Origin of the sequence: Micromonospora sp. C28SCA-DRY-2 (assembly GCF_030519475.1) — a bacterium.
Classification (GTDB): domain Bacteria; phylum Actinomycetota; class Actinomycetes; order Mycobacteriales; family Micromonosporaceae; genus Micromonospora.
This window is the reverse complement of the sequence record NZ_JAUMKD010000004.1, coordinates 202844-259284: the sequence shown is the minus strand read 5'-3', so window position 1 is coordinate 259284 and position 56441 is coordinate 202844. Positions and strand designations below refer to the sequence as shown.

The following is a 56441-nucleotide window of genomic DNA, read 5'->3' as shown; positions in this document are numbered from 1 at the left end:
CGGCCCGCCGGCAAATCTCCAGATCGGCGTCGAGGGTGCGCGGATAGCGGTCGAAGTCCTCGTTCGGCCCGAACTGCAACGGGTTCACGAAGATGGTGACCAGCACGTGGTCGGCCCGCTCCCGGGCGGCCCGCAGCAGCTCCTCGTGCCCCGAGTGCAGGGCGCCCATGGTCATCACCACGCCCACGGTGCCCTTGAGCCCGCCGCGCGCCGCGGCCAACTCGGCGCGGGTGTGCACCAGTTCCGTCACGCGGCACCTCCGCCGGTCGTCACCTGCTCGCTCACGCGGCCACCTCCCGCGCCGTGCCGGCCAGCACGCCGAGCAGCGACTCCGCGTCGACCGGGCGCAACCGGCCGGCCGCGATGGCCCGGTCCGCGGTGCGTCGGGCCAGCGCCAGGTACGGTGCGACCGACTCCGGCGCGGTGGCCGCCAGCCGGGCCAGGTGCCGCTCCACGGTGCCGGCGTCGCCCCGGGACACCGGGCCGGTCAGCGCGTCGTCGCCGAGCCGCAGCGCGTTCTCCAGGGCGGCCCGCAGCAGCGGGGCGAGCACCTTCTCCGGCTGGGCCACCCCGGCGTCGCGCAGCCGGTCGGCCGCCTCGTTGACCAGGGTCACCAGGTGGTTGGCGCCGTGCGCCAGCGCCGCGTGGTAGAGCGGCCGGTCCGCCTCGCCCACCCACTCGGGCACCCCGCCGAGGTCGGCGACCAGCCGGGCGGCCAGCGGGCGCAGTTCGGCCGGCGCGGTCACCCCGTACGAGATGCCGGCCAGCCGGCCGAGGTCGTCCGGCGTACCGGTGAAGGTCATCGCGGGGTGCAGGGCCAGCGGCCGGGCACCGACGGCCGCGGCCGGGGCCAGCACGGCCAGCCCGTGCGCGCCGGAGGTGTGCGCGACCACCTGGCCGGGGCGGAGCGCGCCACTCTCGGCCAGGCCGGCGACCACCCCGGCCAGCGCGTCGTCCGGGACGGCGAGCAGCAGCAGGTCGGTGGCCGCCCGGGCCACCGAGGTGGCGGAGCGGCGGGGCACGCCGGGGAGCAGCAGGGCCAGCCGGGCGCGGCTGGCGCCGGAGACACCGGCCGCGGCGACCACCCGGTGACCGGCGGCGGCCAGCGCCGCGCCGAGCACGGCGCCGACCCGACCGGCGCCGATGACGCCGACGGTGAGGAAGCGGGGGGTGGCGGCCGGGGCGCCGGCCGACTGTGCGGCGGCCCTGCGCGGGGCGCCCGGACGCGGGCGCAGCGGTGCGCTCATGGCAACGATCCAGTCCTCGAGAAGGGGTACCGGTCGCCGCAAGTATGCGCCGGGGCAACGATGCCGAAACAGGATGTGTGAAAACCTTCACCAAGCGGGCGACCGGGCCGCTCCGGTGGCGCGGAGCGGCCCGGTGTGCGCCGGGATTCAGCGGGTCGGGCGCAGGAAACCGGCGTCCAGGAACTTGAAGTTCGTGTCGGTCCGGGCCTCGCCGTCCTCACCCGGGGTCGCCGGGGTGTTCCGGCCGTCGTGCACCACCAGCAGGCCACCGGGGAAGCCGGGCAGCGGGGTGGCCACCACGGCCGCGCCGTCGCATTCCTGCGAGCCGTCGACCCGGCCGTCGACGACGGCGAACCGCCCGGTCGGCCGGCCGGTGCGCCGGTCGTACGTGTAGAAGGTGTCGTCGCCCTGGCTGGACACCACCAGGGTGCCGGTCGACCGGCCGGTCCGGTAGATGGTGAGCCCCTCCACGTCCTGGGCGATCCGGCCACCGAACCCGGGATCGGCCGGGTAGTCGGTCACGCAGTCCTCCTCCTCGGCGTCGTACGCCGCCGGCACGCCGTACTCGCGGACCCGCTCGACCGGGACCGGCGCGCCGGCGAACCGGCCACCCACCAGCCGGGTACGCCAGAGCCCGACCTTCTCCTGAGCCAGGTGCACCACGCCGGTGTCCGGGTCCACCACGGTCCCCTCCACCTGCGGCCCGTCGCCCGGGTCGGTGCACGGCGACCAGCGGCTGCCGTCCGGCAGGGTGAACGTCGCGGGCAGGGTGAGCCGGTCCACCGGCCGGTAGGAGACCCGGCCGGCCCGCTCGACCAACCGGAACACCCCCACCTCCGGGGTGCTGCGGCGGCTCACCACGGCGTACGCGGCACCGTCACGGTCGGTGAAGGTGCCCAGCCCGTACGCGGTCCGCTGCGCGTTGACCTCGGCCTGGTCGCGACTGAACGCGTACGGCACGTCCGGCGCGGTGACGTCGGTCAGCCGGCGGGTGGCCGGGTCGATCCGGTAGAACCGCAGGTGGTCCCGGCCCCGGTCGGTGACCACCGCCAGGTCGACCCGCCGCCCGCCGAGCCGGAACCCGGTGACCAGGTCGACGTTGTTGAACCGGCCGGCCTCGTCGCCCGGGCCGGGTGGCGGCGGGGTGGCGATCACCTGTCGCTCCCGGGCCCGCAGGTCGTACACCCGCAGGCCGCCGTTCTTGGCGGTGGCGATGACCAGACTCCCGGCCCGGTCGGTCGGGTGGACCCAGATCGCCGGGTCGTCGGCGTCGGCGTCCCCGCCGGCCTCGTCGTCGTAGAGCGAGGGGGTCTCGGTCGCCGCCCGCACCGGGCGCGGCGCTTCCGGCGCGGCGGCCGCGGGGGCGCCGGCCAGCAGCAGCGGTACGACCGCCAGGGCGGGGATGAGGAGTCGTCTCATGCCGGTGACCGTAGGGTCGGCACGGTGACGCACGCTGAACGTGGGATGAACTGATGTCGATACCGTGGCGGGCCGCGATGAGCCGGGCGCTGTACGGGCCGGGCGGCTTCTTCGTCTCCGGCCCCGGCCCGGCCGGCCACTTCCGCACCAGCGTGCACGCCTCGCCCGCGTTCGCCGCCGCGCTGCTGCGCCTGGTCGCCCAGGTCGACGCCGCCCTCGGTCACCCGGACCGGCTGGACGTGGTCGACGTCGGCGCGGGGCGCGGTGAGCTGCTGCGGGCCCTCGCCACGCTGGCCGCCGCCGGGTCCGCCGCCTCCGGTGGCGGGTGGGGCGCGGTGGGGGTTTCCGGGGAGCCCACCCGCTCCGGGCGGTCAGGCTTGATCCCTCCGCGGGCGGGCTCCCCGGAAACCCCGACTCCTCCGGCCGCCGTCCGCCCGGCACGCTCCGCTGAACCTGCGCCCGCCGTCGGTCCGACATGCTCTCCTCCGCCGGCACCCGCGGGTTCGGCACGGTTCTCCGAGTCCGGCACTGCCGTCGATGCGGGGTCTTCCGCTGCCTCCGCCGATGCATCGCTCGGATCGCCGTCCGGCGGGATCGCCGGCCGGGAGCCGCTCGCTCGGCGGTTGCGGCTCACCGCTGTCGAGCTTGCCCCCCGACCCGATGACCTGCCCACCGAGATCGCCTGGTCCGGTGAGATTCCCCCCGGGATCGTCGGGCTGCTAGTGGCCACCGAGTGGCTCGACAACGTGCCGTTGGACGTGGCGGTGCACACCGGCGACGGTTGGCGCTATCTGCTGGTCGATCCGCTGACCGGCGCGGAGAGCGTGGGTGGTCCGGTCGGCCCGGAGGACGCCGAGTGGCTCGCGACCTGGTGGCCGGTCCCCGACCCGGAGCCGGACTCCCCCGCCGGCCGCGACTCGGCTCTCCCGACGAGCGTGACGGACTCTCGCAGCTCGGCCGGGTCGGGTTTCCGGGTAGCCCGGCCGGCGGAGGGATCAAGCCGGACCGCCCGGAGCGGACCGGGCTGCCCGGAAATCCCCCACGGTGACCACGAGATCGGCACGCGGGCCGAGGTCGGTCGGAGCAGGGACGCGGCCTGGGCCGAGGCGGTCGGGAGAGTCGACCGGGGGCTGGCGTTGGCGGTGGACTACGGGCACCTGCGGGAGAGCAGGCCGGTGGACGGGACGGTGACCGGGTACCGGGGTGGGCGGCAGGTGCCGCCGGTGCCGGACGGGTCGTGTGACGTGACCGCACACGTCGCCATGGACTCGGTCGCCTCCGCCGGTGAGCGGGTCGCCGGGTGTGCGTACGCCCTGGGGTCGCAGCGGGAGGGGTTGCGGGCGCTCGGGGCCGACGGCGGCCGACCGCCGCTGAGCCTGGCCGCCAGCGACCCGGCCGGATACGTGCGGGCGCTGGCCGCCGCGTCGGCGGTGGCCGAGTTGACCGACCCGGCCGGGCTCGGCGGGCACTGGTGGCTGCGGCAACCGGTCGGCATCGACCCGGCGCCGTTCATGGCACGATGACGGGCATGACCACGGACGCCGGCGACCTCCGCGAGCTGACCGTCGGCACCGGGGCCGGCCTGGTGGCGGGCACCGGCGGGGAGCAGCTCGGCACCGACATGGTGCTCAACATCGGGCCGCAGCACCCCTCCACGCACGGGGTGCTCCGGCTGCGGCTGGTGCTCGACGGCGAACGGGTGGTCTCGGCCGAGCCGATCGTCGGCTACATGCACCGGGGCGCCGAGAAGCTCTTCGAGGTACGCGACTACCGGCAGATCATCGTGCTGGCCAACCGGCACGACTGGCTCTCGGCGTTCGCCAACGAGCTGGGCGTGGTGCTCGCGGTCGAGCGGCTGATGGGCATGGAGGTGCCGGAGCGGGCGACCTGGCTGCGGATGGCGCTGGCCGAGCTGAACCGGGTGCTCAACCACCTGATGTTCCTCGGCTCGTACCCACTGGAGATCGGCGCGATCACCCCGATGTTCTACGCCTTCCGGGAGCGGGAGACCCTCCAGGCGGTGATGGAAGAGGTCTCCGGCGGCCGGATCCACTACATGTTCAACCGGGTCGGCGGCCTGAAGGAGGAGGTGCCGTCCGGCTGGACCGGCCGGGCCCGCGCCGCGATCGGCGAGGTACGCCGGCGGCTGCCCGATCTGGACAACCTGATCCGGCGCAACGACATCTTCCTGGCCCGTACCGTCGGCGTCGGCGTGCTGTCGGCCGCGGACGCCGCCGCGTTCGGCGCGTCCGGCCCGGTCGCCCGCGCCTCCGGGCTCGACCTGGACCTGCGTCGCGACGAGCCCTACCTGGCCTACGACCAGCTCGACGTGCCGGTGGTGACCAAGACCGCCGGGGACTGCCACGCCCGCTTCGAGGTGCTGCTCGACCAGGTCTACGTCTCGCTCGACCTGGCCGAACAGTGCCTGGACCGGGTGGACCGGCTGACCGGGCCGGTGAACACCCGGCTGCCCAAGGTGCTCAAGGCGCCCGAGGGGCACACCTACGCCTGGACCGAGAACCCGCTCGGGATCAACGGCTACTACCTGGTCTCCCGGGGCGAGAAGACGCCGTGGCGACTCAAGCTGCGCACCGCCTCGTACGCGAACGTGCAGGCACTGGCCACCCTGCTGCCGGGCTGCCTGGTGCCCGACCTGATCGCCATCCTCGGCTCGATGTTCTTCGTGGTGGGCGACATCGACAAGTGACCGGCCGCGGCGGTCACCGCCAGCGGCCTGCGCTCGCGGCCGGTGTGGGCGGTCGTTGTGGGCGGCCAGCGCCAGCGGCCGGTGTGGCGGGTCAGCGCCAGCGGTCGGCGGAGCGGGCGCCACCGGCGCGGGGCGCGTCGTCCTGCGGCGGGTAGCCGTAGCGCTGCTCCTCGGCGCGCGGGCGCCACCGCTCCGGCTCGGGCTCGGGCTGGTAGCCGCGTTGCGGTTCGGGCTGGTAGCCGCGCGACGGCTCGGGCTGGTAGCCGCGCGACGGCTCGGCTTGGGGGCCGCGCTGCCGCGGCGGGCGCCACTCGTCCGGCACCGGCACCCCGCCGACCGGCAACGCCGGCCGGTCCTCGGGCTCGGACCAGCCCTCGCGCCACCCCTCCGCGTCGTCCCGGTCGTGACCCCGCCGGGCGCTCGCCCAGCGATCCGCCACCCGGTACTCGGTGCCGCCCGCGTCGGCGAGCACCTCCGCGCGCCGCTCCCCGACCCGCACCTCACGGCCGTGCTCGTCGTCGCGCACCGCGGCCCAGCGGTCACCGGCGCGCAGCTGCGACCAGTACTCGCCACCCTCCACGTCCTCGTCCGGCTGCGGTGACCGGCCACGCCCGGCCGGCTCCCGCCAGCCCGGTTCCGCACCGCCATCCGCAGCCGAGCCACCCCGCGCGTGCCCGCCGGCCCAGCCGCGGTCGTCCCGCTGGTCGGACCAGCCCGGCTCGTCGCGCCGGTCGGACCAGCCCCGGTCCTCCCGCTGGCCGGACCGGTCCCGCTCGTCCCGTTGGGCCGACCAGCCGCGGTCGTCGTCGCGGTCGCCGTAGCCGGACCAGGAGCGGCTGTCCGGTTCGGCGCCGCCCCAGGACCGCTCCTCGCCACCCGGGGCCCACCGGCCGGCGTACCCGCCGCCGTAGCGGGTGCCGGAGTCGCCGGGGACCCCGGCGGCGCCGTCCACGATGGTGTGCCGGGTGGTGACGTGCACGGTCTCGGTGTGCCGGACCACCCCGAGCGGGCGGGCCCCGGCCTCGGCGCGAGGGTCCGGTTCCGCCGGTCGGGACGCGCCGTACACGCCGGCGCTCGGCCGCTCACCGCCGCCGTAGACCCCGCCCGGGGAGCCGTACCGGGAGGCCGGCTGCGGCCGGCGGGCCTCCTCGTCGTCGCGTTCCGGCTGGCCCCACCGGGGCGCCGGCTCCTCCGGGACGCGACCCCGGCCGGCGGCGGCCTCGTCCGGGACACGGCCCCGGCCGGCGGCCGGCTCGTCCGCCGGCTCCGCGGCGGGCACCCGGGCGCGACCCGCCCCGGCCGGATCGTCACCGGCCAGCGCGGCGCTGCTGGCGTCGAGTCGCCGGCGCAACCCGGCGACCGCCTCCTGAGCCCGCTGCGCCTGGTCGAGCGCCTGGTTGCCGCGCTGGGCCGCGGCCACGATCTCGCCGCGCAGCTCGCGCCGCAGCTGCTCGATCTCGTCCAGCAGTTCCTCGGTGCCGCCGTGGCCGCCACCGTCGGCGCGCAGCGCGATCGACAGGCCGATCAGCACCACGGCCAGGATGGCCAGCACGGCGGCGAACCGCAGCGGCCCGTTGCCGTCGGCGACCAGCAGGATCAACGCCGCCACCGGTGCCAGCGCCACGCCGATCCAGAACAGGGCGGTGAGCAGCGGCGGATTGCGCTTGTCGGCGGGGGCGACCGGGGCTGGCATGGGTGTGCAGCCTACCGAGAGTTGCCGTGCCTGTGAACGGCCCGCGGCATCCGCGAGCGGGCTTTACCGGGAGTTCGACCCGTGGTTGACACGGAGCGGCGATCGGCCGCCGGGCGCGGTGCGCCGGTGGCGTCGCGGCTTGTCGGTCCGGGCGGTGCCGGTGGGGCGCCCAGCGCCCGGAGCGCGGCGAAGCTGCCGCCGCGCTCCGGGTCGGCGGCTCAGCCAGTGGCCAGTGCCCCGTCGGAGGAGAAGACCAGCCCGACGCTGGCGGCGCCCGTCTTCAGCGCGTTCTTGGTCTGCGGGCCACCCGCGTCGAGCGAGCTGAACGAGCCGGCCTTGAAGTCGTAGACCTCGACCAGCCCGGCCTGGCACTTCGGCCGCTGCGGGCACTCCGGCGGGCCGGCCAGCACGGTGGCCTGACCGGAGCACTTCGCGGCCAGGTCGGACAGGGTGCTCACGCCGTACTTGTCAGCGAACGCCTTGGTGACCGCGAAGGCGTTCTGGTCCTGCGCGGCCGACGGCGCGCCGAAGGCGATGCCCACCTTGTCACCGGCGGCCTTCAGCGCGGTGACGGTCTTCTCCAGCTCCGGCGAGGAGACCGGCTGGGCGTTCTGCCCGTTGGCCTTGGTGTTGAGGAACTCGGCCATGGTCGCCGCGTACTCCGGGACGACCTGGATCTCGCCCTTCTCCAGGGCCGGCTCGTAGAGCTCGCGGCTGCCGATCTGCTGCACCCGGACCTGGTAGCCGGCGGCGGTCAGCGTGATCTTGTAAAGCTCGGCCAGGGTCTGGCTCTCGCTGAAGTTGCCGGCGCCCACCACAATCTGCCCGCCCGGGCCCTTGGCGATGCCGGCGGTGAGGTCGTTCGCGGTGGCGAACTCCTTGGCCGCCACCTCGGGCGTCTTGCGGTCGACGTCGACGGCCTTGTTGAGCTGGATCAGCTTCGGCGTGTCGAGCGCGGTGGAGACCTTGTCGAGCGCCGCCACCAGCTGCGGCGTGGCCACGTCGGCGTTGACCGCCGGGATGACGTTGTCGGTGTTCTGGAGCTTCTTGTCGTCGTCGAGGACGACGAGCTGGTCGCCGGCGACGGGGGCGCAGCCGGCCCCGGTGGCGCCCTGCTGGGGCGCGTCGGTGCCGGAGGAGCCCGCGTCGCCGCATCCGGTCAGCAGCCCGGCCGCCGTGAGGGCACCGACTGCCCCCACCGCCAGGCGTGTACGTGCGCGCATGATGCCCGCCTTCCGTGTCCCGGCGCGACCCTGGACGGGCCGGCCGCGTGTCCGACGGGCGACTGCTTCGTTGATCGCCCGCGTTTCCACCCAACATCTTCCGCGGGGGTCCGACAACTTCGAGCGACCTTTGTCACCGGATCGTCACCGCCCGGTCCACCCGGCGCCGCGCGACCCGGGACGGGGCCCGTGCGGTCAGCCGCCGGCCACCGCGTCGGCCGCCCGCCGGGCCGCCCGGCGCCGGACCGGGCGCAGCGGCCGCGGGGTCACCAGCCGTTCGACCAGGGCCAGCACCAGCTCCACCAGCACCGCCAGCCCGGCCACCAGGACGCCCCCGGCCAGGATCTGCCCGCCGCCGGCGGCGATGTCCAGCCCGAACCCGGCGCGGATGATCTGGCCCAGCCCGCCCCCGTTGACGAAGGAGGCCAGCGCCGCGGTGGCCACCACCTGCACCGAGGCGGTCCGGAAGCCGGCCGCGAGGTAGGGCACGGCCAGCGGCAGCTCGACCCGGCGCAGCAACTGCCAGCCGGAGAAGCCCATCCCGCGCGCCGCGTCCCGGGCCTCCGGGTCGGCCTGCCGCACCCCGGTGTACGCGTTGGCCAGCAGCGGCGGCACCGCGAAGACGGCCAGCGCCACCACCACTGCCGGGCGGCCGAAACCGAGGAAGGTCAGCGGCAGGATGGTCAGCAGGGCGAGTGTCGGCACGGCCAGCGTGATGTTGGCCACCAGCACGACGAGGCCGCCGCCCCGGCCGGTGTGCCCCAGCCAGAGCCCGATCGGCCAGGCGACCAGGCAGCCCAGCGCCACGGCGGCGGCGGACATCGACAGGTGCTCGCCGAGCCGGTCCAGGATGCCGCCGGGGTTCGTCCAGTTCAGCGGGTCGTTGAGCCAGACCAGGGCCGCCTCGACGGGGTTCACCGCCGCCCCCGTCCGCCGGCCGGGCCGGACCGCGCGGTCACGCGGCCCGCCCGCGCCGCAGCCAGGGGGCGACCAGCCGCCCCACCCCGGCGATCAGCAGGTCCAGCACCAGCGCGAGCAGGACGCAGAGCAGCGTCCCGGTCATGATCTGCGCCTTGTAGAAGTTGTTCTGGAAGCCGGCGAAGATGAGCTGCCCGAGGCCGCCGCGGCCGATCACCACGCCGACGGTGACCAGGGCCACCGTGGAGACCGTGGCCAGCCGCAGCCCGGTGAGGATGCCGGGCAGGGCCAGCGGCAGCTCGATCCGGAACAGCCGGCCCCACCGGCCGTAGCCCATCCCCTCGGCGGCCTCCCGGACCTCGGGCGGCACCTGGTTGAGCCCGGCGATCGCGTTGCGCACGATCACCAGCAGCGCGTACAGCACCACCACGCTGAGCACGGTGATCGCGCCGATGCCCAGGTACGGCGCGAGGAAGGCGAAGAGCGCCAGCGACGGGATGGTGTAGAGCACGCCGGTGAGTGCGAGAATCGGGCCGGCGAGCCGGCGGAACCAGTACGCGGCCACCGCCAGCGGCAACGCCACCAGGGCGGCGATCAGCACCGCGCGGACGGTCAGCGAGGCGTGCTCCCGCACCGCGGCGAGGATCGTGTCAGAGTTGTCCCGCACGTACTGCCAGGAGAACCACGGGTTACCCGGGTCGGCCCGGTAGCTCAGGCGGAAGGACATACGTGGACGTTACCCCGGAGAGCACCGGCGAGCCGCGCGCGGCGTCGATCACCCTGGAGGGCATCCGCAAGCGCTACCCGGACGGCACCGAGGCGGTCCGGGAACTCAGCCTGGAGATCAAGGCCGGCGAACTGGTGGTGCTGATCGGCCCGTCCGGGTGCGGCAAGTCCACCGTGCTGCGCATGATCAACCGACTGATCGAGCCGACCGGCGGCCGGATCCTGCTCGGTGACGAGGACGTGACCCGCGCCGACGCGGTCCGGCTGCGCCGGCGGATCGGCTACGTCATCCAGAACGTCGGCCTCTTTCCACACCAGACGGTCAGCGCCAACGTCGCCACCGTGCCCCGGCTGCTGGGCTGGCCCCGGGAGCGCAGCCGCCGCCGGGTCGACGAGCTGCTGGAGCTGGTCGGGCTCGATCCGGGGCAGTTCGGCCGGCGCTATCCGCACGAGCTCTCCGGCGGGCAGCGGCAGCGGGTCGGGGTGGCCCGGGCGCTGGCCGCCGACCCGGTGGTGCTGCTGATGGACGAGCCGTTCTCGGCCGTCGACCCGATCGTGCGGAGCCGGTTGCAGGAGGAGTTCCTGCGGTTGCAGGCCGAGGTGCGCAAGACGATCGTGCTGGTCACCCACGACCTGGACGAGGCGGTCCGGCTCGGCGACCGGATCGCCGTGCTCTCCCAGGGCGGTCACCTGGAGCAGTACGACACCCCGGCGGCCCTGCTCGGCGCGCCCGCCACGCCGTTCGTCCGGGAGTTCGTCGGCGCCGACCGGGGGATCCGCCGGCTGGTGGTCACGCCGGTCACCCGGGAGATGCTGGCGCCGCTGGCCGACGCGCCCGCCGACCTGCCGGCGGTCCCGCTCGGCGGCCCGGCGTACGACGCGCTCGCGGTGATGCTCACCGCCGCCGCCGACCGGGTGCTGGTCACCGACGACGGGCGGCCGGTCGGCGTGCTCACCCGGGCCGACCTGCTCGACGCCGGCCTGCCGGCTCGCTGAGCCGCCGCCGGGCCGCCCGGGCGCCGGCCCGGTTCAGGCCCGTCCGCCCAGGCTGGCCGTGCCCACGACCCAGCCGGCGAGGAAGCCGTACGAGGCGCCGGTGCCGGCGGCCTGGAGCGCGGCGAGCAGCGTCGGGTCCGGCCCGAGGAACGCGGCGAGCAGTGACGCCAGGCCGCCGGCCAGGACGTACGCGGCCCAGCCGGAGAAGAACTGGCTGACCGAGCCCTGCACCCGGGCCACCTGGGCGGCGGGCAGCAGGTAGAGGAAGGTGGCGGCGAGCACCACCAGCAGCACCGCGCGCAGGTTGCCGGCGAGCAGTCCGCCGTCCTCGCCGGAGAACCGCCAGGCCGGCCAGCTCAGCAGCCGCAGGAACCAGCCGCCCGCCGAGTTCGGGTCGGTGTGGTCCTGCGCCCAGCCCACGTACGCCGGACTGCCGCAGAGCGCGACCAGCACGAAGGCGGCCAGCCCGCCGGTGCCCGCCGCGGTGCCGTACTGGCCGATGCGCCGCGGCCGGTTGGTGAGGGCCATCGGTGGGTCAGCTCCCGGTGGGCCGCTCGGGGCGGGCCCGCCCGGCCGGTGCCGGTGTCACTGCGGGTGCTTCATCAGGTAGTCGATGAACGCGGCCCGCAGCAGCGGCTCCGCCTCCTCGTAGCCGTGGCCGGTCAGCTCGCGCCACAGCGCGTTGGCCTCGTCGATGATCGGCCCGATCGAGTTCGGCGCCCCGTCCAGCGCGGCGGCCTCGTCCGCGTTGGGCAGGTGTCGCAGCACCGACCAGAAGAACCCCACGTCCCGGCGTTCCCGGGCGACCTCGAACGCGCGCTCCCGCAACTCCTCAGTGGACAGGGCGTCGAGCGCGGCGAACGACGGGCCGGCCCCGGGGGTCGATGGTGTGTCGGTCATGCCGCCGAGCCTAACCGCAGAGATCAGCCGGGGCCCGGTGGACGGCGCAGGCCCACCGGCCGGTCCTCACCGGTCGCCGTCGTCCCACCGGCGGGGGCCGGTGTCCCACTGCGGGGAGCTCCACGGGTCGGCCGGGCTCTCGGTGGTCTGCGTGGGCAGCGTGGGCGGCCAGGTGTCGGCGGGGTCCGACCGGGTCACCGTCCAGCCGGTGCTGATCCGGCCGTCCCCGCTCGGCGACGACTCCACCGCCGGGCCCGCCCCGGGCCGCCCGTACGCCTCGACCAGCCGGGTGACCACCAGCCCGATGCCGAGCGCCGCGCCGCCGACCGCCCACCGGCTCACCGTCCAGCCGCGGGCCTGCGCGTAGGCCAGGACGAGCGCCACCAGGCAGACCGCCAGCAGGGTGCCGAGGATCCCGCCCCGGCGGCCGTACCCGCTGGTGCCGCCGAGCAGCGCGGCGCCCACCGCGAGCACCGTCCAGTCCAGCCCGGGGGTGGGCGCCACCGGACCGGTGTCCCCGGCGGCCACCAGCACCCCGGCCAGCGTGGCCAGCACGGTGGAGCCGACCAGCGCCGCGGCGGCGACGAACGCGGCCACCGCGCCCCGGCGCCGGGCCGGGTCCGCGACCGGACGGAACCGGCCGAGCAGGCGGCGGACCGGTCGCACCGCCCCGAGCAGGCCGCCGAGCACGGCGACCGCGGCGAACCCGGCGAAGAGCTGGGCGGCCACGCCGCTCGGGTCGTAGTCGCCCTGCACCAGCACGGGGGCGGAGCGTTGTTCGATGTACACGACCACCCCGGCGGCGCCGGCGAGGCTGGCCGCCCAGGCCGGCACGTGCAGCACCACCACGACCAGCGCCAGCGCCAGCCCGCCGGCCGCGGCCACCGCGAGGGCCGGGGCGACGGCGTTCACCACGCCCCGGTCGCCCTGCTCGGCCACGTGCAGCGCGGCGGCCACCGCCACCGGGCCGATGGCCAGGTTGACCACGGCGGTACGCAGGCTCAGCCCGGCGGCCAGCGCCAGCAGGCCGAGGGTGACCACGGCGACCAGCAGGGACCGCAGTCCGCCGCCGCGCAGCGTCTCGGGGCTCTCCCGCCAGAGCAGGTAACCCAGCACGCCCACGGCGACCAGCAGCAGCGCCTCCCAGGCCAGGTGCACGGCGATCCGGTCGCGGCCGGGCTCGCCGTGGGCGGGGTCGTCGAAGACGTTCTCCAGGACGGATGCCGGTACCCCGGACGAGGGTTCGACCGGCCCGTCGCGCCCCGGTTCGTCGTACCCCATCAACGCCTCCCACCTGGCCGGTCGTCCAGGTCCGACGCGGGGGCGGACCGGGGCGGCCGTTGCTCTCCGGTCGCCAGGCACGGTACCTGCGCAGGGAGTCCCGCGTAACCCCTCGATCAGCGCGGGCCGGGGCGGGTGTCCCGGTCGCCGGGCTCGCGGTCCTCGTCGTCCTGCTGCTCGGGAACCCGGCAGGAGCGTTCCAGCCAGAGCGCGGCGGCGACCAGGGCGAGCGAGGCGAGCAGCCCGGCGCCGGCGGCCGGTCGGTCCTCGGTGGCGGCCCGGGTGGTCTCCACGAAGAGCCAGCCGGTCAGCCCGGCGTAGCCGCCGGCGAAGATGGCGCCGGCCAACGAGGACGCCTTGGCCAGCACCACGAACCGGGCGACCATCAGCGGGTTGACCGGGTCGCGGCCCGGGCGGCGCTCGATCCGGCCCCGGGTGTTGATCGCGGCGTACGCCTCGAGCACGGCGAGCCCGGCCAGGGTGACCACCGGCAGCCAGGGCAGCCGGGGCAGGCCGCTGTAGTAGAGGCCGCTGATCAGCAGCCAGGCCGCGGCGGCGGCGGCGAGGGCGGCCACCACCAGGGTCGAGATCCGGGTCGGACCCATCCGCGACCGGCCGGGACCGGGCCCGCCGGGTGGTCGGGACTGCGCCCGGCTCATGCCGGCACTCCGCTTCGCTGCGTGCCGCCATGAGGCACCACCGCGCCGAGCTGATGATTCGCTCGCTGGCGCTCGCTCATGCCGTCGACTCTATCGCCAGTTCCGGCCGGGGACGCAGATCCAGGGCGTCGGCGGCGGCCGGCCCGGTGGTGAGCAGGTCGGTCAGCCAGCCGTGGCCGGGCAGCCGGCCGTACGGCTGGATGTCGATCCACGGGCGCAGCACGAACGCCCGCAGGTGCGCCCGGGGGTGCGGCAGGGTCAGCTCGGGATCGTCGCTGAGCACCGGCTCGTCGTCGTCGGTCCAGACGGCGATGACGTCGACGTCGAGGGTGCGCGGGCCGAACCGGCGGGCCGGGTCGCGGGTGCGCCCGGCGGCCCGCTCGGCGGCGCGGGCCCGCTCCAGCCAGTCCCGCGGGCTCGCCGCCGGGTCCGCGGCCAGCAGCACCGCGTTGAGGTACGCGGGCTGGTCGGCGTCGCCCCACGGCGGCGTCTCGTACACCCCGGACACCACCAGCACGCTGTCGCCGAACGCGCGGACGGCCGACCGCAGGTGGTCGAGCCGGTCGCCGAGGTTGCTGCCCAGCGAGAGCACGGCCCGGGTCACCGGGCCCGGCTCCGGGTCATGGTGACCGCCACGTCGGTGAACGCGTGCGGCACCGGCGCCTCGGGCTTGTGCACGGTGACCGTCGCGGTGACCACCCGGGGGTCGGCCAGGCAGACCGCCAGCAGCCGGTCGGCCAGCGTCTCGATCAGGTTGACCGGCTCTCCGGTCACCACCGCGACCAGCCGCTCGGCCAGCTCGCCGTAGTGGACGGTGTGGGTCACCTCGTCGGAGCGGGCGGCGGGGGCCAGGTCCAGCTCCAGCACGGCGTCGACGACGAAGTCCTGGCCCTGCTCGCGCTCGAAGTCGTACACCCCGTGCCGGCCGTGGGCCCGCAGGCCGGTCAGCTCGATCCGGTCGGTCACCGGTCCCCTCCTCCGCTCGGCACCCGCCCGGCGGCGAGCCGGGGCCGGCCGGTGGCCTGCCAGACCGCCAGCGCGTCCACCGTGCCCCGGACGTCGTGCACCCGTACCCCCCAGGCGCCGGCCGCCACCGCGAGCACGCTGGTGGCGACGGTGGCCGCCTCCCGGCCGTCGGTCGGCCGCGGGGTGCCGTCCGGGCCGGCCAGCAGCCGGCCGAGGTACGACTTGCGACTCGCCCCGAACAGCAGCGGGAAGCCCAGTTCGAGCAGCTCGGGCAGGCGGGCGCTGAGTTCCCAGTTGTGGCTGGCGGTCTTGGCGAAGCCCAGCCCCGGGTCGATCACGATCCGGTCGGCGGCGACGCCGGCACGCAGCGCCTCGTCGACCCGCCGCCCCAGCTCGGCGCGGACGTCCGCGACCACGTCGGTGTAGCTGGCCAGCTCGGTCATCCCGCGGGAGTGGCCGCGCCAGTGCATCAGCACCCAGGGACAGCCGGCCTCCCGGACCACCCGGGCCATGTCCGGGTCGGCGAGACCGCCGGAGACGTCGTTGACCACCGCCGCGCCGGCCGCGAGCGCCGCCTCGGCCACCCGGGCCCGGCTGGTGTCGATGCTGGTCGGCACGCCCGCCGCGGCCAGTTCCCGGATCACCGGGAGCACCCGGGCCGCCTCGGTCTCCGCGTCCACCCGGTCGGCGCCCGGACGGGTCGACTCGCCACCGACGTCGACCAGGTGGGCGCCGTCGGCGTGCAGCCGCACGCCGTGTCCGACGGCGGCGTCCAGGTCCGCGTACCGTCCGCCGTCGGAGAAGGAGTCGGGCGTGACGTTGAGGACGCCCATCACCACCGGGGCCGGGGCCCGTACCAGATCGGTCACGGCTTGACGGTACCGGTCGCCGGCGGGCCCCGGCGGGCCCGGGTTGGCCGTCCGTACGACACCCCTGACATGGGCATTGGAACAGGTGTACGATCGGTCGTCCGGGTCGGATCGGGCAGCCTCTTCGCGGCTTGTCGCAAAGGGGGGCGGCCCGTACGCTTTGGAATTGCCCAGCATCGAGATGGCGAAGCCTGGAGGGAGGGCCGAAGCGGGAAGAATCCGGCCAAAGCTCACCACTCTCCGTGGTGGGTAACGAACGCAGGGTCCCGCACGCTGCGCACAGTGAGCACCGTTCCCGCCCAGGCACGTCTACTGCACCGCCGCGGCGCCGCCGGCCGCGATTTGGGGAGGTTCCAGTGATCGCCATCGAGCTGATGGAGACGGCGTCCTCTACCGCCGCCCACCTGCTCTCCACCCTGGCGTCGACTCCACTCGCCGAGCCGGCGCCGAAGGGCATCGACACCGAGGGTGTCGTCACCTTCTTCGCCAGCAAGATCGCGCCGATCCTGCTCGCCGTCCTGGGCGTCATCTTCATCGGCCGGGCCAGCCGCGGCGAGATCTCCAAGGTGCTGACCAGTTCCGCCATCGCCATCGTCGGTCTGGCGTTCATCGCCGGGGCGGCCACACTGTTCTTCATCGGCGACTACCTGATCGACCTGATCTTCGAATAGGCGCGGGCTCGACATGCGGCTGCGCACCGACGACGACATCTACCGGGCTCGCCTGGTCTACCTCGGGCCGCCCGGCTACACCCTTCCGGTCCACCTCCCGTACGCCCAGTACGGGCTGTTCATGCTGCTCGTCCCCCTCTACATGTTCATCCACTGGCTGTTCACGCTGAAGGTGGAGCTCTTCCCGGCCTGGGAGATCGCGCTCGCCATCGTGACCACCTCGTTCGTCTTCCGGTACGTCGACCCGGACCGGCCGGCGCGGATGGTGATCCGCACCGCGCTGACCGACTGGCGGCGCACCCGGGAGCCGGCCACCGAGCAGCGCGATCCCCGCCTGGTCGGCAGCCGGATCAGGATCCGGGAGGAACTGGCATGACCGGGCAGTCGTACGACGCGGGTGAGGCGATCGCATGAGCCGCTCTTCCATGCCGGGTTCCCCGGCCGGGCGTCCGGCCGCCCCGCACGGTAACCGTGCGCGATCGTTCGACTACACCGACGCCTCCGAGTTGGACGAGGCCACCCTGGATCCCGCGCTGGTGCCCGCCCCGGGGCACGGCGGGGTTGGCGTCTTCCAGGCGCCCCGACCGGTGCAGCGCCGGGCCGCCGCCGAGCCCGCCCCGGCACCGTCCACCAGCGACAACGCCGACATCGACTCCCCCTTCCTGGACCTGTTCGGCGGCGCGCACCCGGGAGCGGCCCGTCCGGCTCCGCCCCGCCGCGACCCCGAGCGCGAACAGCCGGCGATCCCGCAGCAGCCGGCCGCCGCGCCGCTGCCCGCCCCGCCCCGGGTCGCCGCGGCGCCACCCGTGCCGGTCGAGGAGGCCCCGGCGACGCACCAGCCACCGGCCCGGCCGGCCCGCCCCCGGGTGCCGCAGCAGCCCGGCGACCGGCTGCCCGTGGTGCGCCCGCCGGCGGAGCCGGCGCCGGCTGATCCGGTCGGCGCGCGGGCCGGTGCGGGCGAACGTCCCGACCCGCCCGACCGCCCGGCCCGCCGGCCGGCGGCGCAGCTGCCCGAGCGGCCCGCCGGCCGGGAGGTCGCTGCGCCCCGGCAGCGCTCCCCCGAGCGGCGCAAGCAGCCGGCAAAGCCGGTCCGGGTCAAGCCGCCGAAGATCAAGTTCGGCGACCGGGACCCGGCCGTGGAGCTGGCCATCACCGAGATCGCCGGCCACCTCACCTTCACCCCGAACACCGTCACCGCCTGGTACTGGCTGCCCGAGGTGCGCTGGGCGTTCCGGCCGGACGCCGAGCGGGAGGCGCTGCTCTCGGCGATCTCCGAGCAGTACGCGGGCCTCGCCGGCTTCCGGCTGCACCTGCGCCGCACCACCCGTCCCTTCCCGGCCGACGAGTGGGCCCGCACCATCGACGCGAACACCCCGGCGCCGCTGCCCGACGTACCGGGCACGCCGGGGTGGGGCGACCACCTGGTGGCCGCGCAGCGGCACCTGCTCTCGGTCAACCACGCCGAGGGCCAGACCTACCTGGGGGTCACCTTCGCCCGGCGGTCGCTCGGCGACTCGCTCACCGAACGGCTGCTGCGCACCTTCGGCCGGGGGGTGGCCGAGGGCGAACGCCGCCGGCTGGGCCGGACGGTCGAGCAGTTCGACGAGGTGCTGGGCGCGTTCGGCATGCGCGGGCGGCGGGTCACCCCGCAGGAGTTGGAGTGGCTGCTCTACCGCTCGGTGGCGCTCTGCATGGCGCCGCCCGGCGCGCTCTCCCCGGTCACCGACGGCCGGTGGGAACGCGGCGACCTGCTCGCCCTCACCGAGCAGGTGGAGCGCTACCGCACGCCGTACGGCTCGACGGTCAAGCTGGTCAACCGGGTCACCGGCGAGGAGCGGCACGTCGCCGTGCTGGCGGTGGGCCGGATGGAACCGCTGGAGATCCCCGAGCGGCACGAGCCCTGGCTGCACTTCCACGAGCGGCTGCCCTGGCCGATGGAGCTCTCCACCCGGGTCGACATCCTCGGTCCCGGCGACTCCTTCCGTAACCTCGAACACCGGCTGCGGATGATCCGCTCCCAGCAGCTCGACTACGCCGAGCATGGCATCGACGCCCCGCCCGAGCTGGAGCGGCTGGCCAAGCGGGCGCTGGTGATCGGCGACGAGATGACCACCGGGCTGCCGGTCGACTCCGCCCGCGCACACGGCTGGCACCGCATCGCGGTCGGCGGCCGCACCCGCGAGGAGTGCCTGGAGCGGGCCCGGCGGCTGGTCCAGCTCTACTCGCGCGAGCTGCGCATCTCGCTCCAGCACCCGAAGAACCAGGACTGGCTGGCCCGCGAGTTCATCCCCGGCGAGCCGATCGCCAACACCGGCTACGTACGGCGGATGCCGGTCAACCTGCTCGCCGCTGCGCTGCCCCAGGCCGCGTCGACCGTCGGCGACCGGCGCGGCGACCTGATCGGCCGGACCGCCGGCACCTGCCGCCGCCCGGTCTTCCTCGACCTGCACTACCCGATGGAGGTCCGCGAGCGCTCCGGGCTCGCCGTCTTCGTGGCCGAGCCGGGCGGTGGCAAGTCCACCCTGCTCGGCGCGCTGGGCTACCTCGCCGCCCGGCGCGGCGTGCAGGTGACCCTGCTCGACCCGTCCGGCCCGCTGGCCCGGCTCTGCGCGATGCCGGAGCTGCGCCCGTACTCGCGGGTGCTCAACCTGACCGGCTCGGAGCACGGCACCCTGGCGCCGTACTCGCTCATCCCGACCCCGCTGCGCAGCGAGTTCGGCCCCGGCGCGGCCGGCGACCGGGAGTTCGAGATCGCCGTCTCCAACGCCCGCGCCGAGCGGCGGATGCTGGTGCAGGACATCTGCATGATGCTGGTGCCGCCGCAGGTGGCCCGGGAGGCGTCGACCGCCACCCTGTTCCGGCACGCCGTACGCCAGGTGCCGGCCGAGGAGACCTCCACCCTGGACGACGTGGTCACCACGCTCAGCCAGTTGGACGACGACGCCGGCAAGGAACTGGCCAACCTGCTGCTGGACACCGCCGAGATGCCGCTGGCCATGCTCTTCTTCGGCAAGCCGCCGGAGGGGCTGCTCGGCGCGGACGCGGCGCTCACCGTGATCACCATGGCCGGCCTCCGGCTGCCCGACCTCAAGATCGAGCGGGAGTACTGGTCGGCCGAGGAGGCGCTCGCCCTGCCGATGCTGCACACCGCGCACCGGCTGGCGGTCCGCCGCTGCTACGGCGGGTCGATGTCGTCCCGCAAGCTGGTCGGCCTGGACGAGGCGCACTTCATGGAGGGCTGGCGCTCCGGACGCTCGTTCCTGGTGCGGCTCGCCCGGGACTCCCGCAAGTGGAACCTCGCCGCCCTGGTCGCCTCGCAGAACCCGCGCGACATCCTCGGCCTCGACGTGCAGAACCTCGTCTCCACCGTATTCGTCGGGCGGATCGCCGAGGACACCGAGATCGCCTCCGAGGCACTGCGCCTGCTCCGGGTACCGGTCAACGACGGCTACGAGGCCACCCTCGCCTCGCTCTCCACCGCGGACGCCACCTCGGCCAGCCGGCTCGGCTTCCGCGAGTTCGTGATGCGCGACGTCGACGGGCGGGTGCAGAAGGTCCGGGTCGACGTCTCGTACGTCGAGGGACTGCTGGACCACCTCGACACCACCCCCGCCGCGATCGCCGCCGCGACCGGCGTACTGCCGACCGTGCCGGACCTGGAGGCGTGACATGGCGAGGGCCCGGGCGCTTCTCCTCGCACTCGGCATCCTCGCCGGGGCCACCATCGGCTGGCCGGCGGTCGGGGCGACACCGGCATCGGCGGCTCCGGCCGTCACCACCCAGGCGGCGGCCGACCTGTGCACCACACCGGAATGGCAGACCGACTTCCGCGCCTGCGTCGCCAAGCTCCAGCAGGTGGCCGAGTCGGAACTGGAGTGCCGGAACCCACCGACCCCCACCGGGCCGGACTCCGGCCTTGCCGGCTGGTTCGCATCCCGGCCCGAATCGGCGAAGCAGTCCGGCCCGAAGGGCCTCTACAGCGAATACGGCTACGCCGGCTACAGCTACACGACGTACCGCGTCGATGGCGGCTGCGCCGCCACGGCTCTGCACCCGGAGTACAAGTTCACCAACACCCTCGCCAACGGTGAGTTCATGATCGCCACGGCGGTCGTCGGGGCTTCCAACGCTTTGCGTGAGCGAGCCTGGGACCCACGTTCCATGTGGGGCTGGGCGGACCCGCTGGTGGAGAAGGCCACGAAGGCCGTCTACCAGAAGGTGTTCAGCGTCTTCGGCATCGTCACCCTCTGTGTGGTCGGGCTCTACCTGCTCTGGCGCTCCCGCCAGTCGGACATGAGCAACGCGATGACCACGGCGGGCTGGGCCTTGCTGGTGATGGTGGCGGTCACCGCCCTGGCCGCCTGGCCGGTCAAGTCTGCGAGCGTCGCCGACGGCACCCTGATCACGACCCTCGGCGTGGTCCACGACGCGGTGGGTCCGGCTTCCAAGGACATTCCGCCCGACCGGTGCGCCCTGCCCAACCCGGATGCCTGTGTCGACAAGCGACCACCGGCCGTGCGGGCCAGCGACACCGCGACCGAGGCGATGCTCTACCGCAACTGGCTGCGTGGCGTCCTCGGCTCGGCTGACAGTGAGACCGCCAAGAAGTACGGTCAAGCGCTCTACGACGCGAAGTCGCTGTCCTGGGATGAAGCGGAGTCGATCCGGTCAAACCCCGCCACTCGGGAAGTGGTCATCAAAGCGAAGCAACAGCAGTGGATGACCGTCGCCGCACAGATTGAGAAGGAGGATCCGGAGGCGTACGAGTACCTCCAGGGTGTGCGGGACATGGACCGGGTCGGCGCCGGCTTCATCGCCGTCCTCGCCTCGCTGCTGTTCGCGATGTTCGACCTGACCGCGTCGCTGCTGGTGCTGCTCGGCTTCCTGATCTTCCGGTGGGCGGTGATCGCGGCGCCGATCCTCGGCACTGTCGGCCTGCTGCGGCCAGCCAGCGCGGGGCTGCGCCGGCTGGCCAACGCGGTGGTGGCCGCGGTCTTCAACATCGCCATCTTCGGCACCGGCGCGGCCATCTACCTCTTCGCTGTCGACCTGATCATGAGCACCACCACCCTGCCCGGTTGGCTCCAGGTGGTGCTGGTCTGGCTCTGCGGTGTGGTCGGCTGGCTGCTGCTCCGCCCGTACCGCCGGATCACCCAGCTCGGTGGCAAGGACAGCAGCGAGGCGGTCAGCTCGGCCGGCTCCTGGCACCGGCGCTTCTTCCGCGACATGCGGACCGCCGCCCGGCTGGACGTGTCGGAGCCCGGTGGCACCGCCGAGCCGACCATGGGCCGGCGCCGCCCCGTCCTGGCCGAGTCGACCCGACTGCGGCCCGAGGCACGGCACGAGGATCCGGCGCACGCTGCCGGTGGCGGCGGTGGCGGTGGCGGTGGTGACCGGCAACGTCCGGACGGCCGGGACCCGGCCGGCGGGGCGGCCGCCCCGGAGGAGCGGGGCGGCGGCCGGCCGGTGGCGCCCCGCCCCCGACGCCGGGCGGCGGCGACCTGGACCGAACCGGACGTGCCGGAGGAGAGCCCGTCCTACGTCATCTACCGTCCGGGGACGACCGACCGCACACCCGATCGGCCCGCGCCGCGGATCCGCTCGGAGGCACGGTGAGTGCGGTGCGGCGGGCGCTGGAGTTCCTGGTCACCCGGGCGCTGCGGTCCCGGCTGGGGATCGCGCTCGTGATCGCCGTGGTGGTGTTCGGCATCATCGGCGCGGCCCGGCTGGTCGCCGGCGCCGGCGACCCGACGACCGGCCTGAGCAACCGGCCGAACCAGCCGATCACCACCGTCGAGCCGCACGAGGGTGACGACGGGGCGATCGCCACCGGTCCGCCGGCCTCCCCGGTGACCCGCCCGGGCGCCCGCACGCCGGAGCAGACGGCCGACCGCTTCGTGACCGCCTGGCTGGGCCGGCCGGGTGTGACCGCCGACCAGTGGCACGAGGGCCTGCGGCCGCTCTCCACCCCGGCGCTGACCGAGAAGCTCGCCGGTGCCGAGCCGGCGAGTGTGCCGGCCGAGCAGGTGACCGGTGCGGTGACGCTCCGGCCGCGCACCGCGACCTTCGTCGAGGCCCTGGTGCCGCTGGACACCGGACGGCTCCGGCTGGAACTGGTGGCCCCCGACGGGGAGTGGCTGGTCGACGCGGTGGACTGGGAGCAGGCATGAGCGACGAGACCCGACCGCCCCGGCGACGGCTCCGGATCGGCACCCTGGCCGCCTTCCTCACCGGGGTCTTGGCGCTGCTCTGCTGCACCGGCGGAACCGCCGCCTTCTTCCTCACCGAACTGGGCGGAGACGCCGGCGAACGGATGACCCTCGCCGGCCAGGAGTGCACCGACGACTTCCAGGTCAACGCGACCGGCAAGATGCCTCGCATGTCGGAGTACGGCGAGAGCCAACTCCGCAACGCGGCGCGGATCATCAAGGTCGGGCAGGAGATGAAGGTGCCGCCGCGCGGCTGGGTGATCGCGGTGGCGACCGCGATGCAGGAGTCCGGCCTGCGGAACCTGGCCAACCGCACGGTCGCGCAGTCGCGGGACCTGCCCAACGAGGGGGTCGGCGCCGACCACGACTCGGTCGGTCTGTTCCAGCAACGGGCGAACTGGGGCACCGTCGCGCAGCGGATGACCCCCGAGTACGCCGCCCGCAAGTTCTACGAGAAGTTGGTCAAGGTGCCCGGTTGGCAGCGGATGCCGCTGACCAGGGCGGCGCAGAAGGTGCAGATCAGCGCGTTCCCCGACGCGTACGCCAAGCACGAGGCGCTGGCCGCCCGGATCGTCGACTCGCTGGCCGGCGGGGCGGCCCGGACGGCGGAGATCGGCGGCCAGCAGGTGTGCGACGCGGCCTCCGGTGCGGAGATCGCCGCCTCCGGGTGGACGGCCCCGATCCCGGGTGGGGTCGGCTCCGGCTTCCGCACCGCCAGCCGGCCCGGCCACAACGGGGTCGACATCGCCGCCCGCAAGGGCACCCCGATCCACGTCGCGGCCAGTGGCCGGGTGCTGGTGTCGCGCTGCGACCCGGACAACGGCGGCCGGCTCAGCTGCGACGTGGACGGCTGGCCGGGCAAGGGCGGCTGCGGCTGGTTCGTCGACGTCCTGCACGCCGGCGGCGTGGTCACCCGGTACTGCCACATGGTGTCCAAGCCCCGGGTGCGGGTCGGCCAGACGGTGCAGGCCGGTGAGGTGATCGGCGAGGTGGGCAGCAGCGGCAACTCCTCCGGCCCACACCTGCACTTCGAGGTGCACACCGACGGCGACCGGAGCAGCCGGAGCGCGATCGACCCGGTGCCGTTCATGCGGTCCCGGGGCGCGCCCCTCAAGCACCAGGGATGAGACGCTCGGTGTCATGAAGGACCCGCTGCCCGACCCGTTCGCGGACCAGCCGGACTGGGCGCCGGCACCGCCGCGGCCGGTCGAGATCGTGCCGGCCACCGGCCGGGTCGAGCTGCGCGGCCGGCGCGTGCTGGTCGGTCTGCCGGGCCTGGGTTGGCGCGCCGACCTGCGCGCCGACGAGCGCGTGGTGCAGGGCAGCCGGACGTACGTCCCGGTCATCCCGGAGCACGAGTGGTACCGCGCGGAGGCCGACCAGGTGGAGGTCTTCGCCCCGCTGATGCCGGTGGAGCGGGTCTGGGTGGAGACCCTGGGCCCCCGGCCGTCGGCCGGGCAGCACGAGGGCGGCATCCGGCTCGTCTCCCTGGATACCCCGACGCACCGCCCGCCAACTCCGGTCGTCGAGGCGGACTCGGTCAGCGGCCGGCGGGTCGTGCACGTGGTCGGTGGCGTGGAGCACCGCGACCTGCGAGCGGTCACCGAGACCTACTCCGGCGCCGACGGCGACATCTGCGTCCGGGTGACCTCGGAGGTGGACTGGTACCGCTGGGCCTGGCGCGGCCAGGCACCGACCACGCTGGAGGTTCCGGTCCACCTACTGTGGATCGAGTGACAGGTCAGCCGGTACGAATACCTTCGCAGACCCGCCAGTGCTGGTCGAGGCGAGTAACGAACCGCCAAGCTTGCCGCTCGCTCTGAGTGACCCCGTCAACTCGTGCTGAGATGATCAGCTCGACCTGCACGTCTGCGCTTTTACCCTGCTCCTGCACCCGCAGGCTGCCCCAGCTGACCGAGATGGGGATGCTGAACCGCTTCTCGCGCGCTACCAGGTCGTCGCGCAAAGCGCGGAGGGCGCTGAGGTTGCTGCTGTTACACGTGAATAGGCCAGCGCGGACATCGTTCCGGTCCACCAGGTAGGCCTGGACGTAGCTGGCCACCACCACGTCCGGTGCGCTCCGGTCCGGGGTGGCCGCCCGGTTGTACAGCACGATTCCCGCCACCACCCCGGCGACGCAGAGCACCGCGAGCACCCCGCCGACCACGGTGAGCACCGTGCGCAGCCGCCGCCGCGGACGTTCCGGCGCCGGGGTGACCGGGGGCGGCGTCAGCTGGTCGGGGGGCGTCCGCTGCGCCGGTACGCGGGAGACCTGGGAACCGGCGGGGGGCTGCACTGATTCCACTCCCTGAGGCTAGCCGCTGGGCGCTCCGGACCCAATGCCCCAGATCCAGCGGATCGTGACGGACCCCTCCCCACCGGTGAGATCCACGACAACACCGGCGCAGCGCCGCCGCGCATCCGCAAGGAGCGGCTCCACCTGGGATACCGTCACTGGCGGGGTTGCCAGCCTCGGGCAGAGGGGGTGGACGGGTGGCCGGTCCGAAGGCACGTACCAACCGCGCCGCCGCCCTGCACCGGCGGGCCGCCGCCACCGCGACCGCCGCCGCGGCCGCCCTCGACGAGACCCGGCCCGCCCCCGCCGACCAGCGCCGCCAGTACGAGCTGGCCGAGCGGCTGCGGAACGCGGCGGCGCTGCTGGCCCCCGGCTGGGCCGGCGCTCCACTGGAGACGCTCACCCCGACCGCGCCGGCCGGCGAGGGCCCGCCGCCGTTCGTCCGGGTCGGCACCGCGGCGCCCCTGGACGACGCCCGTTTCCCCGCGCTGGTGCCGCTGCTCGGCACCGGTCACCTCAGCGTGGACGTCGACGCGCACGAGCCCCGGGTGGCCGGGCTGCTCCGGGCCGTGCTGCTGCGGCTGCTGGCGGCGACCCCGGCCGGCGCGCTGCTGGTCCGCGCGGTGGACGCGGCCGGTGGCACGCTGGCGTCCTTCGCGCCGCTCGCCGACGCCGGTCTGCTGCCACCGCCGGTGTCGGACGTGGCCGGGTTGCGGGCGGTGCTGAACGAGGCGGAGCAGTGGGTGGCCCCGGGCGCGAGCGGTCGCCGCCGGCACGACCGCACGCTGCTGCTGGTGCTCGCCGCGCTGCCGGAGTCGACCGGCGCGACCGACCTGGCCCGGATCGCGGCGCTGGCCGAGCAGGGCCCGTCGGCCGGGCTGCACCTGCTGGTCGCCGGCTGGCCCCGGCCCGGCCGGGACGCGCTGCCGCTGGCCACCCCGCTGGCGATGCGCACCGCGTACGCGCTGCTCGGCGATCCGCCGGGAACCTCATTCGCCGGTCCCGGCGCGGAGCGGCCGGGCGGGCTGAACTCGCCGGTCTTCGTCGAGACGGATCCGCCGGCCGATCTGGTCGACGCGGTCTGCCGGCGGCTGGCCGAGCAGGTGGAGGCGGGGTCACGGCTGGCCCTGGCCGACCTGCTACCCGCCGACGACGCCGAGCTGTGGACGGCCGGGTCGGCCGACGGGCTCGGCACCACGGTGGGCGACGCGGGCGGCCGTCCGGTCTCCCTCGGCTTCACCGAGCTGACCCCGCACTGGCTGGTCAGCGGCCGGTCCGGGACGGGCCGCTCCACCTTCCTCACCACGGCGCTGCTCGGTCTGGCCGCCCGGTACGGCCCGGACGAGCTGACGCTGTACCTGGTGGATCTCGGCGACGGCGAGTCCTTCGTGGAGTTCCTGCAGACCGAGCGGGACCGGTCCTGGATTCCGCAGGTCCGTGCCGCCGCGCTGGCCGCCGACCGGGAGTACGTGCTGGACCTGCTCGACGGGTTGACCGCGGAACTGCACCGCCGCGAGGAGGCGGGGAGCCGCGCCGGCGGCCAGCGCTACGCCGAACTGCGGCAGCACCAGCTGCTGCCCCGGATCGTCTGTGTGCTGGACAATCTCCCGCTGCTCTTCGCCGAGCGGGACCGGTTGGCGGTGGACGCCGCCGCCCGGCTGGAGGCGCTGGCCCGGGGCGGCCGGTCGTACGGCATCCACCTGGTCCTCGCCGGCGAGGGCGACCTGGGGCTGGGCTCGCGTACCGACGGCGGGCACCGCGACTCGATGCTCGGGCAGTTCCCGGTGCGGGTGGCGTTGCCCGGCGGTGGCGCGGTGCTGGAACCGACCAACGACTCGGCGGCGGGGCTGCCGGTCGGCAGCGCCGTGGTGAACACCGCCGGCGGGCTGGGCGGGCCCCGGGGCGCGATCCGCGGGCACGAGCGGATGGTCCGCTTCCCCGACCCGCAGGACGACCCGGAGACCGTGGAGCGGCTGCGCCACCGGCTCTGGTCCGCCCGACCCGAGGGGTCGGGGCCGCCGGTGGTCTTCGCCGGCTACGCCCGCCCCCGGTTGCGCAACGATCCCCGGCACCGGACGGCGCTGGCCGGGCGGGCGCACGGCCCCGCGGCCCTGCTCGGCCGGGCGGTGGAGGTCGCCCGTACCACGGTGGCGGTACCGCTCGGGCCGGCCGCGGGCCGCAACCTGGCGGTTCTCGGGCCGGGGCCGGAGGCCGCCGCGCTGCTGGCCACCGCGGCCCGCAGCACCGCCGCGCACCACCCGCAGGGTGCCGCGCGGTTCGTGCTGGCGGCGGACGACGCGACCCCGGCCATCGACGCGCTCGCCGCCGAGCTGGCCGCCCGGCATCCGGTCGAGCGGGTCGGCCTGCCCGGTCTGCTCGCCGTCGCGGACGCCGGCGAGCCGGCCTACCTGGTGGCCTTCGGGGTGGATGCCGGGCAGCGGCTCCCCGCCGACCGGCTGCGGACGCTGCTGCGGGAGGGGCCGCCGGCGGGCCTGCACGTGCTCGGCTGGTGGCGCGCCGTACCGCCGTTCGCGGCGCTGCTGGAACCCGCGGACGGCGAGGTGGACAAGCTCGCCGCGGTCGCCGTGGTGGACGTGCCGGGCAGCCAACTGGCGCCCGTCTTCGGCCGCCCGGTCGACTGGCGGCCCCGGCCGGGCCGGGCAGTGCTCTGGGACGGGCCGGGCGAGCGGGGCACGGTGCTGATCCCGTTCGCCTCGGAGGGAGTGGGATGAGCGAGCCGAGCGAGCGAAACCCGGGTGGCCGGCCATGAGCGACGGCGGGGCGGGTGGCCGGGCGGCGACCGCCGTTCCGGGGCAGCGCGACGGCGGACGGGTGCCGGCGCAGCCGGCCGGCGGCGACCCGGTGTCGACCGCCTGGACGGAGTACCTGGCGGCGGCCCGGCAACTGGACGGGGTACGGCGGGACGCGGTCACCGCCGCGGGCGAGCAGGCCCGGTCGGTGCAGGCCGCGCGCGAGGAGCTGACCGCGGTACGCACCCGGTTGGCGTCCCAGGAGGCGCGGCTGCGGGAGCTGGGCGTACCGCCGATCTCGCTGGTGCCCACGCCGCCGGAGCTGACCGAGGCGGCCCGGTCGATGGCGGGTGGTCCGGCGGCGGTGCTGGCCGGGCTGCGGGCCGCGCACGACCGGGCGGAGGCCGCGGACCTGGCGCTGGCCGCGCGGGGCCGGGTCAGCCCGGCGGGCTGGCCGGCGCCGCTGCGCAACCTGCTGGTGTACGCGCCGCTGGCGCTGCTGGTGCCGGTGATCCAGGTGGCGGTCTACCTGGCGACCGGGCCCGGCGCGGCGAGCGTCGCGGCGTTGATCTGCGGGCTGCCGATGCCGGCCGTGGCGTTCGCGGCCGGCTGGATCGGCACCGCGCGACTCTTCCCGGCCCGGCCGGGCGGGCGGGCGGACCGGACGACCCGACTGGGCGCGCTGGTCTGCCTGGTGCCGGCGGTGCTGGTCACCGCCGGGCTGCTGCTCGCGATCCTCGCCGGCTGACCGGCTGGCCCGCCGCGCCGGCCGGCGGCCCAGCCGCCAATCGGCGGTCCAGCCGCCGATCGGCGGTCCAGCCGCCGATCGGCGGTCGCGAGGCCACCGGAGAGCACTCGGCCGGCCGCCCGCGGGACGCGGGGTCGGCCGGCCGGGAAGGTTCGGGTCAGCGGGGGATGATCAGGGCCATCGCCTCGGCGCGGGACTTCGCGTCGTTCTGTAGGGTGCCGCGCACCGCCGAGGTGATGGTCTGGGCGCCGGACTTCTGGATGCCGCGCATCGCCATGCACATGTGCTCGCACTCGAGCACCACCACCACGCCGCGCGGTTCCAGCTTGCTCATCAGCAGGTCGGCGATCTGCGAGGTGAGCCGCTCCTGCACCTGGGGCCGGCGGGCGAAGACCTCGACCAGCCGGGCCAGCTTGGACAGGCCGGTGATCCGGCCGTCCGGCCCGGGGATGTAGCCGATGTGCGCGCTGCCCCTGAACGGCAGCAGGTGGTGCTCGCAGAGGCTCATCACGTCGATGTCCCGGACCAGCACCAGCTCCTCGTGGTTGGCCTCGAAGGTGGTGCTGAGCACCTGGGCCGGGTCGACCCGGAGGCCGGCGAAGAGTTCCGCGTACGCGCGGGCGACCCGGGCCGGGGTCTGCTGGAGACCGTCGCGGTCCGGGTCCTCCCCGACCGCGATCAGGATCTCCCGGACCGCCTTCTCGATCCGGCCGAGGTCCATGGTGTCCTCGACCGGCCGGCCGGTGAGCTTGCCACTGATCAGCCGGGCGGCGACGTAGTCGAGGGCGTCGTCGCCGTCGGGTTCGGTTGCGGACGCGGCCAGCCCCCGGTCGTGGGGGCTGGCCGCAGGGTCGGTGCTCAGTGCGTACCGTCCGAGTTGTTCGAGGTGCCGCCGACCGTCGCCTCGGCGCCGTCGGCCTGGGCCTGCACCTTGAGCGCCTCCTTCTCCGCCGGGGTGAGCACCGGCGGCTCGGTGGAGGGCTGGCGCTTGCCGAAGCCGTTGTACGGCGCCATCGGCGGCCGCTTGGCCACCCGGGCGCAGATCCGGGCCATGTCGGCGGTGGAGAGGGTCTCCTTCTCCATCAGCTCCAGGACGATGTTGTCCAGCACGTCCCGGTACTCCACCAGGATCTCCCACGCCTCGTCGTGGGCGAGTTCGATCAGCGCCCGCATCTCGGCGTCGATCTCGGCGGCGACGGCGTCGGAGTAGTCCCGCTCGTGGCCCATGTTGCGGCCGAGGAACGGCTCGTCGCCGCTGGTGCCGTACTTGATCGCACCGAGCTTGGAGCTCATGCCGTACTGGGTGATCATCGCGCGGGCCAGCTGGGTGGCCTTCTCGATGTCGTTGCCGGCGCCGGTGGTCGGCTCGTGGAAGACCAGCTCCTCGGCGGCCCGGCCGCCGAGCGCGTAGGCCAGCGTGTCGACCATCTCCGCGCGGGTCTGGGTGTACTTGTCCTCGGTGGGCAGCACCAGGGTGTGGCCCAGCGAGCGACCGCGGGACAGGATCGTCACCTTGTGCACCGGCGCGGCGTGCGGCAGCGCCCAGGCGACCAGCGCGTGCCCACCCTCGTGGTACGCGGTGATCTTCTTCTCCTGGTCGCTCATCACCCGGGTCCGCCGCTGCGGACCGGCGATCACCCGGTCGATCGACTCCTCCAGGGAGTCGTTGGTGATCGCCCGCTGGTCCTTGCGGGCGGTGAGCAGCGCGGCCTCGTTGATCACGTTGGCCAGGTCGGCGCCGCTGAAGCCCGGGGTCCGCCGCGCCACCGAGTCCAGGTCGACGTCCGGGGTGAACGGCTTGCCCTTGGCGTGCACCCGCAGGATGGCCTTGCGGCCCTCCATGTCGGGGGCGTCCACCGGGATCTGCCGGTCGAACCGGCCCGGGCGCAGCAGCGCCGGGTCGAGGATGTCCGGCCGGTTGGTGGCGGCGATCAGGATGACGCCGCCCTTGGTGTCGAAGCCGTCCATCTCGACGAGGAGCTGGTTGAGGGTCTGCTCGCGCTCGTCGTGGCCGCCGCCCATGCCGGCGCCGCGGTGCCGGCCGACGGCGTCGATCTCGTCGACGAAGACGATCGCCGGGGCGTTCGCCTTGGCCTGCTCGAAGAGGTCGCGGACCCGGCTGGCGCCGACACCGACGAACATCTCCACGAAGTCGGAACCGGAGATCGAGTAGAACGGCACCCCCGCCTCGCCGGCCACGGCGCGGGCCAGCAGCGTCTTACCGGTGCCGGGCGGGCCGAAGAGCAGCACGCCCTTCGGGATCTTCGCGCCGAGTGCCTGGTACTTGGCCGGGTTCTGCAGGAAGTCCTTGATCTCGTGCAGCTCCTCGACGGCCTCCTCGGCGCCCGCCACGTCGGCGAAGGTGGTCTTCGGCGTGTCCTTGGTGATCATCTTGGCCTTGGACTTGCCGAAGTTGAGCACCCGGGAGCCGCCGCCCTGCATCTGCGACATGAAGAACAGCAGCAGGAGCACGAGCAGCGCGATGGGCAGGAGGTTGACCAGCAGGCTGACCCAGATGCTGTCCGACGAGACCTTGGTGTCGGCCGGGCCGGTGATCCGGTTGTTCGCCTTGGCGTCCAGAACCTCGTTCCAGACCTGGTCGCCGACCTCGTACGGGAACTGGGCCTCGATCCGGTCGGTGGTGGTGTCGCCGAACTTGGCCTTCTCGGCCAGTTCGAGCTGGAGCGTCTGCTCCTTGTCCTGGAAGACCGCCTTGTCGATCTTGGCGGTGTGGAGCTGGTCGAGCGCCACCGAGGTGTCCACCCGGTGGTAGCTGGGACCAGCCGTGAAGAGTTGGCTGAGCACAACGGCGCCGAGGATGACCAGGATGATCCAGACCACCGGTCGGCGGAAGAAACGCGTACGTTCCATGCTGTTGTCGAGCGCCGAGACGCCCGCATCCTCCTGATCGACGTCCTGACCGTCTGAATGGTGTCGCCGCCTGGGGCGGCGCCGGGCCGCCGTGCGGGCCGGCCGCGACCCCGAGGCGCTAATCTGCCGCGCCGCGGTCATTCGACGGTACACCGTGCGCGCGAGAAGTGAGCTTGCGAGCCCCGCAGTCGCGCCTCATCGAGATCGACGAAGCGCCCACGGCGCGGCTCGCCAGCCCGTGTCCCACGCCCACCGGGGCCCGGACGATGGCCGGCGTGGCGGGGAGTCCGACCCGGCCACCCCGATCGCCCGGTCACGCGGTCGAGGGGCCGGGAGCGGAGCTGCCTCCGCGCCACCGGCATCCACGGTAGTCGCATCGGCTGGGAGTCCGCTGAACGTCCGCTCGACGCGCGCCGATACGAGCCGCGCTCAGGAGCGGGCGTAGACCTCCGGCTTGAGCACGCCGACGTAGGGCAGCTCGCGGTAGCGCTCGGCGAAGTCGAGGCCGTAGCCGACGACGAACTCGGTCGGGATGTCGAAGCCGACGTACTTCACCGGGACCGGCACCTTGACCGCGTCCGGCTTACGGAACAGGGCGACCACCTCGACGCTGGCCGCGGAGCGCGACTCCAGGTAGCGCAGCAGCCAGGAGAGGGTGAGCCCGGAGTCGACGATGTCCTCTACCACGACCACGTGCCGGCCGGCGATGTCCCGGTCCAGGTCCTTGAGGATGCGGACCACCCCGGAGGAGGTGGTGCCCTGGCCGTAGGAGGAGATGGCCATGAAGTCGAGTTCGGCGGGGGGCCCCTGCCGGCCCAGCGCCCGGGCGAAGTCGGCCATGAACATGACCGCGCCCTTGAGCACGCAGACGAGCAGGAGTCCGTCCTCGACGTGGGCGTAGTCCGCCGAAACCTGCTTGGCCAGTTCCGCGGTCTTCTCGCGGATCTGCGCCTCGGAGATGATCACGTGGTCGATGTCGGCGTCGTACCAGGAGCCGTCAGCCATGACCCCTAGCCTGCCGTACGCCGGACGGCCCCCGTCGGCGGGGCCGCCCCTTTTGGCGCGGTCCCGCCCAGGATTTTTCCCGCAAAGTTGACCAATCACCTCAGCAGGTACCGGACCGCCAGCGGCGGCCCCCGTCGGTGGGCTTCCAGTCGGCCGAGTCCCGGGTGTCGGCGGTCAGGCCGGCCGCCGAGGCCACGGCGAGGAGGACGAGGAAGAGGAGGAAGAACAGGAACTCCATGGCGGCGCTCGCTTTCACACGGTTGCTGTCGGTTTCGCCGCCGGTGCGCACCGGACTGCACCCAGTCTCCGCCCGTCCGTCCGGGCCGGACAGTGGCAGGAATGCCACCCAGGCTCGATTTCCTGCCACCTCCGGGGTTACCCTCGTCACATGCTGCGTACCGTCGCCGTCCTCGCCCTCGACGGGGTCGCCGCGTTCGAGTTGGGCGTCCTGGCCGAGGTCTTCGGCACCGACCGCACCGCCGACGGCTTCCCCGATTACCGCTTCCAGGTGTGCAGCCCGGACGGCGCGACGATCTCCACCGCCTCCGGGTTCCAGCTGGTGCCGCACGCCGACCTGGGCCCGGTCGACGAGGCCGACCTGGTCGCCGTACCCGCCCACCGGCACGGCACGAACGTGCCGCCGGCGGTGCTCGACGCGCTGCGCCGGGCCGCCGACCGGGGCGCCTACCTGCTCAGCGTCTGCTCGGGGGCGTTCCTGCTCGGCGAGGCCGGCCTGCTCGACGGCCGCGACTGCACCACCCACTGGAAGTACGTCGACGAGCTGCAGCGCCGCCACCCGGCCGCCCGGGTCCACTGCAACTCGCTCTACGTGCAGGACGGCCCGCTGCTCACCAGCGCCGGCACCGCGGCCGGCATCGACGCCTGCCTGCACCTGGTACGCCAGGAGCACGGCTCCGCCATGGCCACCCGGCTGGCCCGCCGGATGGTCGTCCCGCCGCACCGCGACGGCGGCCAGTCGCAGTACGTCGAGGCCCCGATCCCCAAGGCGCCCGAGGCACCCACCCTGGAGCCGGTGCTGGAGTGGCTGATGGGGCACCTGGACCGGCCGGTGACGGTCGACGAGATCGCCGCCCGGGCCGGCATGGCCCCGCGTACCTTCGCCCGCCGGTTCCGCGCCGAGACCGGCACCACCCCGCACGACTGGCTGACCAACCAGCGGGTGCTGCTGGCCCGTCGCCTGCTGGAGGAGACCCGGCTGAGCGTGGAGGACGTAGCCGACCGGTCCGGGTTCGGCGACTCCGCCACCCTCCGGCACCACTTCGCCCGCCGGGTGGGCGCCACCCCGCACAGCTACCGGACCACCTTCCGGGATCGCGCCCACGCCGGCTGAGCGCGGTCAGAAGCCGCCCATCCCGCCGTCGACCCGGGACTCCGACCCGGCCACGTAGCCGCCGTCGGTGGTCCGCCAGATCGCCTGCCCGTACCCGAAGACGGCCGGCTCCGCCGCGACGGTGATCTCGTGGCCGCGGGCCCGCAGCTCGTCCACCACCGCCCGCCCCTGCGCCGTGCCGACCAGCTCCGGCTCGACCAGCAGCGACCGGCCGGCGTGCCAGTACCAGCGCGGCGCGTCCAGCGCCGCCTGCGGGTCGAGCCCGGCGTCGAGGGTGGCCGAGACGAGCTGGACGTGCCCCTGCGGCTGCATGTGCCCGCCCATCACGCCGAACGGCCCGACCGGCTCGCCGTCGCGGGTCAGGAAGCCCGGGATGATCGTGTGGTACGGCCGCTTGCCCGGGCCCACCACGTTCGGGTGCGCCGGGTCCAGGCGGAAGCCGAGGCCCCGGTTCTGCAACGCGAAGCCGTGCCCGGGCAGCACCACGTGCGAGCCGAACGCCAGGTAGGTCGACTGGATGAGGCTCACCATCATCCCGTTGGCGTCGGCCGTGCAGAGGTAGACGGTGCCGCCGCGCTCCGGTTCGCCGGCCACCGGGTCGCCGGCGCGGTCGGTGATCAGGGCTCGGCGGGCGGCCAGGTAGCCGGGCGAGAGCAGCGCCTCGGTCGGTACCGGCACCCGGTCCGGGTCGGCGACGTGCGCGTGCGCGTCGGCGAAACCGAGCTTCACCGCCTCGATCTGCCGGTGCACGCGTTCCGCCAGCGGCACGCCGGCCAGGTCCAGCCCGTCCAGCAGGCCGAGCGCGAGCAGCGCGGCCAGGCCCTGCCCGTTCGGCGGCAACTCCCACACCTGGTGACCCCGGTAGCGCACCGGCACCGGGTCCACCCAGCTGGAGGTGTGCCCGGCCAGGTCGTCGCCGGTGAGCAGGCCACCGGTCCGGGCGGCGTGCCGGGCCAGCGCGTCGGCTGTCGCGCCCCGGTAGAAGTCCTCGGCTCCGGTCTCGGCGATCCGGCGCAGGGTCCGCGCCGCGTCCGGGTTGCGCCACCGCTCCCCCGGCCGCGGCGCCCGGCCACCGGGCGCGAACACCCGGTCGAACTCGGCGTACTCGGGCCCGGTCAGCTCGGCGTGCGCGGCCACCCCGCGGGCCCAGGCCGCGGCCACCCCGGCGGAGACCGGGTGGCCGTGCTCGGCGTACCCGACGGCGTCGGTGAAGAGGTCGGCGAAGGGCAGCCGGCCGAACCGGTCGTGCAGGTCCCGCCAGCCGGCCGGCACGCCGGGGACGGTCACCGGCAGCCAGCCCCGGGCGGGCAGGGCCGGTCCGGCCTGCTGGGCGCCGCCGAGCGCGGCCACCGGCGCCGCGCCCCGGCCGCCGGTCGCGGCCCGCACCGCCGCCAGGGTCAGCGCCGCGGGCGACCGGCCGGAGGCGTTCAGCCCGTGCAGCCGCTCCCCGTCCCAGACCAGGGCGAACAGGTCACCGCCGATGTCGTTGGACGGGGGCTGCACCACGGTCAGGGTGATCGCGGTGGCCAGCGCCGCGTCGACCGCGGTGCCCCCGCGCCGCAGCACGGCCAGGCCGGCCGCCGCGGCCAGCGGGTGGCTGGTCGCCACCGCGCCGTGCGGGGCGTAGAGGGGATATCGGGGGTACGCCATGCGCCATGTCTACCGCCTCCCGGCGCGGCCCGCGCACCCGGTGATCGTCGATGCGGGGGCGTCCCGCGCCCGCGGTGGTCGTCGATGCGGCAGTGCCCGCGCCCCCGCTGATCGTCGATCCGACGCCGCCGCCGGTGGCCGTGGGGTCGGCGGGCCGGCGCCCTCGGTCGCCGCCGGTCCGGCGGACCCGGGCCCCGGACCGCACACCGAGCCGGCGCGGCGCTCGCCTCGCGGCGGTCACCGTGGCACAGCCGTCCTCAGGCTCCGCCGATCCGGGCCAGCCGGCCGTCGCGGCGGATCACCCGCAGGCCGCCGGGCAGGTGCGCGGCGCCCTGCCCGCGCCAGCCGGTGACCAGCGTGTCGAGGGCGGTCACGTGCCGGTGCGACAGCGCGGCCGGCGGGGCGCCCAGTTCGCGGGCCCAGGCGTGCAGCACGCGGCCGCGCACCGCGGGCGCCAGGTCGGCCAGCGCCGCGACCGACAGCCCGCCGTCGGGGTGGCGGACCGCGTCGAGCGCGGTGGCGGCCAGGTCGTCGAGCGCGGCATTGTCCGCCGCCACCAGCCGGGCGGTCCGGGCCAGGTTCTCCAGCACCCCCGGCCCGAGCGCCCGCACCAGCGCCGGCAGCACGTCGGCGCGGACCCGGGCCCGGGCGTACGAGGGGTCGGCGTTGTGCGGGTCCTCCCACGGGGTCAACCCGAGCACCGCGCACGCCTTGCGGGTCTGCTCCCGGCTGACCTCCAGCAGCGGGCGCAGCAGCGGCACCCCGGCCAGGTCCCGGCGGGCCGGCATCCCGGCCAGCCCGCGCGGCCCGGCGCCCCGGGCGAGCGCGAGCAGCACCGTCTCGGCCTGGTCGTCCCGGGTGTGCCCGGTCAGCACCGCCGCCGCCCGGTGCCGCCGGGCCACCTCGGCCAACGCCTGGTAGCGGGCCTCCCGGGCGGCCGCCTCCGGCCCGCCGGGACGGCCGGCCACCTCGACCCGGACCGCCTCCACCGGGGCGAATCCGACGTCCCGCGCCCAGGCCGCCACTCCCGCGGCCCGCTGCGCGGAGCCGTCCTGCAGGCCGTGGTCGACGGTCACCAGACCGGCCGGCCGGCCCAGCCGGGGCGCCACGAAGACGGTGGCCGCGGCCAGCGCGAGCGAGTCGGCACCGCCGGAGCAGGCGACCAGCACCGGCCCGGGCGGCAGGCCGACCAGCGCGCGACGCACCGCGACCCGGAGCGCGGCGACCGGCGGGGCGAGCGCGGCCACGGCCCGACGGTCAGCCGACGACCGGCACCGGGCCCACCGGCCCGTGCACCCGGGCCACCCAGGCGTCCGGGTCGCCGAGCTCCTCCAGCCGGGGCAGGGTGAGCGGCGAGTCGAAGACCTTGTTGAAGCCGGCCATCCCGACCCGCTCCACCACGCCGTGCACGAACTTGCGACCCTCGGCGTACTGGCGCATCTTGACGTCGACGCCGAGCAGCCGGCGGATCGCCTTCTCCAGCGGGTTGCCGGACTCGCGGCGCCGGTTGAACGCCGCCCGGATCCGCTCGACGCTCGGGATCACCTGCGGCCCCACCCCGTCCATCACGAACTCGGCGTGCCCTTCGAGCAGGGTCATCAGCGCGGTGAGCCGGTCCAGCACGGCCCGCTGGGCGGGCGTCTGGACGAGGTCCAGCACGCTGGTGCGGCTCTCCGGGTCGCGGATCGCCTCCGAGAGCGTGGCCACGCCCCGGCGCAGCCGCTCCAGCAGGTGCTCGCCGCCGCCGGACGAGGCGTCGACGAACGCCTGCACCTCGCCCAGGAAGTAGCCGCGCATCCACGGCACGGCGGTGAACTGGGTGCGGTGGGTCACCTCGTGCAGGCAGACCCAGAGCCGGAAGTCGCGCGGGTCGGCGCCGAGTTTGCGCTCCACCTCGACGATGTTCGGCGCGACCAGCAGCAGCTGCCCCGGGTCGGCGGAGAAGACCTCGTACTGGCCGAGCACCCGGCCGGAGAGGTAGGCCAGCACGGTGCCGGCCTGCACGCCGGTCAGCCGGGAGCCGATGGCCTCGGTCAGCGGGCCGGGTTGCTTGTCGCCGGAGAGCCGGCTGACCAGGGGGCTGATCACCTCGCGCAGCCCGGCGATGTTGGTCGCCGCCCAGTCCCGCCGGTCGACCACCCGCACCGGCGGGTGGGACACCTGTGGGCGCAGGCCGGTGTAGTCGGCGACGTGCCCGGCCGCCTCCTCGGTGAGCCGCCGCAGGTCGGCGACCACGTCGGTGGCCTCCGCGTACGACACCCGAGGGCCCGACTTGCCCAGGGCCCCCGCGGTCGCGGCGGCCAGATCCCAGTCCACGAACTGCGCCATGCACCCACCGTACCCGCGCCGGAACACCCCGGCCCGGGCTCGCGACGGCGATCGACGCCGGTCGCGCCGACGGGGCGCCCGCCTGGCGGGCCCGAGGGCACCCTCGTGACGTCGGCGCAGCCCGGCCTCGGGACGCGGTCCAGCCCGCCGGGCCGGCGGGGTCAGCGGCAGCCGCAGCCGGCCAGCGCGGCGCCGATCCGGTCCAGCGCCACCCGGGCGGACTCCATCCCGTCCGGCGGCACCGCGTCGGTGAGCACGGCGAAGGTGAGCAGCCGCCCGTCGGCGGTGGTGACCAGCCCGGCGATGGCGTGCACCTTGGTCAGCGTGCCGGTCTTGGCCCGGACCACGCCCGCCCCGGACCGCGTCCCGTCGGCCGCGTAGCGCTCGCCCAGCGTGCCGGACCAGCCGGCGACCGGCAGGCCGCCGAAGACCGCGGCCAGCTCGGGACGGCTGCCGTTGCCGGCGAGCGTGATCAGGTCGGTGAGCAGCGAGGGGCTGATCCGGTTGGTGCGGGACAGCCCGCTGCCGTCGGCGAGGGAGAGCTCGTCGGCGGGCAGGCCCAGCTCGCCCGCCACGGCGTCCATCGCGGCGGCGGCGCTGGTGAACGAGGCGGGCTGGTTCCGGGCCAGCGCGACCTGGCGGGCCAGCGCCTCGGCGACGATGTTGTCGCTGTCGCTGATCATGATGTCGACCAGCCGGACCATCGGCAGCGACTCCACCTTGCCCAGCTCGCTGCCGGGCGCGCCGGCGGTGGCGTCGGCCCCCGCGGCCGGCGCCTTGCCGCGACCGACCGCGTCGGCGGGCACGCCGAGCAGCCGGGCGAAGGCGCGGCCGGCGGCCAGGTCGGGCTGGGACACCCGCTCGGCGCCGTGGTCGCCGGCGTCGTGGTCCCGCTTGGCCTGGGGCACGTCCCGGCGCGCGCCGTCGGTCATCAACGCGGTGATCGCGCCGCCGTAGCCGCCGGTGGGGATGTCGTCGTCCCAGCCGGGCTCGTGGACCGGGCCGGAGTAGAGCGAGGAGTCGACGGTGACCCGGGTCGGCGCGGTGCCGCCGAGCGCCGCCTTCACCTGGGCGGCCAGGTCGTCCAGCCGGGCCGCGCCCGGGTAGAAGCCCTTCTTGTCCACCGCCAGGGTCGGGTCGCCGCCGCCGACGATCACCACCTCGCCGGGGCTCGCGCCGGCCACCGCGCGGGTGGGGATGCGGTGGCCGGGACCGCGCGCGGCGAGCACGGTCACCGCGGTGACCAGCTTGGTCACCGAGGCGGGCACGGTGCCGTCGTCCTCGTTGGCACCGAAGAGCGGCTGGCCGGTGGCCACGTCGGCCACCGAGACGTTGACCCGGTCACCGAGCGCGGCGGCGCCGACCAGCGGGTCGAGCGCGGCGGAGACCCCCTCCGGGGTGGGCAGCGGGGCGTTCGCGTCCGCCGCGGCCAGCACCGGCACCGGGGGCGGGTCGGCCGGCTGGGCGCTCGCCGGGCCGCCGGCCTTGTCGTCGCCGAGCCACTCCGCCACCGGGCCGGGACGGACCACGACCACCCCGGCGGCCAGCGCGAGCAGCAGCACCGCGGCGAGCAGCAACGGCAGCAGCCGCCGGCGTCGGGCCGGCGCGGGAGGCACCGCGGCGGACAGCGGCGCACCGGCGGGCGGCGGCGACACGGGTACGGCGGCGGCCGGCGGCCCACTCGCCGGGCCGAAGAGATCCGGGGCCGGTGACACGCGCGCCGAGCCGGAGGCGTGCGGTGGCACGCTGGCCGAGCCGGCGGCGTGCGGCGGCGGGGCGCCGGCCGTGCCGAAGGCGCCGCCGTTCAGCGGGCGGCCGCCGGCCGTACCGGAAACGCCCGGGTGCGGGGGCACCGGCGCGGCGCCGGCGGGCGGCGCGCCGGCGCCGGGACGCCAGGGCGGCGGCGCGGGCCGCTCCGCGGGGTGACCGGCGGGGCCGGCGGGTGCCTGCGGCGGGTGCGCGTCGGGCACCCGGAACCGCCCGGTGGCGGGGCCTGAAGCAGATCCGCCCGTACCACGTCCAGCACCTGACTCCGGGCGGTAGTGTGAATCTTCCCTCCCCACGACCCCCTCCTCCCCCCACGAAATCCGGTCTGGGTGACACTACTTCGGTCCGAACACTATGCGGTGGCCGGAGCCGGTGGGTGGGCATTCGCCCGCACCCGGTCGGCGCCGGTGGTTTCCGTTAGCCAGCGTGGGCAAACGAGGGAGCGTGCAGATGGATTTCGACGTGACGGTTGAGATCCCGAAGGGTCACCGCAACAAGTACGAGGTCGACCACGCGACCGGCCGGATCCGGCTGGACCGTACCCTCTTCACCTCCACGCAGTACCCGGCGGACTACGGCTTCATCGAGGGCACCCTCGGCGAGGACGGCGACCCGCTGGACGCGCTGGTGCTGGTCCCCGAGCCGACCTTCCCCGGCTGCCTGATCCGCTGCCGCACCATCGGCATGTTCCGAATGACGGACGAGAAGGGCGGCGACGACAAGGTCCTCTGCGTCCCCTACGAGGACCCGCGCCAGGAGCACCTGCGCGACATCCACCACCTGGGCGAGTTCGACCGGCTGGAGATCCAGCACTTCTTCGAGGTGTACAAGGACCTCGAACCGGGCAAGTCGGTCGAAGGCGCCACCTGGGTCGGGCGGACCGAGGCCGAGGCCGAGATCCGGGCGTCGTACCAGCGCGCCAAGGAGGCCGAGGAGCGCGGCGAGACCGGGCACTGACCCACCACGACGTCGAACCGGGCCCGGGGGCCGCTCAGCCGAGCAGCCCCCGGGCCCGTTCGTACAGGCCGAGCACCGCGCAGGCGACCGGCACCACCGAGACCACCAGCGCGGTGTCGGTCAGGTCGGCGATCCGGCCGAGGTACGGCGAGACCGGCCGGCGCGCGTACGTGCTGCCCGCGGCCACGGCGAGCAGGGCCAGGGCCAGGCCGCCGGCGACCAGCACCAGCCGGCCCGCCGGCCCGGACCGCGCGGCGAGCACGGCGCCCAGCACGGCGTACCCGGCGAGCCCGGCGACCACCGTCGGCACCCGGTGCCGCAGCGCCACGAAGAGCCGGGAGCGCAGCAGCAGCACGGCCCCGGCGACCGCGACGAGCACCCGCCCGGCGGTCCCGCCGGCCACCCCGAGCACCAGCGCGGCGGCCGCCGCCAGCACCGCGTGCCCGAGCAGCATCCCGGTCAGCATCTCCTCGGTGCGGGCCACCGCCGCGTAGACCCGGCCCCGGTCGGGCAGGTCCCGGACCCGCTCGGCGCCGCCGGGGGCGTCGGTGGGCAGGGTGATCGGCGGCAGCGGCACCTTGCCCAGCCGGATGGCCAGCAGCGGCACCGCCCCGACGGCGAAGACCAGGACGCAGAGCAGCACGGCGGCGGTGCCGGCCGGGTCGAGCAGCAGCCCGCCGAGCGCGGCCAGCGCGCCGGCCATCCCCACCACCGCGCCGGCCACGAAGACCCGCAGCCGGGTGGCGACGCCGACCAGCCCGAGCACCGACACCAGCAGCAGCGCCACCGAGCCGGCCAGCAGTTCCGGCGCGCCCAGCCAGCGCACCGGGGCGAGCGGGCCGACCGGGTCGCCGGTGCTGACCGCGAGGGCGCCGGCCGCCGCCGCGTACGGCAGCGCGTAGCCGCCCAGGGTGGCCCCGACCGGGCCGTCCCCGTGCGCCCGGGACGCCACGGTGCCGGCCAGGGTGAGCAGCAGCGCCACCACGGCCGCGGCGGGCCAGCCGGCCCCGCGCGCCGGACCGCCCGCGAGCACGGCGAGCAGCCCCACCGCCAGCGGCACCGCCGCGCCGGCCAGCACGGTGGCCCGGGTGGCACCGGGCGACCAGGCCCCGCCCCGCCGCCGGGCGCCGTCCGCGATCGCCTCCACCACGTCGTCGTACTCCAGCTCGGGCCACTCGGCCCGGGCCGGCACCAGGTGCAGCACCTCGCCGTCCCGGACGCCCTGCGGCAGCAGCGCCTGCGCGGTCGCCAGCACCGCCCCGTCGGTACGCCGCAGCACCCAGCCGCCGTGCCGTTCCCCGTCGTCGGCCAGCCCCTCGCCGGCGTGCCGCAACACCTCGGGCAGCAGCTCGGCCAGGGGAACCTGCTCGGGCAGCGCGACGTCCACCCGCCGTTGCGGGGCGCTGATGGTGACCCGGGCCAACCCGATTGTCATCGACCGATCTCCATATCGAGCGGGGTTGGTGGCTGCGCGGACGACAGGACTTTACCTACCATGAGCCAGGCTCGGGTCACCGTGCGCAGTCAGGAGGTCGGGTGTCCACTGTCGTCATCAAGCGGCCACCCCGCCGCCCGGCGCCGGAGATCCCGGTCGGCGAGCTGCCGGTGGAGGCGCCGCCGGAGATCCCGCCGGTCACCGGCGGGCGCTGGCAGCAGCTGCTGATGGTGCTGCCGATGCTCGGCGGCACGGTGGCCATGGCGATGATGTTCGGCCGCGGCGGTGGGGCCTACTCGTACGTGGTCGGCGGCATGTTCGGCCTCTCCTCGCTGGCCATGCTGGTGACCTCCTGGGGCAGCGCCGCCGGCACCCCGAAGAAGTCGGAGATGATGGCCGCCCGCCGGGAGTACCTGCGGCACCTGACCACGCTGCGGCGCCGGGTCCGGCAGACCGCCGGCCAGCAGCGCGCCGGGCTCTACTACCGGCACCCGGACCCGGGCCGGCTCTGGTCGACAGTGGAGAGCCACCGGGTCTGGGAACGCCGGCCCGCCGACCCGGACTTCGCGGTGGTCCGGGTCGCGGTCGGGCCGCAGACCCTGGCCACCCCGCTGGTGCCGCCGGTCACCCGGCCGCTGGAGGAGCTGGAGCCGATGACCGCCGGGGCGCTGCGCCGCTTCCTGGACGCGTACTCGGTGGTGCCCGACCTGCCGGTGGCACTGTCGCTGCGCAGCTTCGCCCGGGTGTACGTCAAGGCCGTCCCGACCGCCGACGGCCGGGCGCTGGCCCGCGCGATGCTCACCCAGCTCGCCGTCTTCCACGCCCCCGACGAGCTGCTCGTCGCGGTCTGCGCCGGGCCCGAGCGGCGGGCCGCCTGGGAGTGGGTGAAGTGGCTGCCGCACGCCCACCACCCCGCCCGTACCGACGCGCTCGGCCCGGTGCGGCTGGTCACCAGCGCCGCCGCCGAGTTGGAACGGCTGCTCGACGACGTACTGGCCAGCCGGTCCCGGTTCAGCCCGGCCGGGCCGGCCACCGACGGGCCGCACGTGGTGGTGCTGCTCGACGGCGGCGACCTCACCGGGGCCACCGACCTGACCGGCGACGGCGGCATCGACGCGGTGACCGTCATCGACCTGGACACCGCGCCGCCCCGGCTGCTGGACCGGTTCGCGCTGCTGCTCGAACTGCGCGACGGCCGGCTGCACTCGCACTCGGCGGACGGGCACGTCGAGGTGGGCACCGCCGACCGGCTGGAGCCGGCCGACGCCGAGGCGGTCGCCCGCCGGCTGGCGCCGCTGCGGCTGGCCGGCACCCCGCGCGGCCCGGACGCCCCGCCCGGCGCCGAGCCCGGACTGCCCGAGCTGCTCGGGCTCGGCGACCCGGAGAGCTTCACCGCCGAGCAGGGCTGGGCGCCCCGGTCGGCGCGTGAACGGCTGCGGGTGCCGATCGGGGTGGGCACCGACGGCGGCGCGATCGAACTCGACCTCAAGGAGTCCGCCCAGGACGGGATGGGCCCGCACGGCCTGCTGATCGGGGCCACCGGCTCGGGCAAGTCCGAGCTGCTGCGCACCCTGGTGCTCGGGCTGGCCGCCACGCACAGCTCGGAGCAGCTCAACTTCGTCCTGGTCGACTTCAAGGGCGGGGCGACCTTCGCCTCCTTCGACCGGTTGCCGCACACCGCCGCGGTGATCACCAACCTGGCCGACGCGCTGCCACTGGTCGACCGGATGGTCGACGCCATCAACGGCGAGCTGGTCCGCCGCCAGGAGCTGCTCCGCCGGGCCGGCAACTTCGCCAGCCTGCGCGACTACGAACGGGCCCGGGCCGCCGGCACCCCGCTCGCCCCGCTGCCCTCGCTGCTGCTGATCTGTGACGAGTTCTCCGAGCTGCTCTCGGCCAAGCCGGACTTCATCGACCTGTTCGTGCAGATCGGCCGGCTGGGCCGGTCGCTCGGCGTGCACCTGCTGCTGGCGAGCCAGCGGTTGGAGGAGGGGCGGCTACGCGGACTCGACACCCACCTGTCGTACCGGATCGGGTTGCGGACCTTCTCCGCGCTGGAGTCCCGGACGGTGCTCGGGGTGCCGGACGCGCACGAGCTGCCCCGCTCGCCCGGCCACGGCTACCTGCGCTTCGGCACCGAACCGCTGGTCCGGTTCAAGGCCGCGTACGTCTCCGGGGCGGTGCGCCGGGCGGTCGCCGCCGGCGCCGGCGGCTCCGGTGCCCCGCGCCTGCTCGCCTTCTCCACCCACTACCTGCCGGCGCCCGAGCCGACCGGGCCGGCCACCCCGCCCGCCGCCGCGGAGGACGGCGCGGAGAGCCTGCTCGACCTGCTGGTCGGCCGGCTGGCCGGACAGGGCCCGCCGGCGCACCAGGTCTGGCTCCCGCCGCTGGGCCGCCCGCCGGCGCTGGACGAGCTGCTCGGCCCGGCCACCGTCGATCCGGCGCGCGGGCTCGGCGTCGGCAACCCGGAGCTCCAGGGCGCGCTCCAGGTGCCGGTCGCGGTGGTCGACAAGCCGTTCGAGCAGCGGCGCGACCTGCTCTGGCTGGCGCTGGACGGGGCCGCCGGGCACGTGGCGGTGGTCGGTGCGCCGCAGAGCGGCAAGTCGACGGCGCTGCGCACGCTGATCTGCGCGCTGGCGCTCACCCACACCCCGGCCGAGGTGCAGGTCTACTGCCTCGACTTCGGCGGCGGCGGGCTGGGCACGCTCCGCGACCTGCCGCACGTCGGCGGCGTCGCCGGGCGCACCGACCCGACGGCCGTCCGGCGTACGGTCGGCGAGATCGCCACCCTGCTGGCGGAGCGCGAACGCCGCTTCGCTGAGCTGGGCGTGGAGTCGATGGCCGCCTGGCGGCAGCGCCGGGCCGCGGCGGCCGGCACCGGCCAGCCGACCGCCGACCCGTTCGGCGACGTCTTCCTGGTGGTCGACGGCTGGGCCACCGTGCGCGGCGAGTACGACGACCTGGAGCCGCTGGTCACCGACCTGGCCACCCGCGGGCTGTCGTACGGGGTGCACGTGGTGGCGACCGCGCTGCGCTGGCTGGACTTCCGGCCGGCCATCCGGGACCTCTTCGGTTCCCGGCTGGAGCTGCGCCTCGGTGACCCGGCCGACTCGCTGCTGGCCCGGCGGGCCGCGGCGAACGTGCCGGAGCAGAGCCCCGGCCGGGGCGTCACCGCGGAGAGCCTGCACTTCCTCACCGCGCTGCCGCAGCTCACCGCCGGTACGGACACCGCCGACCTGGTCAAGCGGGTGGCCGCCGGCTGGCCCGGCCCGGCCGCGCCCGCGGTGCGGCTGCTCCCGCCGGTGCTCCCGTACGCCGAACTGGACCTGGCCGCGACGACCGGGCTGCGCTTCCCGATCGGGGTGGCCGAGGCGGACCTGCGCCCGGTGGTGCTGGACTTCGCCACCGAGCCGCACTTCGTGGTCTTCGGCGACGCCGAGTGCGGCAAGTCGTCGTTCCTGCGCGCGCTGGCCACCTCGATCATCACCCGGTTCACCCCGGAGCAGGCGCGGGTGATCCTGGTCGACTACCGGCGCAGCCTGCTCGGCGCGATCGAGACACCGCACCTGATCGGCTACGGCACCGCCGCCGCGCACACCGCCGAGCTGGTCGAGTCGGCCGCCGGCTACCTGCAGGCCCGGCTGCCCGGCCCGGAGATCACCCCGGCCCAGTTGCGGGAGCGGTCCTGGTGGTCGGGCCCGGAGCTGTTCGTGTTGGTGGACGACTACGACCTGGTCGCCAGCGGGCCGGCCAACCCGCTGCGGGCGCTGGAGGAGCACCTGCCGCACGCCCGGGACGTCGGGCTGCACCTGGTGCTCGCCCGCCGCTCGGGCGGCGCCGGCCGGGCCCAGTACGAGCCGATCGCGCAACGGCTGCGGGAACTCTCCACCGCCGGGCTGGTGATGGCCGGCAGCCCGGACGAGGGGGCGCTGGTCGGTCCGGTCCGACCTGGACCGTTGCCACCCGGGCGCGGTCGGCTGGTGACCCGGCGCGAGGGCGTACGCCTCGTGCAGCTGGCTCACCTGCCGCCACCGTGACCGGTCCGGCCGGATGGCTCCGGAAGAGGGGGTGGAACCGGTAATCTCCGATCGTCGTCTTTCCGAACCGAGGAACGGCTGAGAATGTGACCAGGGTGCGGCAGAGCGGTCCGCCGACGGCGCGACGGGTCGCCGGTCGGACGCTGCTCGCTGTCGCGGCCGCGGCCGTGCCGCTCGCCGCTCCGGTGCCGCCCGCCCACGCCGCGGCCACCGCCCGGCCGGTCGCCTCGGCCGCCGTCGCGTCGGCGGCGTTCCCGCTGGCCGCCCCCGTGCCGGACAGCCAGACCCGCCCCGACCAGGTCCGCGACGAGCAGTGGCAGCTCGACGAGCTGCGGGCGGAGACCGCCTGGCGCAGCTCGACCGGGCGCGGGGTCACCGTCGCGGTCATCGACTCCGGTGTGGACGCCAGCCACCCCGACCTGGCCGGCCAGGTGCTGCCCGGCCTCGACCTGGTCGCCCCGCTCGGCGGCGACCCGGATCCGGTCGGGCACGGCACCACGGTGGCCGGGTTGATCGCCGGGCGCCGGGACGACAGCCGCGGCGTGGTCGGCCTCGCCCCGGACGCCAAGATCCTCCCGGTCCGCGTGCTCGACGACGAGAACCGCTACGACGACGCGCTGATCGTCGCCAAGGGCGTGCGCTGGGCGGTGGACAACGGCGCCCGGGTCATCAACCTGTCGCTCGGCGGCAGCGGCGACAGTCCGGCCCTGGCCGCCGCGCTCGACTACGCCTTCGCCCGCGACGTGGTGGTGGTCGCCTGCACCGGCAACGTGGCCACCTCCACCGACTCGAAGGTCTGGTACCCGGCGCGGGAGCCGGGCGTGATAGCGGTGTCCGGCCTGGAGCGGGACAGCGAGAACCTCTGGTCCGGCGCGATCACCGGCCGCGCCACCGTGCTCACCGCCCCGGCCACCGGGCTGGTCGGCGCCCGCCCCGGCGACGGCTACTGGCGGGTGCAGGGCACCAGCTTCGCCGCGCCGCTGGTGGCCGCCACCGCCGCGCTGGTCCGGGCCCGCTACCCGCAGATGTCCGCCGGCGACGTGGTCAACCGGCTGCTGGCCACCGCCCGCGACATCGGTCCCACCGGCCGGGACGACCGTTTCGGGTACGGCCTGGTCGACCCGGTCGCGGCGGTGGACGCCGAGGTGGCCCCGACGGGCCGCAACCCGCTGGACGACCAGACCTCGCCGGGCGTCGTCGGGTTCGGCCCGGCACCCGGTTCGGCCGAGGCCGAGGCGGCCGGCGCCGGGACGGATCCGCTGGGCGGCTGGACCGCGCCCCGCCAGCAGAGCCAGTGGACGGCCCGGCCGGCCGGCTCCGAGCACGACTCCACGCCCGAGCGGCTCTGGACCGGGGCCGCGCTCTTCGTCGCCCTGCTCACCGGCGCGGCGCTGATGGTGCGCCGGTTCCGGCAGTGGGGCAGCCGCTGACCGGCCCGCTCCGGCCGCACCGGTCCGGGACGGAACGCCTGACCACGCCCCGCGCTGGGTAGAACGGAGACCATGAACTCACCCGGCCAGCGCACCCTCCCGACGCCGACCCGGCCGTCGTGGCGACGCCGCCGGCTGCACCCGGACGACTCGCGCGGCCTCCGGCTCACCCTCGCCGTCGCCGCGGCGTTCCTGGTGCTGGTGCCGTTCGCCCTGCTCGCGCTCCTGGTCCTGGCCGGCTGGCCGCCGCTGCGCGAGCTGGACACCACGGTGGCCGGCGCGTTGCACGGCTTCGCCGTGGACCATCCGGCCTGGGTCCGGCTGATGAGCCTGTGGACCGACGTGTTCGCGCCGATGTCGCTCCGGTTCGGCGCGCTGGTGCTGGTGATCTGGCTGGTCCGCCGCGGCGCCCGGCAGCTCGCGGTCTGGGTGGCCGTCACCATGCTGCTGGGCGGGCTGCTCGGCCCGCTGCTCAAGCTGCTCTTCGGGCGGGCCCGGCCGGACCTGCCCGAGCCGGTGGCGCAGGCCGCCGGGCTCGCCTTCCCGTCCGGGCACGCGCTGAACGCCGCGCTGGCCGCCGGGATCCTGCTGGTGGTCTTCCTGCCGTACGCGCGGGAGCGGGTCGCCCGGTGGGCGGTGTGGGCGGCCGCCGTGCTGCTGGCCGGGGTGACCGGGTTCAGCCGGGTGGCGCTCGGCGTGCACTGGAGCACCGACGTGCTGGCCGGTTGGCTGCTCGGCACGGCCGTGGTGGCCGCGACGTCCGCCGCCTTCACCGTCTGGCAGCACCAGACCCCACCCGCCGCCCCGCACCCCTGAGGCAGGTCAGGTGCACTTGCCGGTGGCCACGCCGCGGGTGCGCTCGGCGCCGGCCAGCGCGACCGGACGGGCCTCGGCGGCGGTCACCGCGAAGCCGGTGTTCGGGTCGTCGGCGGCCGCCGCGAAGATCACCCCGAGTACCAGCCCGTTGGCGGAGACCAGCGGCCCGCCCGAGTTGCCGCTGCGGACCAGCGCCCGGATGGTGTAGATCTCCCGGGTCACGTCGCCGGAGGAGTAGATGTCCGGCCCGGTGATCCGGTCGACGTCGCGTACCCGGGCGGACTGCGCGTTGTACGGCCCGTCGAGCGGGAAGCCGAGCACGATGGCGTCCGCGCCGCTGCCCGCGTTGCCGGCGGCGAACCGCATCGACGGGCCGGGCAGCCCCGGCACGTAGAGCACGGCCAGGTCGCGGTCGGGGTCGTAGACGACCACCTCACCGTCGTACCGGTCGCCGTTCAGCTCCACCGCCACCGAGCGGGTGCCGGCCACCACGTGCGCGTTGGTCATCACCCGGTCGTCGGCGTAGACGAACCCGGAGCCCTCGATCCGGCGGGAGCAGCTCGGCGCGGAGCCGAGCACCTTGACCACCGAACGCTGGCCGTTGACCACCACCTGCGAGCCGGCGAGCGCCGGATCGGGCGGTGAGACCTGCCGGGCCTGGGTACGCCCCAACCCCTCGAAGACGTCCGGGAAGCCGTTGGTGTCCACCGTGTCGCGCAGCGCGGTGGAGAGCTGCTGCGCCTGGTCCGGCAGCACCCGGTCGACCACGGTGAGCAGCGCGCTGTTCTTCACCGAGGCGGCCAGCCAGGGCAGCGAGGACGACCCGAGCGGGACCGCTACCAGCCAGGCGACCAGCAGCACCGCGAAGATCGAGACGAACGCCCCGCCGATGTCGTCGACCTGCTTGCCCACGTCGCTGGTGATCGTCTTGCGCAGGTGGGAACCGAGCCAGCCGGCGAGCGCCTGACCGATCACGGCCAGCCCGAAGACCGCCACCAGGGAGACCAGCACCCGGGTGCCGCTGTCCACGAACTGCTGGGCCAGCAACGGGCCGATCTGGAGGCCGAGCAGGGCGCCCAGGAAGAAGCCGGAGAACGACAGCAGCCCGATGACGAACCCCTGGCGGTATCCGCTGATCGCGAACACGAGCATGAGCAGCAGCAGGACGAGATCCACGGCGGACACGGGTCAAGCGTACGGGCAGAGTGCTCGCGGGATGACCATCGCTTGCCGAAGGTGACCGCCCGATCAGCGCAGGGCGCTCTCGTCCACCTCGTCCGTACCGGCCGACGGCGCCGGGGTGGCGGCGGTGGGCGGCAGGTCGACCACCCGGCTCCGTGGCCACGGCCGCGCCCAGCCACCCATCGTCAGCAGGGCGTCCAGCACCCCGGCGGTGAAGCCCCAGACCAGCATGCCGCGGGCGGAGAACGCCGGCCCGATCCAGCCGCTCGGGTGCCGTACCCGCATCCGGTTCTCCGGGTCGACCAGCTCGGCGATCGGCAGCCGGGCCACGTGCGCCACCTCGGCGGGCTCCCGGGGATGCACCGGGTGCGGCGCGTGCCACCAGCCGAGCACCGGGGTCACCACGAAGTCGCTGACCGGGATCCAGAGCCGGGGCAGCTCGGCCAGCACGGTGACGCTGGCCGGGTCGAGGCCGACCTCCTCGTTCGCCTCGCGCAGCGCGGTCGCCGGGGCGTCGGCGTCCTCCGGGTCGGCCGCGCCGCCCGGAAAGGCCGGCTGACCGGCGTGGTTGCGCAGGGTGGCGGCCCGCTGCAGGATCAGCACGTCCGGGCCGGCGCCGGGCTCCTCGCCGAGCAGCACCAGCACCGCGCTCTCCCGGCCGCCGTCGTCCGGGGTGGCCAGCCGGGTGAAGTCCTCGGTGCGGGCGGTGCCGAGCCGGTGCAGCAGGGGCTCCATCCAGCCCGGTGGTCGCCGGGTCACGCCGGCACCGCCAGGCCCAGGTGCTGCCGGACCAGGGCGGCGAGGCGGGCGTCATCGAGCGCGCCGGAGGCGTCGACGTGCCGCACCCGGCCCTGCCCGTCGACGAAGAGGGTGAGCGGGATGGCGTTGCGGCCCAGCGCCCGTTGCAGCGCCTCGCCCTGGTCGACCAGGACGGGGAAGCGTACGCCGAAGTCCTCGCCGATGGACTGCGCGCCGGCGCGGCTGTCGCGGCTGTTCACCCCGAGCACCCGGAGCTGGCCGTCGGCCCGCTCGCTGAGCCGCTGGAACGCGGGCAGCTCGGTGCGGCAGGGCGCGCACCAGGAGGCCCAGACGTTGACCACGGCCGGGCCGCGGACGTCCCGCAGGGCGACCGGCGCCCCACCGGTGAAGCAGTTCAAGGTCACCTCGGGCAGCGGGTCGCCCCCGCCGGAGCCGGCCGGCGACGCGGTCGGCGCGGGGGTGCCGCCCGGGGCGGTGGTCAGCGCGGCGCAGTCCTGGAACGGCGACGGCCGGCTGGCCGCCGCCCCCTGCCGGGTCGGTGCCTCCTCCTGCCCTGCGGTGCCGGTGCAGCCCGCGACCGCCAGCAGCAGCGGGACGAGCAGGGCGGCGGCGCGCCGCTTCATCGGCGCACCACGCTTCGGGACCGCGCGGTCCGCGGGACCGGCTCGCTCCACGCGCTCACGGTGCCTCCGCCACGACCGCCTGGACCGGCACCAGCTCCGGGTCGACCCCGGCGGCCACCGCGAGGTCGCGCGCCCGGGGGCCCTTGAGCAGCTTGGCGGCGGCGGCCGGCTCGGTCGGGCCGGTGCCGTAGGAGGGGCAGAGCTTCGCCAGGGTGCAGGCGCCGCAGGCCGGCTTGCGGGCGTGGCACACCCGCCGGCCGTGGAAGATCACCCGGTGCGAGAACATCGTCCAGTCGCGCCGCTCGATGAGCGCCCCGATGGCGTGCTCCACCTTGACCGGGTCTGTCTCCCCGGTGAGCCGCCAGCGCCCCACCAGCCGGTGGAAGTGGGTGTCGACGGTGATGCCGGGGACGTCGAAGGCGTTGCCGAGGATGACGTTCGCGGTCTTGCGGCCGATGCCGGGCAGCGTCACCAGGTCAGCCAGCTTGCCGGGGACCCGGCCGTCGTAGCGCTCCACCAGCGCCTGGCCGAGCTTGATCAACGAGTCGGTCTTGTTCCGGTAGAAGCCGGTGGGGCGGATCAGCTCCTCCAGCTCGGCCCGCTGGGCACCCGCGTAGTCGGCGGCGGTCGGGTAGCGGGCGAAGAGCTTCGGGGTGACCTCGTTGACCTTCTTGTCGGTGCACTGGGCGGAGAGGATGGTCGCCACGGCCAGCTCCAGCGGGTTGGAGTGGTCGAGCTCACAGTGCGCGTCGGGATGGGTCTCGGTCAGCACCCGGCCGATCTTCCGGGCGCGCCGCTTGCGCCCGAGGTCGGTCTCGGTGGCACCGGGAGAGCTGGTGGTCACGCCGGCCAGCCTACGTCGCCCGTCCGACGAACCGCCGGGGCCCACGCGCCCGGCCGGCGGGTCAGCCCTCGGTCGGCGGGCTGATCTTGCCGGAGTCGTCGAACCGGGCGCCGGTCTTCGGGAAGTCGCTGCGGGTCAGCTGCCGCACCAGGCCGAGGCCCCGGTCGTCACGGTCCATGGTCGGCTTGCCGGCCGAGTTCATGTACGTCGAGACGAACGAGCCGCCGGCCCAGCTGCCGTCCGGCTTCAGCGACACCTTGAGCACCCCGCCCCAGCCGAGCCGGCCGGCGTTGCTCAGCGAGTTGCCGCCACCGGCGAAGTTGCCGAGGCTGTACGCGATCAGCCGGCCCTTGTAGAACTCCATGCCGCGCAGCACGTGCGGGCCGTGCCCGACGATCAGGTCGGCGCCCGCGTCGATCATCGCCTTGGAGAACCTGACCGGATCGCCCCGGTTCTCGCCGAGGAACAGCTCGGTGCCGGGCCGCACCCGGGTCTTGTCCGACCCCTCGGCGCCCATGTGCACCTGCACCACCACCAGGTCGGCCATCCCGGCAGCCCTGGTGACCACCCGCTTCGCCGCGGCGATGTCGACCAGGCTGTTGGACCAGACGTACGACGAGAAGCCGGCGACGGCGACCTTGACCCCCGCCACCTCGACCACGGTGATCTGGTCGGGCGCGCCGGTGTGCGCGAGGTCGTAGCGCTCCAGCGCCTTCTGGGTGTTCTCGTAGCCCTTCGGGCCGTAGTCGTAGCCGTGGTTGTTGGCCTGGTTGAGCAGGTCGAAGCCGGCGTCGCGCAGGTGTGCGGCGTACTCCGGCGGGGCCCGGAACTGGAAGCAGCGGGTGGAGTTCGCGCCGCACTTGCCGGTGCCGGTGTCGACGGTGAGCGGCTCCTCCAGGTTGCCCATCACCAGGTCGGCCTCGAGCGCCTTCTCGACCGAGTCGAAGAAGCCCTTGCCGCCGTTGGCCGGCAGCCGGTTCGGCGCGTTGCCCATGATGATGTCGCCGGTGGCGGAGAGCGAGATGGACTTCTCGGCCGGCGTCGCGGGGGCCGAGCCGACCGGGGCGCCGGTGCCGCCGCCGCCCGCGCCGGGCTGCCAGACCGGGCCGTCCCCCGATTCGCCGCCGCACCCGGCCGCGAGCAGGGCGCCGAGCAGCACGACGAGCGCCAACGCCGGGCGGCGGCGCGGGCGGGACGGGGCGGGGGCGGCAGCGTACATCGCCCGCGACCCTACCGGCCGGCAAACGGGCCGACGAGGGCCGATCGGCCAGGAATTCAGCCCGCCAGCCGATCCGACCAGGGGACCACCGGGCCGGCCCCACCGGCCAGCACGGCGGCGTGCACCGCCCGGGCCAGCGGGGCGCCCCAGACCGAGCGCGGGCCGCCGTACTCGGCGACCGGGCCGTCGGCCGGGCAGAGCACGGTGACCGCGTCGGTCGGGGTGCCGGTGCCCGGCATCCCCAGCTCGCCGATCGCCTGCGCCTTCGCCTCGGTGGCCGTGGCCACCGCGTTGACCAGCGCGGCGTCGCCGAGCCGCGCCGGCACGTACAGGACGATGTTGACAGTGCCGACCCGCTGGCCGGGGGCCATCGCGGGCGCGGCGGCCCAGACCGGGGTGCCGAGCCCGACCGTCGCCCAGGCCCGCACGCCGGTGTCGGTCCGGGCCACCACCTCCGCCACGTCGACGCCGGTCAGCAGGCCCACCCCCGGCCCGTCCAGGCCGAGCTGGGCGGCCAGGCCGGCCAGGTGGTCGGCCGGGTCGTCCCGGTCGTACGACATCGGGACTGTCGCGTTGACCACCCACCGCCGCTCCCCGATGCCGCCGCCCAGCGGCGCGGAGCTGACCGCGCGCAGCGGGCGGTCGGCCCGCCAGACCAGCAGCGGCACGTCCCGCCCGCTCTCGTGGCGGGTGGTCAGCAGGGGGTCGCTCAGCACGCCGTGACCCTACGACCCGGTCCGTATCCGGCCCGCCCCGGTCCGGAAAATCGCGTGATCCTACTGGTCGCACGGGTCGGGTGGGTTACGCCCGGGGATCAAGATTCCAGGGGTGCACCTCTGATTCGCGCGCTGTTGTGCCTAGACTTGGCGGCGCGCGAGGGATCAGCGGACGGCGGACCCGGCCGAGCAGACGGCACGCGCAACCGGAGGTGCGCGATGGACGAGGTACTGGCCCGCAGCGGGATCTTCCAGGGGGTCGACCCGGAGGCTGCCGAGGCGCTCGCCAAGGAGATGGAGACGATCGAGGTCCGCAAGGGCGAGATCGTCTTCAACGAGGGCGAGCCCGGCGACAGTCTCTACATCCTGCTGTCTGGCAAGATCAAGGTCGGCCGCCGGGCGGCGGACGGTCGGCAGAACCTGATCGCGGTGATGGGCCCGTCGGACATGGTCGGCGAGCTGTCGCTCTTCGATCCCGGTCCGCGTACGGCGACCGCCACCGCGGTGACCGACACCCGGCTGGTGCGGCTGCGCAAGCAGGCGCTGCGGCCGTGGCTGAACAACCGGCCCGAGATCGCCGAGCAGCTGCTCCGCGTGCTGGCCCGCCGGCTCCGCCGGACCAACGACTCGCTGGCCGACCTGATCTTCACGGACGTGCCCGGCCGGGTGGCGAAGAACCTGCTCCAGATGGCCGGCCGGTTCGGCACCCGCGACGGCGGCGTGCTGCGGGTGACCCACGACCTCACCCAGGAGGAGATCGCCCAGCTGGTCGGCGCCTCCCGGGAGACGGTCAACAAGGCGCTGGCCGACTTCGCCTCCCGGGGCTGGCTGCGGCTGGACGGCAAGAGCATCATCATCCTCGACCCGGAGCGCCTGGCCCGCCGCGCCCGCGTCTGACCCGACCGGAACCCGCCCCCGGCCGCCGTGGCAAACCCGGCCCGGACCGCGTCGTCGGTCCGGGCCGGTTCGGCGTCTCGTCTGCCCGGCGCAGAATTCCTGGACCTGGCGAGCTCGGTCCCGCACGCTGGACCGATGCTGAACCGGGTCGCCGTACTCTCCGACATCCACGGGGCGCTGCCCGCGCTGGAGGCCGTGCTGGCCGAGCCGGACGTCGCCGCCGCCGACCTGATCGTGCTCACCGGCGACATCGCCGCCGGCCCGCAGCCGGTCGAGGTGCTCGACCTGCTCGCCGGGCTGGGCGACCGGGTCTGCTGGGTACGCGGCAACGCCGACCGGGAACTGGTCGAGGCGCGCGCCGGCCGGAAGTCCCCGATCGACGTCTCGAACTGGGCCGCCGAGCAACTCCGGGACGACCAGCTGGCCCGGCTGGCCGCGCTGCCGCTGACGGTCACGCTGGAGGTCGCCGGTCTCGGGCCGGTGCTCTTCTGCCACGCCACGCCGCGCGACGACGAGGAGGTCGTGCTGGTCGACACCCGGATGGCACGTTGGGCCGAGGTGTTCGCCGACGTACCGGCCGAGGTGCGCACGGTGGTCTGCGGGCACACCCACATGCCGTTCACCCGGCTGGTCGACCGGCGCCTGGTGGTCAACGCGGGCAGCATCGGCATGCCGTACGGGGGCCCGGGGGCGGACTGGGCGCTGCTCGGTCCCGGCGTGCAGCTGCGCCGGACCGCCTTCGACGTGGACGCCGCCTGCGCCCGGGTGGCCGCCGAGTCGACCTTCCCGGACGCCGCCGAGTGGGCCGACGAGTACCTGCGCTCCCGGCACAGCGACGCGGACGCGCTGGCCGTCTTCGCCCCGCGCGACGGCCGCTGACCCCGACCGGTCCCAGCCCGGCCCGGCCGGCACCCCGTTCCGTCTCCACCGCCGCCGGACGGCATCGGCGGTAGTGATGAATCGTTTGTGACATCAGCGCCACGGTCTCCGCCCCAGCAGGCGGGCCGCGGACCGGCTCCCACCAGAAAAAGTCAGGCTTGACTGTTTGTTTCGAGGCCGGCACGCTGTCCCCGTGCCCGCCGCATCGATCCGCGTCCCTCAACAGGAACGCAGCCGCGCCACCCGCACCCGGCTGCTGGAGGCGACCGTCGAGTGCCTGGTCGAGCACGGCTGGGCCGGCACCACCACCACGCTGGTCGCGGCCCGGGCCGGCGTCTCCCGGGGCGCGCAGCTGCACCACTACCCCACCAAGGCCGCCCTGGTCATCGCCGCCGTCGACCACCTCGCCGAGCGCCGGGCGGTCGAGCTGCGCACCGAGGCGGAGGCCCTGCCGGCCGGTCCGCAGCGGCTCGACCGGGTGATCGACCTGCTCGGCGCCGCCTTCACCGGCCCGCTCTTCGTCGCCGCCCTGGAACTCTGGGTCGCCGCCCGCACCGACCGGGAGCTGCGCGAGGCCCTGGTGCCGCTGGAGGCCCGGGTCGGCCGGGCGATGCACCGGCTCACCGTCGCCCTGCTCGGCGTCGACGAACGCCGCCCGGGCGTCCGCGAGGCCGTCCAGGCCACCCTCGACCTGCTCCGCGGCCTCGGGGTGGCCAACCTGCTCAACGACGACTCGAACCGCCGCACCGCCCTGCTCGCCACCTGGAAGCGCCAGCTCGCCACCGTGCTCACGCCCACGCCCTGACCGCCCGTCCCGACCGGAGGCACCATGGTCGACCTCGCAGACCTGCTCGCGGATCTGGCCACCGAGTCCGAGCAGCTGGACGCCCTGGTGAGTCCCCTGGCGCCGGCCGACTGGGCCCGACCGACCCCGGCACCGGGCTGGACGATCGGGCACCAGATCGCCCACCTCGCCTGGACCGACCACGTGGCACTGCTCGCCGCCACCGACGCCACCGCCTTCTTCGCCTCGGTCACCGCGGCCCCCGATCCGGCTCGGTTGGTCGACGACGGCGCCGAGGAGTTCCTCGCCCCGCCGGCCGAGCTGCTGGCCCGCTGGCGCGCCGGCCGCTCCGCGCTCGCCGACGCCCTGGCCGCCGCCCCGCCGGGCGGGAAGCTGCCCTGGTATGGCACCCGGATGTCGCCGGCCTCGATGGCCACCGCCCGGATCATGGAGACCTGGGCGCACGGCGCGGACGTGGCCGACGCGCTCGGCGTCACCCGTCCCGCCAGCGAACGGCTCCGGCACGTCGCGTACCTCGGGTTCCGTACCCTCGGGCACAGCTTCGCCGCCCACGGCCGGCCGGTGCCGACGGCGCCGGTACGGGTCGAGCTGG

Annotated in this window: 51 protein-coding genes and 1 pseudogene (2 of these 52 running past the window's edge); 22 read left to right on the top strand and 30 right to left on the bottom strand. The window is 75.3% G+C overall.

Translation table 11 applies throughout. The features are described from left to right. From panC to Q3W71_RS18760, 3 genes are all read right to left on the bottom strand, one after another. Positions 1-250, bottom strand: the beginning of a protein-coding gene (panC, locus tag Q3W71_RS18770) for a pantoate--beta-alanine ligase (protein ID WP_302920644.1). It extends 599 nt beyond the left edge of the window; 250 of the gene's 849 nt are visible here — the first part of the coding sequence; it begins with the start codon at positions 248-250; its stop codon lies beyond the left edge, outside the window. A gap of 31 nt (positions 251-281) precedes the next feature. Next, positions 282-1247: a Rossmann-like and DUF2520 domain-containing protein gene (locus tag Q3W71_RS18765; protein WP_302920643.1), complete on the bottom strand. Its 966-nt coding sequence runs from the start codon at positions 1245-1247 to the stop codon at positions 282-284. A 147-nt stretch (positions 1248-1394) separates the two neighbouring features. After that, positions 1395-2666 carry a phytase gene (locus Q3W71_RS18760; protein WP_302920642.1) on the bottom strand — a complete coding sequence of 424 codons (1272 nt, stop codon included), beginning with the start codon at positions 2664-2666 and terminating at the stop codon, positions 1395-1397. A gap of 53 nt (positions 2667-2719) precedes the next feature. Between Q3W71_RS18760 and Q3W71_RS31010 the strand changes: the two are divergent. The 3 genes and pseudogenes from Q3W71_RS31010 to Q3W71_RS18750 all read left to right on the top strand — a co-directional run. Beyond that, positions 2720-2968: pseudogene (locus tag Q3W71_RS31010) on the top strand (hypothetical protein); the annotation flags it as partial. A 291-nt stretch (positions 2969-3259) separates the two neighbouring features. Next, a complete protein-coding gene (locus Q3W71_RS18755; protein WP_302921012.1) occupies positions 3260-4189 on the top strand; it encodes an SAM-dependent methyltransferase in 930 nt (309 codons plus the stop codon). Next, positions 4186-5373 carry an NADH-quinone oxidoreductase subunit D gene (locus Q3W71_RS18750; RefSeq protein ID WP_302920641.1) on the top strand — a complete coding sequence of 396 codons (1188 nt, stop codon included), beginning with the start codon at positions 4186-4188 and terminating at the stop codon, positions 5371-5373. Before Q3W71_RS18755 ends, Q3W71_RS18750 begins: the two co-directional genes overlap by 4 nt. A 91-nt stretch (positions 5374-5464) precedes the next feature. On the opposite strand, the gene Q3W71_RS18745 is transcribed toward Q3W71_RS18750, so the two are convergent. From Q3W71_RS18745 to Q3W71_RS18730, 4 genes are all read right to left on the bottom strand, one after another. Next, positions 5465-7066 (bottom strand): hypothetical protein, encoded by a 1602-nt coding sequence (locus tag Q3W71_RS18745; RefSeq protein ID WP_302920640.1) that lies wholly within the window; start codon positions 7064-7066, stop codon positions 5465-5467. Between the two features lie 218 nt (positions 7067-7284). Beyond that, positions 7285-8289, bottom strand: a complete 1005-nt coding sequence (locus Q3W71_RS18740; protein WP_302920639.1) for a glycine betaine ABC transporter substrate-binding protein — start codon at positions 8287-8289, stop codon at positions 7285-7287. Between the two features lie 195 nt (positions 8290-8484). Beyond that, positions 8485-9207 (bottom strand): ABC transporter permease, encoded by a 723-nt coding sequence (locus tag Q3W71_RS18735; RefSeq protein WP_302920638.1) that lies wholly within the window; start codon positions 9205-9207, stop codon positions 8485-8487. Positions 9208-9244: 37 nt separating this feature from the next. Next, a complete protein-coding gene (locus Q3W71_RS18730; RefSeq protein WP_302920637.1) occupies positions 9245-9934 on the bottom strand; it encodes an ABC transporter permease in 690 nt (229 codons plus the stop codon). A 2-nt stretch (positions 9935-9936) separates the two neighbouring features. On the opposite strand from Q3W71_RS18730, the gene Q3W71_RS18725 reads away from it, so the two are divergent. Continuing rightward, positions 9937-10929 (top strand): ABC transporter ATP-binding protein, encoded by a 993-nt coding sequence (locus tag Q3W71_RS18725; protein WP_302920636.1) that lies wholly within the window; start codon positions 9937-9939, stop codon positions 10927-10929. A gap of 33 nt (positions 10930-10962) precedes the next feature. On the opposite strand, the gene Q3W71_RS18720 is transcribed toward Q3W71_RS18725, so the two are convergent. The 7 genes from Q3W71_RS18720 to folP all read right to left on the bottom strand — a co-directional run bounded on the left by Q3W71_RS18720 (position 10963) and on the right by folP (position 15604). Next, positions 10963-11457, bottom strand: coding sequence for a hypothetical protein (locus Q3W71_RS18720; RefSeq protein ID WP_302920635.1), 495 nt, complete (start codon positions 11455-11457; stop codon positions 10963-10965). A gap of 57 nt (positions 11458-11514) precedes the next feature. Beyond that, on the bottom strand, positions 11515-11829 hold the full coding sequence (locus tag Q3W71_RS18715) for a hypothetical protein (protein ID WP_302920634.1): 315 nt from the start codon (positions 11827-11829) through the stop codon (positions 11515-11517). 66 nt (positions 11830-11895) lie between these two features. Beyond that, positions 11896-13110 (bottom strand): ABC transporter permease, encoded by a 1215-nt coding sequence (locus tag Q3W71_RS18710; RefSeq protein WP_302920633.1) that lies wholly within the window; start codon positions 13108-13110, stop codon positions 11896-11898. A gap of 116 nt (positions 13111-13226) precedes the next feature. Continuing rightward, complete coding sequence (locus Q3W71_RS18705) at positions 13227-13769, bottom strand: DUF3180 domain-containing protein (RefSeq protein WP_302920632.1); 543 nt, start codon at positions 13767-13769, stop codon at positions 13227-13229. A gap of 76 nt (positions 13770-13845) precedes the next feature. Continuing rightward, positions 13846-14373: a 2-amino-4-hydroxy-6-hydroxymethyldihydropteridine diphosphokinase gene (gene folK / locus Q3W71_RS18700; RefSeq protein WP_302920631.1), complete on the bottom strand. Its 528-nt coding sequence runs from the start codon at positions 14371-14373 to the stop codon at positions 13846-13848. Then, positions 14370-14735, bottom strand: coding sequence for a dihydroneopterin aldolase (gene folB / locus Q3W71_RS18695; protein ID WP_302920630.1), 366 nt, complete (start codon positions 14733-14735; stop codon positions 14370-14372). The genes folK and folB overlap by 4 nt, the downstream gene beginning before the upstream one ends. After that, entirely contained in the window at positions 14732-15604 is an 873-nt protein-coding gene (folP, locus tag Q3W71_RS18690) for a dihydropteroate synthase (protein WP_302920629.1), read from the bottom strand. Before folP ends, folB begins: the two co-directional genes overlap by 4 nt. A 356-nt stretch (positions 15605-15960) precedes the next feature. Between folP and Q3W71_RS18685 the strand changes: the two genes are divergently transcribed. From Q3W71_RS18685 to Q3W71_RS18655, 7 genes are read left to right on the top strand one after another with little or no spacing between them, the layout of a single operon-like run. Further along, the gene (locus Q3W71_RS18685) at positions 15961-16275 is read left to right on the top strand and encodes a hypothetical protein (RefSeq protein WP_088996416.1); all 315 of its coding nucleotides are present in this window, start codon (positions 15961-15963) and stop codon (positions 16273-16275) included. Between the two features lie 13 nt (positions 16276-16288). Further along, complete coding sequence (locus Q3W71_RS18680; RefSeq protein WP_088996417.1) at positions 16289-16651, top strand: hypothetical protein; 363 nt, start codon at positions 16289-16291, stop codon at positions 16649-16651. Between the two features lie 34 nt (positions 16652-16685). Then, complete coding sequence (locus tag Q3W71_RS18675; protein WP_302920628.1) at positions 16686-19943, top strand: ATP-binding protein; 3258 nt, start codon at positions 16686-16688, stop codon at positions 19941-19943. Between the two features lies 1 nt (position 19944). Continuing rightward, entirely contained in the window at positions 19945-21891 is a 1947-nt protein-coding gene (locus tag Q3W71_RS18670) for an MFS transporter (protein ID WP_302920627.1), read from the top strand. Beyond that, complete coding sequence (locus tag Q3W71_RS18665) at positions 21888-22445, top strand: hypothetical protein (RefSeq protein ID WP_302920626.1); 558 nt, start codon at positions 21888-21890, stop codon at positions 22443-22445. Before Q3W71_RS18670 ends, Q3W71_RS18665 begins: the two co-directional genes overlap by 4 nt. Beyond that, complete coding sequence (locus Q3W71_RS18660; RefSeq protein ID WP_302920625.1) at positions 22442-23611, top strand: M23 family metallopeptidase; 1170 nt, start codon at positions 22442-22444, stop codon at positions 23609-23611. Before Q3W71_RS18665 ends, Q3W71_RS18660 begins: the two co-directional genes overlap by 4 nt. 13 nt (positions 23612-23624) lie before the next feature. Further along, positions 23625-24221 carry a hypothetical protein gene (locus tag Q3W71_RS18655; protein WP_302920624.1) on the top strand — a complete coding sequence of 199 codons (597 nt, stop codon included), beginning with the start codon at positions 23625-23627 and terminating at the stop codon, positions 24219-24221. A gap of 4 nt (positions 24222-24225) precedes the next feature. Here Q3W71_RS18655 and Q3W71_RS18650 read toward each other — a convergent pair whose 3' ends face one another. After that, positions 24226-24780, bottom strand: coding sequence for a hypothetical protein (locus tag Q3W71_RS18650; protein ID WP_302921011.1), 555 nt, complete (start codon positions 24778-24780; stop codon positions 24226-24228). A gap of 197 nt (positions 24781-24977) precedes the next feature. Here Q3W71_RS18650 and Q3W71_RS18645 point away from each other — a divergent pair, with 197 nt between their 5' ends. Together Q3W71_RS18645 and Q3W71_RS18640 are read left to right on the top strand one after the other, a co-directional pair. Next, complete coding sequence (locus tag Q3W71_RS18645) at positions 24978-27512, top strand: FtsK/SpoIIIE domain-containing protein (RefSeq protein WP_302920623.1); 2535 nt, start codon at positions 24978-24980, stop codon at positions 27510-27512. A gap of 34 nt (positions 27513-27546) precedes the next feature. After that, the gene (locus Q3W71_RS18640) at positions 27547-28278 is read left to right on the top strand and encodes a hypothetical protein (protein WP_302920622.1); all 732 of its coding nucleotides are present in this window, start codon (positions 27547-27549) and stop codon (positions 28276-28278) included. A 157-nt stretch (positions 28279-28435) separates the two neighbouring features. Here Q3W71_RS18640 and folE read toward each other — a convergent pair whose 3' ends face one another. The 4 genes from folE to Q3W71_RS18620 form a co-directional block, all read right to left on the bottom strand. Then, positions 28436-29101: a GTP cyclohydrolase I FolE gene (folE, locus tag Q3W71_RS18635; protein WP_302921010.1), complete on the bottom strand. Its 666-nt coding sequence runs from the start codon at positions 29099-29101 to the stop codon at positions 28436-28438. A 35-nt stretch (positions 29102-29136) separates the two neighbouring features. Next, the gene (ftsH, locus tag Q3W71_RS18630; protein ID WP_302920621.1) at positions 29137-31149 is read right to left on the bottom strand and encodes an ATP-dependent zinc metalloprotease FtsH; all 2013 of its coding nucleotides are present in this window, start codon (positions 31147-31149) and stop codon (positions 29137-29139) included. A gap of 429 nt (positions 31150-31578) precedes the next feature. Continuing rightward, positions 31579-32154: a hypoxanthine phosphoribosyltransferase gene (gene hpt / locus Q3W71_RS18625; protein ID WP_088996427.1), complete on the bottom strand. Its 576-nt coding sequence runs from the start codon at positions 32152-32154 to the stop codon at positions 31579-31581. A gap of 100 nt (positions 32155-32254) precedes the next feature. After that, complete coding sequence (locus Q3W71_RS18620) at positions 32255-32392, bottom strand: hypothetical protein (RefSeq protein WP_302920620.1); 138 nt, start codon at positions 32390-32392, stop codon at positions 32255-32257. Between the two features lie 150 nt (positions 32393-32542). Here Q3W71_RS18620 and Q3W71_RS18615 point away from each other — a divergent pair, with 150 nt between their 5' ends. Then, positions 32543-33505: a GlxA family transcriptional regulator gene (locus tag Q3W71_RS18615; protein ID WP_302920619.1), complete on the top strand. Its 963-nt coding sequence runs from the start codon at positions 32543-32545 to the stop codon at positions 33503-33505. 6 nt (positions 33506-33511) lie between these two features. Here the strand turns inward: Q3W71_RS18615 and Q3W71_RS18610 are convergent, their stop codons facing one another. From Q3W71_RS18610 to dacB, 4 genes are all read right to left on the bottom strand, one after another. Continuing rightward, complete coding sequence (locus Q3W71_RS18610) at positions 33512-35155, bottom strand: gamma-glutamyltransferase family protein (RefSeq protein ID WP_302920618.1); 1644 nt, start codon at positions 35153-35155, stop codon at positions 33512-33514. A gap of 257 nt (positions 35156-35412) precedes the next feature. Continuing rightward, positions 35413-36402, bottom strand: coding sequence for a tRNA lysidine(34) synthetase TilS (tilS, locus tag Q3W71_RS18605; RefSeq protein WP_302920617.1), 990 nt, complete (start codon positions 36400-36402; stop codon positions 35413-35415). A gap of 10 nt (positions 36403-36412) precedes the next feature. Continuing rightward, positions 36413-37483, bottom strand: a complete 1071-nt coding sequence (locus Q3W71_RS18600) for a zinc-dependent metalloprotease (RefSeq protein WP_302920616.1) — start codon at positions 37481-37483, stop codon at positions 36413-36415. Positions 37484-37644: 161 nt separating this feature from the next. Then, positions 37645-39099, bottom strand: coding sequence for a D-alanyl-D-alanine carboxypeptidase/D-alanyl-D-alanine-endopeptidase (dacB, locus tag Q3W71_RS18595; protein ID WP_368050933.1), 1455 nt, complete (start codon positions 39097-39099; stop codon positions 37645-37647). Positions 39100-39700: 601 nt separating this feature from the next. Here dacB and Q3W71_RS18590 point away from each other — a divergent pair. Next, entirely contained in the window at positions 39701-40207 is a 507-nt protein-coding gene (locus Q3W71_RS18590; protein WP_302920614.1) for an inorganic diphosphatase, read from the top strand. Positions 40208-40241: 34 nt separating this feature from the next. Here the strand turns inward: Q3W71_RS18590 and eccD are convergent, their stop codons facing one another. After that, positions 40242-41642, bottom strand: a complete 1401-nt coding sequence (gene eccD / locus Q3W71_RS18585; RefSeq protein ID WP_302920613.1) for a type VII secretion integral membrane protein EccD — start codon at positions 41640-41642, stop codon at positions 40242-40244. A 101-nt stretch (positions 41643-41743) separates the two neighbouring features. On the opposite strand from eccD, the gene eccCa reads away from it, so the two are divergent. The 3 genes from eccCa (at position 41744) to Q3W71_RS18570 (ending at position 47925) form a co-directional block, all read left to right on the top strand. Beyond that, positions 41744-45679: a type VII secretion protein EccCa gene (eccCa, locus tag Q3W71_RS18580; RefSeq protein WP_302920612.1), complete on the top strand. Its 3936-nt coding sequence runs from the start codon at positions 41744-41746 to the stop codon at positions 45677-45679. 86 nt (positions 45680-45765) lie between these two features. Beyond that, positions 45766-47109 (top strand): type VII secretion-associated serine protease mycosin, encoded by a 1344-nt coding sequence (mycP, locus tag Q3W71_RS18575; protein ID WP_302920611.1) that lies wholly within the window; start codon positions 45766-45768, stop codon positions 47107-47109. Between the two features lie 72 nt (positions 47110-47181). Continuing rightward, positions 47182-47925, top strand: a complete 744-nt coding sequence (locus Q3W71_RS18570) for a phosphatase PAP2 family protein (protein ID WP_302920610.1) — start codon at positions 47182-47184, stop codon at positions 47923-47925. A gap of 6 nt (positions 47926-47931) precedes the next feature. On the opposite strand, the gene Q3W71_RS18565 is transcribed toward Q3W71_RS18570, so the two are convergent. The 6 genes from Q3W71_RS18565 to Q3W71_RS18540 form a co-directional block, all read right to left on the bottom strand. After that, on the bottom strand, positions 47932-49110 hold the full coding sequence (locus Q3W71_RS18565) for a MarP family serine protease (protein WP_302920609.1): 1179 nt from the start codon (positions 49108-49110) through the stop codon (positions 47932-47934). A 63-nt stretch (positions 49111-49173) separates the two neighbouring features. Continuing rightward, positions 49174-49866, bottom strand: coding sequence for a CoA pyrophosphatase (locus Q3W71_RS18560; RefSeq protein WP_302920608.1), 693 nt, complete (start codon positions 49864-49866; stop codon positions 49174-49176). Further along, positions 49863-50489: a TlpA disulfide reductase family protein gene (locus tag Q3W71_RS18555; RefSeq protein WP_302920607.1), complete on the bottom strand. Its 627-nt coding sequence runs from the start codon at positions 50487-50489 to the stop codon at positions 49863-49865. The genes Q3W71_RS18560 and Q3W71_RS18555 overlap by 4 nt, the downstream gene beginning before the upstream one ends. 55 nt (positions 50490-50544) lie before the next feature. Next, positions 50545-51333 (bottom strand): endonuclease III, encoded by a 789-nt coding sequence (gene nth, locus Q3W71_RS18550; protein WP_302920606.1) that lies wholly within the window; start codon positions 51331-51333, stop codon positions 50545-50547. A 61-nt stretch (positions 51334-51394) separates the two neighbouring features. Then, on the bottom strand, positions 51395-52552 hold the full coding sequence (locus Q3W71_RS18545) for a CapA family protein (protein WP_302920605.1): 1158 nt from the start codon (positions 52550-52552) through the stop codon (positions 51395-51397). 56 nt (positions 52553-52608) lie between these two features. Then, positions 52609-53268 carry an adenosylcobinamide amidohydrolase gene (locus Q3W71_RS18540; RefSeq protein WP_302920604.1) on the bottom strand — a complete coding sequence of 220 codons (660 nt, stop codon included), beginning with the start codon at positions 53266-53268 and terminating at the stop codon, positions 52609-52611. 219 nt (positions 53269-53487) lie between these two features. On the opposite strand from Q3W71_RS18540, the gene Q3W71_RS18535 reads away from it, so the two are divergent. The 4 genes from Q3W71_RS18535 to Q3W71_RS18520 all read left to right on the top strand — a co-directional run. Next, positions 53488-54165: a Crp/Fnr family transcriptional regulator gene (locus tag Q3W71_RS18535; protein ID WP_007466162.1), complete on the top strand. Its 678-nt coding sequence runs from the start codon at positions 53488-53490 to the stop codon at positions 54163-54165. Between the two features lie 135 nt (positions 54166-54300). Then, positions 54301-55044: a metallophosphoesterase gene (locus Q3W71_RS18530; protein WP_302920603.1), complete on the top strand. Its 744-nt coding sequence runs from the start codon at positions 54301-54303 to the stop codon at positions 55042-55044. 193 nt (positions 55045-55237) lie between these two features. After that, positions 55238-55849, top strand: a complete 612-nt coding sequence (locus Q3W71_RS18525; RefSeq protein ID WP_302920602.1) for a TetR/AcrR family transcriptional regulator — start codon at positions 55238-55240, stop codon at positions 55847-55849. Between the two features lie 24 nt (positions 55850-55873). Then, a protein-coding gene (locus Q3W71_RS18520) for a TIGR03084 family metal-binding protein (protein ID WP_302920601.1) crosses the window boundary here: on the top strand, positions 55874-56441 show its 5' portion. It continues 254 nt past the right edge of the window; only the first 568 of its 822 coding nucleotides appear in the window; it begins with the start codon at positions 55874-55876; its stop codon lies off the right edge, out of view.

Coding starts and splice junctions, on each gene's coding strand:
- Q3W71_RS18660 (WP_302920625.1), top strand. CDS start 22,442: ATGAGCGACGAGACCCGACCGCCCCGGCGACGGCTCCGGATCGGCACC.
- Q3W71_RS18555 (WP_302920607.1), bottom strand. CDS start 50,489: ATGAAGCGGCGCGCCGCCGCCCTGCTCGTCCCGCTGCTGCTGGCGGTC.
- Q3W71_RS18745 (WP_302920640.1), bottom strand. CDS start 7,066: ATGCCAGCCCCGGTCGCCCCCGCCGACAAGCGCAATCCGCCGCTGCTC.
- Q3W71_RS18530 (WP_302920603.1), top strand. CDS start 54,301: ATGCTGAACCGGGTCGCCGTACTCTCCGACATCCACGGGGCGCTGCCC.
- Q3W71_RS18640 (WP_302920622.1), top strand. CDS start 27,547: ATGAGCGACGGCGGGGCGGGTGGCCGGGCGGCGACCGCCGTTCCGGGG.
- Q3W71_RS18760 (WP_302920642.1), bottom strand. CDS start 2,666: ATGAGACGACTCCTCATCCCCGCCCTGGCGGTCGTACCGCTGCTGCTG.
- Q3W71_RS18720 (WP_302920635.1), bottom strand. CDS start 11,457: ATGGCCCTCACCAACCGGCCGCGGCGCATCGGCCAGTACGGCACCGCG.
- Q3W71_RS18545 (WP_302920605.1), bottom strand. CDS start 52,552: ATGTACGCTGCCGCCCCCGCCCCGTCCCGCCCGCGCCGCCGCCCGGCG.
- Q3W71_RS18615 (WP_302920619.1), top strand. CDS start 32,543: ATGCTGCGTACCGTCGCCGTCCTCGCCCTCGACGGGGTCGCCGCGTTC.
- Q3W71_RS18535 (WP_007466162.1), top strand. CDS start 53,488: ATGGACGAGGTACTGGCCCGCAGCGGGATCTTCCAGGGGGTCGACCCG.
- Q3W71_RS18730 (WP_302920637.1), bottom strand. CDS start 9,934: ATGTCCTTCCGCCTGAGCTACCGGGCCGACCCGGGTAACCCGTGGTTC.
- Q3W71_RS18765 (WP_302920643.1), bottom strand. CDS start 1,247: ATGAGCGCACCGCTGCGCCCGCGTCCGGGCGCCCCGCGCAGGGCCGCC.
- Q3W71_RS18600 (WP_302920616.1), bottom strand. CDS start 37,483: ATGGCGCAGTTCGTGGACTGGGATCTGGCCGCCGCGACCGCGGGGGCC.
- Q3W71_RS18675 (WP_302920628.1), top strand. CDS start 16,686: ATGAGCCGCTCTTCCATGCCGGGTTCCCCGGCCGGGCGTCCGGCCGCC.
- Q3W71_RS18655 (WP_302920624.1), top strand. CDS start 23,625: ATGAAGGACCCGCTGCCCGACCCGTTCGCGGACCAGCCGGACTGGGCG.
- Q3W71_RS18670 (WP_302920627.1), top strand. CDS start 19,945: ATGGCGAGGGCCCGGGCGCTTCTCCTCGCACTCGGCATCCTCGCCGGG.
- hpt (WP_088996427.1), bottom strand. CDS start 32,154: ATGGCTGACGGCTCCTGGTACGACGCCGACATCGACCACGTGATCATC.
- Q3W71_RS18710 (WP_302920633.1), bottom strand. CDS start 13,110: ATGGGGTACGACGAACCGGGGCGCGACGGGCCGGTCGAACCCTCGTCC.
- Q3W71_RS18750 (WP_302920641.1), top strand. CDS start 4,186: ATGACGGGCATGACCACGGACGCCGGCGACCTCCGCGAGCTGACCGTC.
- Q3W71_RS18740 (WP_302920639.1), bottom strand. CDS start 8,289: ATGCGCGCACGTACACGCCTGGCGGTGGGGGCAGTCGGTGCCCTCACG.
- Q3W71_RS18705 (WP_302920632.1), bottom strand. CDS start 13,769: ATGAGCCGGGCGCAGTCCCGACCACCCGGCGGGCCCGGTCCCGGCCGG.
- ftsH (WP_302920621.1), bottom strand. CDS start 31,149: ATGGAACGTACGCGTTTCTTCCGCCGACCGGTGGTCTGGATCATCCTG.
- Q3W71_RS18620 (WP_302920620.1), bottom strand. CDS start 32,392: ATGGAGTTCCTGTTCTTCCTCCTCTTCCTCGTCCTCCTCGCCGTGGCC.
- Q3W71_RS18590 (WP_302920614.1), top strand. CDS start 39,701: ATGGATTTCGACGTGACGGTTGAGATCCCGAAGGGTCACCGCAACAAG.
- Q3W71_RS18570 (WP_302920610.1), top strand. CDS start 47,182: ATGAACTCACCCGGCCAGCGCACCCTCCCGACGCCGACCCGGCCGTCG.
- Q3W71_RS18680 (WP_088996417.1), top strand. CDS start 16,289: ATGCGGCTGCGCACCGACGACGACATCTACCGGGCTCGCCTGGTCTAC.
- Q3W71_RS18610 (WP_302920618.1), bottom strand. CDS start 35,155: ATGGCGTACCCCCGATATCCCCTCTACGCCCCGCACGGCGCGGTGGCG.
- eccD (WP_302920613.1), bottom strand. CDS start 41,642: ATGACAATCGGGTTGGCCCGGGTCACCATCAGCGCCCCGCAACGGCGG.
- Q3W71_RS18715 (WP_302920634.1), bottom strand. CDS start 11,829: ATGACCGACACACCATCGACCCCCGGGGCCGGCCCGTCGTTCGCCGCG.